General features: G+C 61.5%; 40 protein-coding genes and 2 tRNA genes (2 of these 42 running past the window's edge). 15 read left to right on the forward strand and 27 right to left on the reverse strand.

Annotated features, from left to right (window positions below; genetic code table 11):
* The 4 genes from R3F07_03620 to R3F07_03635 all read right to left on the reverse strand — a co-directional run.
* Positions 1-1,128: the 5' portion of an acetylxylan esterase gene (locus R3F07_03620; GenBank protein MEZ5275453.1), read on the reverse strand. It extends 186 nt beyond the left edge of the window; only the first 1,128 of its 1,314 coding nucleotides appear in the window; it begins with the start codon at positions 1,126-1,128; its stop codon lies off the left edge, out of view.
* 133 nt (positions 1,129-1,261) lie between these two features.
* Positions 1,262-2,128: an alpha/beta hydrolase gene (locus R3F07_03625; GenBank protein MEZ5275454.1), complete on the reverse strand. Its 867-nt coding sequence runs from the start codon at positions 2,126-2,128 to the stop codon at positions 1,262-1,264.
* Between the two features lie 74 nt (positions 2,129-2,202).
* Positions 2,203-3,411 (reverse strand): acyltransferase, encoded by a 1,209-nt coding sequence (locus R3F07_03630; GenBank protein ID MEZ5275455.1) that lies wholly within the window; start codon positions 3,409-3,411, stop codon positions 2,203-2,205.
* Positions 3,412-3,527: 116 nt separating this feature from the next.
* Positions 3,528-5,768: a serine hydrolase gene (locus tag R3F07_03635; GenBank protein ID MEZ5275456.1), complete on the reverse strand. Its 2,241-nt coding sequence runs from the start codon at positions 5,766-5,768 to the stop codon at positions 3,528-3,530.
* A gap of 357 nt (positions 5,769-6,125) precedes the next feature.
* On the opposite strand from R3F07_03635, the gene R3F07_03640 reads away from it, so the two are divergent.
* Positions 6,126-8,138: an alpha-galactosidase gene (locus R3F07_03640; GenBank protein MEZ5275457.1), complete on the forward strand. Its 2,013-nt coding sequence runs from the start codon at positions 6,126-6,128 to the stop codon at positions 8,136-8,138.
* A gap of 109 nt (positions 8,139-8,247) precedes the next feature.
* The gene (locus R3F07_03645) at positions 8,248-11,448 is read left to right on the forward strand and encodes a S8 family serine peptidase (protein ID MEZ5275458.1); all 3,201 of its coding nucleotides are present in this window, start codon (positions 8,248-8,250) and stop codon (positions 11,446-11,448) included.
* 271 nt (positions 11,449-11,719) lie between these two features.
* On the opposite strand, the gene R3F07_03650 is transcribed toward R3F07_03645, so the two are convergent.
* The gene (locus tag R3F07_03650; GenBank protein ID MEZ5275459.1) at positions 11,720-13,510 is read right to left on the reverse strand and encodes a cytochrome b/b6 domain-containing protein; all 1,791 of its coding nucleotides are present in this window, start codon (positions 13,508-13,510) and stop codon (positions 11,720-11,722) included.
* 232 nt (positions 13,511-13,742) lie between these two features.
* Between R3F07_03650 and R3F07_03655 the strand changes: the two genes are divergently transcribed.
* The 4 genes from R3F07_03655 (at position 13,743) to R3F07_03670 (ending at position 17,823) form a co-directional block, all read left to right on the forward strand.
* Positions 13,743-14,804 (forward strand): DUF6340 family protein, encoded by a 1,062-nt coding sequence (locus tag R3F07_03655; protein MEZ5275460.1) that lies wholly within the window; start codon positions 13,743-13,745, stop codon positions 14,802-14,804.
* Positions 14,805-14,975: 171 nt separating this feature from the next.
* Positions 14,976-15,992 carry a TRAP transporter substrate-binding protein gene (locus tag R3F07_03660; GenBank protein MEZ5275461.1) on the forward strand — a complete coding sequence of 339 codons (1,017 nt, stop codon included), beginning with the start codon at positions 14,976-14,978 and terminating at the stop codon, positions 15,990-15,992.
* Positions 15,993-16,006: 14 nt separating this feature from the next.
* Positions 16,007-16,525 carry a TRAP transporter small permease gene (locus R3F07_03665; protein MEZ5275462.1) on the forward strand — a complete coding sequence of 173 codons (519 nt, stop codon included), beginning with the start codon at positions 16,007-16,009 and terminating at the stop codon, positions 16,523-16,525.
* A complete protein-coding gene (locus tag R3F07_03670; GenBank protein ID MEZ5275463.1) occupies positions 16,522-17,823 on the forward strand; it encodes a TRAP transporter large permease in 1,302 nt (433 codons plus the stop codon). Before R3F07_03665 ends, R3F07_03670 begins: the two co-directional genes overlap by 4 nt.
* Before the next feature lie 13 nt (positions 17,824-17,836).
* On the opposite strand, the gene R3F07_03675 is transcribed toward R3F07_03670, so the two are convergent.
* The gene (locus tag R3F07_03675) at positions 17,837-19,987 is read right to left on the reverse strand and encodes a beta-galactosidase trimerization domain-containing protein (GenBank protein MEZ5275464.1); all 2,151 of its coding nucleotides are present in this window, start codon (positions 19,985-19,987) and stop codon (positions 17,837-17,839) included.
* 116 nt (positions 19,988-20,103) lie between these two features.
* Between R3F07_03675 and R3F07_03680 the strand changes: the two genes are divergently transcribed.
* A complete protein-coding gene (locus tag R3F07_03680; protein ID MEZ5275465.1) occupies positions 20,104-20,658 on the forward strand; it encodes a hypothetical protein in 555 nt (184 codons plus the stop codon).
* A 119-nt stretch (positions 20,659-20,777) separates the two neighbouring features.
* Here the strand turns inward: R3F07_03680 and R3F07_03685 are convergent, their stop codons facing one another.
* Complete coding sequence (locus R3F07_03685; GenBank protein MEZ5275466.1) at positions 20,778-22,094, reverse strand: LssY C-terminal domain-containing protein; 1,317 nt, start codon at positions 22,092-22,094, stop codon at positions 20,778-20,780.
* Entirely contained in the window at positions 22,091-23,416 is a 1,326-nt protein-coding gene (locus tag R3F07_03690; GenBank protein MEZ5275467.1) for an LssY C-terminal domain-containing protein, read from the reverse strand. Before R3F07_03690 ends, R3F07_03685 begins: the two co-directional genes overlap by 4 nt.
* Positions 23,417-23,838: 422 nt before the next feature.
* On the opposite strand from R3F07_03690, the gene R3F07_03695 reads away from it, so the two are divergent.
* Genes R3F07_03695 through R3F07_03705 form a run of 3 tightly spaced genes read left to right on the forward strand, consistent with a single transcriptional unit; the run spans position 23,839 to position 26,855 of the window.
* Complete coding sequence (locus R3F07_03695; protein ID MEZ5275468.1) at positions 23,839-25,080, forward strand: hypothetical protein; 1,242 nt, start codon at positions 23,839-23,841, stop codon at positions 25,078-25,080.
* Positions 25,081-25,083: 3 nt separating this feature from the next.
* Positions 25,084-25,710 carry a CPBP family intramembrane glutamic endopeptidase gene (locus tag R3F07_03700; protein ID MEZ5275469.1) on the forward strand — a complete coding sequence of 209 codons (627 nt, stop codon included), beginning with the start codon at positions 25,084-25,086 and terminating at the stop codon, positions 25,708-25,710.
* An 8-nt stretch (positions 25,711-25,718) separates the two neighbouring features.
* Positions 25,719-26,855: a radical SAM protein gene (locus tag R3F07_03705; GenBank protein MEZ5275470.1), complete on the forward strand. Its 1,137-nt coding sequence runs from the start codon at positions 25,719-25,721 to the stop codon at positions 26,853-26,855.
* 50 nt (positions 26,856-26,905) lie between these two features.
* Here the strand turns inward: R3F07_03705 and R3F07_03710 are convergent, their stop codons facing one another.
* The 8 genes from R3F07_03710 to R3F07_03745 all read right to left on the reverse strand — a co-directional run bounded on the left by R3F07_03710 (position 26,906) and on the right by R3F07_03745 (position 40,125).
* Positions 26,906-27,193, reverse strand: coding sequence for a hypothetical protein (locus R3F07_03710; GenBank protein ID MEZ5275471.1), 288 nt, complete (start codon positions 27,191-27,193; stop codon positions 26,906-26,908).
* A 124-nt stretch (positions 27,194-27,317) separates the two neighbouring features.
* On the reverse strand, positions 27,318-30,620 hold the full coding sequence (locus R3F07_03715) for a response regulator (GenBank protein MEZ5275472.1): 3,303 nt from the start codon (positions 30,618-30,620) through the stop codon (positions 27,318-27,320).
* A 339-nt stretch (positions 30,621-30,959) separates the two neighbouring features.
* Entirely contained in the window at positions 30,960-31,907 is a 948-nt protein-coding gene (locus R3F07_03720; GenBank protein ID MEZ5275473.1) for a bile acid:sodium symporter family protein, read from the reverse strand.
* Between the two features lie 437 nt (positions 31,908-32,344).
* Positions 32,345-34,912 (reverse strand): hypothetical protein, encoded by a 2,568-nt coding sequence (locus R3F07_03725; protein MEZ5275474.1) that lies wholly within the window; start codon positions 34,910-34,912, stop codon positions 32,345-32,347.
* Between the two features lie 203 nt (positions 34,913-35,115).
* Entirely contained in the window at positions 35,116-36,972 is a 1,857-nt protein-coding gene (gene ccsA / locus R3F07_03730) for a cytochrome c biogenesis protein CcsA (protein ID MEZ5275475.1), read from the reverse strand.
* On the reverse strand, positions 36,969-38,129 hold the full coding sequence (locus R3F07_03735; protein MEZ5275476.1) for a cytochrome c biogenesis protein ResB: 1,161 nt from the start codon (positions 38,127-38,129) through the stop codon (positions 36,969-36,971). Before R3F07_03735 ends, ccsA begins: the two co-directional genes overlap by 4 nt.
* Positions 38,126-39,244, reverse strand: a complete 1,119-nt coding sequence (locus R3F07_03740; GenBank protein MEZ5275477.1) for a hypothetical protein — start codon at positions 39,242-39,244, stop codon at positions 38,126-38,128. The genes R3F07_03735 and R3F07_03740 overlap by 4 nt, the downstream gene beginning before the upstream one ends.
* 86 nt (positions 39,245-39,330) lie before the next feature.
* On the reverse strand, positions 39,331-40,125 hold the full coding sequence (locus R3F07_03745; GenBank protein ID MEZ5275478.1) for an AraC family transcriptional regulator: 795 nt from the start codon (positions 40,123-40,125) through the stop codon (positions 39,331-39,333).
* A 77-nt stretch (positions 40,126-40,202) separates the two neighbouring features.
* On the opposite strand from R3F07_03745, the gene R3F07_03750 reads away from it, so the two are divergent.
* Both R3F07_03750 and asd read left to right on the forward strand, forming a co-directional pair.
* On the forward strand, positions 40,203-41,180 hold the full coding sequence (locus tag R3F07_03750) for a phytanoyl-CoA dioxygenase family protein (GenBank protein ID MEZ5275479.1): 978 nt from the start codon (positions 40,203-40,205) through the stop codon (positions 41,178-41,180).
* 353 nt (positions 41,181-41,533) lie between these two features.
* A complete protein-coding gene (asd, locus tag R3F07_03755; GenBank protein ID MEZ5275480.1) occupies positions 41,534-42,442 on the forward strand; it encodes an archaetidylserine decarboxylase in 909 nt (302 codons plus the stop codon).
* A gap of 1,338 nt (positions 42,443-43,780) precedes the next feature.
* On the opposite strand, the gene R3F07_03760 is transcribed toward asd, so the two are convergent.
* Entirely contained in the window at positions 43,781-44,821 is a 1,041-nt protein-coding gene (locus R3F07_03760) for an NAD(P)-dependent alcohol dehydrogenase (GenBank protein ID MEZ5275481.1), read from the reverse strand.
* A gap of 301 nt (positions 44,822-45,122) precedes the next feature.
* Here R3F07_03760 and R3F07_03765 point away from each other — a divergent pair.
* Positions 45,123-45,204, forward strand: a tRNA-Leu gene (locus tag R3F07_03765).
* A 24-nt stretch (positions 45,205-45,228) separates the two neighbouring features.
* Here the strand turns inward: R3F07_03765 and R3F07_03770 are convergent.
* The 10 genes from R3F07_03770 to R3F07_03815 form a co-directional block, all read right to left on the reverse strand.
* Complete coding sequence (locus tag R3F07_03770) at positions 45,229-45,930, reverse strand: SDR family oxidoreductase (protein ID MEZ5275482.1); 702 nt, start codon at positions 45,928-45,930, stop codon at positions 45,229-45,231.
* 89 nt (positions 45,931-46,019) lie between these two features.
* Positions 46,020-46,982, reverse strand: a complete 963-nt coding sequence (locus R3F07_03775) for a DNA glycosylase (GenBank protein MEZ5275483.1) — start codon at positions 46,980-46,982, stop codon at positions 46,020-46,022.
* Positions 46,924-47,907, reverse strand: coding sequence for an alpha-E domain-containing protein (locus R3F07_03780; protein MEZ5275484.1), 984 nt, complete (start codon positions 47,905-47,907; stop codon positions 46,924-46,926). The genes R3F07_03775 and R3F07_03780 overlap by 59 nt, the downstream gene beginning before the upstream one ends.
* Positions 47,908-47,968: 61 nt before the next feature.
* The gene (locus R3F07_03785; protein ID MEZ5275485.1) at positions 47,969-49,450 is read right to left on the reverse strand and encodes a circularly permuted type 2 ATP-grasp protein; all 1,482 of its coding nucleotides are present in this window, start codon (positions 49,448-49,450) and stop codon (positions 47,969-47,971) included.
* A 69-nt stretch (positions 49,451-49,519) separates the two neighbouring features.
* Positions 49,520-50,026 carry a hypothetical protein gene (locus tag R3F07_03790; GenBank protein MEZ5275486.1) on the reverse strand — a complete coding sequence of 169 codons (507 nt, stop codon included), beginning with the start codon at positions 50,024-50,026 and terminating at the stop codon, positions 49,520-49,522.
* Positions 50,027-50,190: 164 nt separating this feature from the next.
* Positions 50,191-52,191, reverse strand: coding sequence for an ATP-dependent helicase (locus tag R3F07_03795; protein MEZ5275487.1), 2,001 nt, complete (start codon positions 52,189-52,191; stop codon positions 50,191-50,193).
* A 72-nt stretch (positions 52,192-52,263) separates the two neighbouring features.
* Positions 52,264-53,370 carry a glutamate 5-kinase gene (gene proB / locus R3F07_03800; protein ID MEZ5275488.1) on the reverse strand — a complete coding sequence of 369 codons (1,107 nt, stop codon included), beginning with the start codon at positions 53,368-53,370 and terminating at the stop codon, positions 52,264-52,266.
* A gap of 214 nt (positions 53,371-53,584) precedes the next feature.
* On the reverse strand, positions 53,585-54,145 hold the full coding sequence (gene frr, locus R3F07_03805) for a ribosome recycling factor (GenBank protein MEZ5275489.1): 561 nt from the start codon (positions 54,143-54,145) through the stop codon (positions 53,585-53,587).
* A gap of 80 nt (positions 54,146-54,225) precedes the next feature.
* On the reverse strand, positions 54,226-54,963 hold the full coding sequence (gene pyrH / locus R3F07_03810; GenBank protein ID MEZ5275490.1) for a UMP kinase: 738 nt from the start codon (positions 54,961-54,963) through the stop codon (positions 54,226-54,228).
* An 83-nt stretch (positions 54,964-55,046) separates the two neighbouring features.
* Positions 55,047-55,120: transfer RNA gene (locus R3F07_03815), tRNA-Gln, on the reverse strand.
* A 234-nt stretch (positions 55,121-55,354) separates the two neighbouring features.
* Here R3F07_03815 and R3F07_03820 point away from each other — a divergent pair.
* Both R3F07_03820 and R3F07_03825 read left to right on the forward strand, forming a co-directional pair.
* On the forward strand, positions 55,355-56,032 hold the full coding sequence (locus R3F07_03820; GenBank protein MEZ5275491.1) for a response regulator transcription factor: 678 nt from the start codon (positions 55,355-55,357) through the stop codon (positions 56,030-56,032).
* A gap of 88 nt (positions 56,033-56,120) precedes the next feature.
* Positions 56,121-57,671, forward strand: the 5' portion of a protein-coding gene (locus tag R3F07_03825; GenBank protein ID MEZ5275492.1) for an ATP-binding protein. The gene runs 1,356 nt beyond the window's last position; the window shows 1,551 of its 2,907 coding nt (coding positions 1-1,551); it begins with the start codon at positions 56,121-56,123; the stop codon falls past the right edge of the window.

Below are 57,671 nucleotides of genomic sequence, written 5' to 3' on the forward strand. Positions count from 1 at the left end.
AGAGCCTACGCTCAGGAACGCGGGTCTGGGCGCGAAAAGGGCAATCAGTTCGTGGGAATCGACGGGCAGGTCTCCGGGCGTCAGCGGTCCGGCATAGCGGATGTAGTTGCCGGCCATCCAGTGGTAGGCGTAGGTTCCCGCGAGATTCTCCACCCGCTCACCGAAGTCGCGGCGATGGAGCACCAGTCCGCCCTTGCCCGATGAGCCGATGAATCCGATGGCGAAACGCGGATCGAAGGCCATGGTCACGGCCGCCGCCTTGCCGTAGCGCGAGAGTCCTTCGATGCCGGCCTGTTTGGCATCGACCGTCGGGTCCGTCTCGAAGTAGTCAAGTGCCCGGCTCGCGCCCCAGGCCCAGGCACGCAAGGCCCCCCATTGGTCGGGCGGGCGCGGTTGGCCTTGGTTGCAGAGACCAATGATGCCCCGCGTCAAACCCTCCCCATTGTCCGCCTGATAGCTGGTCGGAACGATCGTCGCCGCGGCCCAGCCGTGCGCCAGCACCTGCTCTTCCCAGGTCGGACCGGGAGGCGGCGGGAACCGGGCGAGGATTTCGGCCGGCCAGCCGAAATGCAGCATGACGGGCACCGGACCGGCCGCATCAATCGGGGTCGAGAGCGTAAGGTCGATCGTGACTTCAAGGAGTGGATACCCCGAATTGTCGACGTGGCCGGCCAGCCGCCGGGTGAGCACCGCAACGCCTCCCTTGTTCTCTTCGGTGGAGGAGAGAAGCTCCCAACTGACTTGAGGCACCTGGTCCGGGAGGCGGCCGTAGATTTCCCGCTCGAAGTGCTCCAGTATTTCCGGTCGTCGTACTGCCCACCATCGGGCAGGGGTGCGCACGGGTTCGCCTTCGTCGGTGACCAGGGGGGCGGGCAGATCGGGAAAAGGGTTGGCCCTGGCCTCGTCGGTGTTTGGCGCATTCGGTCCGTCGGGGTTGTTGGGATCGGCCCCGGGCCGCATCGAGGTCACCCCCAGGAGAACACGGAGGCGTGCATGGTCCTGGTTGCGATCGAGCTCCACCGGGGCCGGCAGTCCCTCCACGAGGGTCGGCGCTGCCGGCATTTGGGCCGCCGCCGGCGACAGCAGGGCAATCGAGGCAAGGAGAGAGACGAAAAAGCGGATCAACATGGTTCTTTGTTCTTGGGCTTAACCCTGGAGTCGGATTCGTCGAAATGCCACCGATTTTTCTGGAAGGCGATCAGCCAGATCCCTTCATTCGAAAGACCTGCATCCGGCTTGGAGATCGATCTGACCAGCCGATCTACTCCCTCGCTTCAAGAAGATCCAGGAGGGCGTCCCGAACCGCCTTCGGGTGTTCCCATGGGATGAAATGTCCCCAGTCCGGGTCGGTCACGAGGGTGATCTGCGCGTTTCGAAAGGCACGCTTCATGTAGTCCATATTCGCATACGGAACCAGTGCATCCTTCCGGCCGTGCACAAGGACGACGGGTAGGCCGACCTCTGCCAGTCTGGGCTCGAGTGTGGTCAACTCCTGTTTCAGGGCGAGGATTTCCCGGTTGGAGGTGACGAGGTCTGTCGGGATTGCCCAGTTGACCAGGCGCCACTCCGCCACGTGGTTGAACCAGAATTTCTCTTCGAGATCCGGATCGAGCGAGCCGGCGATGATGACGAGGGCGGCGACCTTGGCGGGGAAATCGACGGCGGTCTGCGCGATGACCGGACCGCCGTAGGAATGACCGACCAGAATGGCGGGTTTGTTGGGCGAGAACCGGTTGATGACGGCCGCAACCAGGGCGGCCTGCTTGGAAAGCGAAGGTTCGACACCTCCAGTCCTGGATTCGCCGAACCCGGGTCGGTCGAAGGCAATCAACTGTGCTCCGGCCAGCAGTCCGGGATCGGTCATCAAGTCGAGGAAGTTGTCCCAGGTCCCTGGAGAACCATGGACAAAGATGATGGCGGGTTTTTCCGGATCTCCCGCGCATGTGCCCCGGATCACGCGGCCGTCAATGGCCACTTCGAAAGGAACGGAAGCATAGCCGGCCTGGGCGTAGGCTGCATCGATCTCTTCGGGCGAATGGCTGAAATCAATCAGGTGCAGACCGATCAGGCCGAGGATGACCAAGCCGAGAAGGGTGGCCCCGGTGATCTTGAGAACGCGTTTGAGCATGGAGCGGGATCATCCATAGGGGTGCCGGGCGCGCGGTCAATGATCCCGGCGCTCCTCCATTTTCGGAAGGGGGTTCATGCAGGGTTGTGGTCCCCGAGCGTGTGTTGCACCCCGGGACAGGCTTGCGCGACCGCCGAAAGGACCCGGGAGGCAAAGGGCAGTTTGCGGATGAGCCAACCCATGCCGAAGGCGACAACAAGGGTTGGGAGGGAGAGCACCAGGAATTTGGCCAGGAGGGGGAAGTCCCAGTGGCGCATCAACCAGGAAACGAGCAGCACGGGTATGGCGTGGATGATGTAAACGGCATAGGTGCTGTCGGAGAGGGCGCGGAGCAGTCGTCCCTGAGCATTGAAAACGCCTTGAAACAGTCCCAGAAGGCCGAGCATCAGGGTGATGCCCACGACCTGCTCATAGACCGAATATCCGAGGCTCTGCCAGTGCCAACCTCCCATGAATGGATCGAGATTTCCGGACGGAGCCCCACCGGCGATGAAGAGAATCGGGAAGGCCACCAGAATAAAGGCGTTGGCAAAGACCAGCCAGCCGATGCCCTGCTTGAGAGTCAGCGACTGCAGCCAGCCGCGTTGCCAGACAACAACCCCCAGTATCATCATGGCGATGTACTGCGGGAAGTGCGCGAGCTGGAGCTGGACGTGGGGCGCCCACCAACCGACGGGCATCCGGATCCGGACCATCCAGGTAATCAGGCCCAGGACGAGCGTAAACATTCCGATCTTCCACGGTTCTGGCATGGGCCCGGGCACCTCATAATGATTCAGTGGCCTTGCTCGGAGCAATCGAAACACGGTGTAGCCGAGGACGAAATAGATGAGGATCTCGACAAACCACATCGGCCCGAATCCGCGGCCGGCCCCTGTCTCCAGCACGTGGAGCAGTGAGGGGGCTTGACCGTCGGTCTGCGTCAACTGCCTCGCCAGGTAGAAGGTGAATGGCCCGATCAGGAAAAAGAAGGCAAGGGTGGGGATTCCCAGGCGGATGAGCCGCTCCCAGACAAACCTGGCCGGGCCTTTGCGGTTGTAGGAATCTGATACGAAGAATGTGGATACGAAGAAGAGCAGGCCCATGAAGAAGGCCTGGTTGGTGGAGACGAAGACGATGAGTGGCAGTTGGGCGAGAATGTTGTCCGGTTTGCCCTCGACGTAATACCAGTCCCCCGGTGCTCCGTAGACGATGGAGAAATGATGCAGCACCACGAGCGCGATGCAGAACACCCGCAGATTATCGATGAAGGTCAGACGGGGTCTGGCGGCTTCAGAGGACATCGGGGTTCAGGTTGGTGAAAGCGGGATCGGACGCAAGGGTCGGGGTTTTCGGCACGATAGGGCGTTCCCCGTTGTCGGGGCGAGAAAGAAGAGACCGGGGCTGATCGATCGATCGTTTACCGATCGAGCAGTCCGCCGGCGAGGATGCGGATGAACTCGCTGTTTCGCCTGAGGGTGGCGGCGTAGTCGCCCGGATCGTCCCGACCGATCACCACGACGAGGTTGTGATCCAGATCGATCCGCAGGGTCGAGGCGGTGGCGGAACCGTGGCCGATGACGTTTCCGCCGAGGTAGGCATCCTCCGGATCCGCCTCCATCGGATCCAGCATCCATTCCATGCCGATGCCCCATTCCAACTCGGGGTCATTGAGGGTGGGGACGTAGTCGATCAGGCGCTTTGGCAGGATCGCGTCGAAGGTCTCCGGCGAGTAGAAGCGATAAGGCCCATAGCTGCCGCGATTGAGGATCATCTGACCGACCCGGACGAGAAAGTCCGCCGTGTATCCGGCGCCGTAGCCGAGGTCGGTCTGTGTGACCAGTCCTTCACCCAGGGGGTCGAGGATGTTCTCCTGGAGCAGGGTGACCATGTCCTTGCCGGCAAGCAGTGACATCGCCATCCCGGCGAGGTTGTTGCCGTCGCCGGAATAGTGCCGGCGGAGTCGGGGCGTGGTCAGGGAGAACGCCTGCACATTGAGGTTGTTGTCGAGGTAGGGGTTGAAGATCCCTCGGGCCGTGGTGTGACCGGTCATCCCGCTCAGGTGGGTCCAGCAGTCGCGGTAGGTGATCGCTCGGGGTCCGTCGGTCGGGAAATCCGGCAGGACGTCGCCCAACGGCGTGTCCGGCGTCACGATTCCCTGGTCGAAGAACCGGGCCATGACCTGACCGGCCACCAGCTTGCCGATGGATGCCGGGGCAAAGAGGGAATCGATCTCGATGTCCGGCTCACGGGCCGAAGGAAATGCCTCGCGCATGAAGATGACCCTGTTGCGAGCCACGATGATGCGGAGTCCCGACGATGGATCGTCGCGGGTCCATTGGCGCGCATAGGCTCGCAACTTCTCCACGGTTCCGATTCGGATTCCCGCTTCAGCCTCCGTTCCCGAGTGCAGCTGGGGAGCTGGTTCCCTGAGGATTTCGACCGGTCTGAGTTCAACGGGGGTTCGCTTCTCCAACCGCATCCGCAGGGCGAGGCGGTGCCGCAGATCCTCCACAAACGAGCCCTGGAGGATTTCGTGTTCGTTGGAGACTCTGTCCGGTGTCGCTTCCCGTTCCTCCATCCAGGCGAAAAGGGCGGCCCCATCCTCGGTCGTGGTCATGTAGCGGCCCATCGACGCCCAGACCTGCCGACTGATCTCAGTCCGGTGGGCCTGCAGTTCATCGGCGGATAAGGTCAACCAGGGGTTGGTCCCCATCCCGATCAGGGATGGACGATCGTAGGGAGGTACGGAATAGCGCCCCATCCATTCGGTGTCTCCGGGTCGGTAGACGCCGACCAGGGTCCTGAAGGGCAGCCCGTCGCGGCACTCGAGGGTGATGTCGGCGTAATAGCGGCCGGGTTGATCGGGCCGTTCAACCTCAACGCCCATGACGTTGTACCAGGTCGGTTTGAGCTCGGTGTCCCTGAAGATCGTTTTCGCCAGTTTCGGCCGCTCGAAGGCGAGCTCGGGAAAGGCGGGGTTCCAGAGGATGAAGTCCTCCGCATTGTCCGGGATGATGCGCAGATCGCTCGCGTTTCTCCGCCATTCCAGGACGTTCTCGCGGCGCTGCCCTTCGTCGTCGTAGAGCTGGCAGAACATCTGCCAGCCGCCCGGTCCGTTTTCCACCTTGATCAGCAGACGGTTGGTGCCCTCTGCGAGATTCACCGGAATGACTTCCTGGGAGGGTTGCGCCTCTCTGCCGGAAGTCCAGACGTCAAGGACCCGGTTGCCGTTTGCCCAGACCCGGCCTGAATCGTCAGAGCCGAAATGCAGCGTCCAGGTCGTGGGCGCTTCGAGGACGATATCGGTGTAGGCGTAGGCGACCTGGTTATCGGTCGGTGGCGGGAAAATCTCGTTGAAATCCAGTTGACCATTGTCTGCCAGTGACGCCGGGATCACGGTCCTGGACACACCGTCCCAGACCACCTTCGTGTCGTCCCTGATGACCGCCCGGGCTTCTCCGCCCAGTACCTCAAGGAAGTCCGTGGTGAAGCCTGCGCGGGAAATGCCGCCAGGTCCCGGCTCGGGCAACATCAGGTTGGGAAACGGCCCGAGGACCTTCCATGAATCCGGAGCGAGGTTTTCGGGAAGGAGGGATTCGGTCGTTTGAGCCCAGGAAAGGGTCAGGCCGACGATCGGCAGCAGAAACAGTCTCTTCATGGCGCCTCCAAGGGTTTTTTCGCCGAAGTCTGAAAGGCCCGGCTCCACCAGGCCATTCGATTGTCCACCGGGGCGGGAGTCTGAAGCGAGGCTTCTCCGGCCTGTCGTCCGAGCTAATCACAATGTGCTCCGGAGAAGAGTCAGCTTGTGCCCCTTCACCGTGTCGGGCAGTTTCGTGGCTGCGGCGGTTGCATCCTCGGCCACTCCTGCATGGGATTGCCTGCCGGGTTGAAAATCTCCATGGAAGGTCCATAAAACAGTTCTTTGCGGCACCGGCTCCGTCCCCGGGAAAAGGGTGGGTCGGTGGACAGCCACCCGGATGGTCTCCGCACGGTGAACCCGGAACTCAATACCCTCATGCCTCTGGAATCCTGCTTTGCTGCACTGGCCGACGGAAGACTGCGTATCGGCAATGCCCTGATCGAACGCGAGTGGAGAATATCCCCCGACGGACTCCTGCGTTCGCTGAGCCTGGTCGATCGGGCGTCCGGGACCTCGTGGTTGGTGGCGGACCGTGAGGGGGCGCCCATCCTGCCCGAGGTCCGCCTCTCGGACGAGAGGCGCGCCGTGAAGCTCGAGGTTGTTCGCGGTCGAAGATTTCCGACCGAGAGCGAGTCGCTTGTCGCGACCCTGACGGCGAAAGGTGACCGGGTCACCTTGACGACGGTCTTTCAGGTCTTCCCGGATCTGGCAGGCATCAGTGTGCAACTCACCTGCAACGGTGGTGAGATCGGCCGTCCGTCGGGCTCATCGGATGCGAACAGTCCGCCAAGCGGGATCGAGGCCGTACCCGAGACCGCAGCCGCTCCGAACGAAGTTGATATTCTCGACAGCCTGGCATTGGCGCCCCGGCACCTGCGGCTCACCGCCGTGACCCTTCGCGACCAGACCGACCAGCACGACGAATTGGTTCACGAAGAGGAGCTCCTGCTGCACCCGAACAAGAATCGACGCGACTTCAACGGGATCCTCTTCGCGGTAGAAGACACGTTGACCGCAAACGGGCTTGTTCTGGTCAAGGAGGCCCCGTTGCCCCATGCCTGTCCGGTGGTGGCCGGTCCTTCGCTTGAGGTGCGCGGCCACACCTGCACGATCCGGGGTCACGGCACGGGAGGAGACGGATTACCGGGCTACCGGTTGACGATTCTGGCTTATTCCGGAGGACCCAATGGTCGGACGATGGCTCTGCACCGATGGCAGCGGAATCTGCGCCAATACCGCCCGGGACGTGATGGACTGGTCCTGACCAACACCTGGGGCGATCGATCGCAGGATGGACGGGTCAACGAATCGTTCCTGATGCAGGAGATTGAAGCGTGTGCCGGGCTCGGAGCCGACGTCGTCCAGATTGATGACGGCTGGCAGAAGGGGAAGACCGCGAATTCCCTCCAGGCCGGCGGGGTCTGGCAGGGGTTCTGGGCTCGGGACGAGACCTTCTGGGATGTCCACCCGGAACGGTTCCCGAACGGACTCGCTCCGTTGATCGAACGCACACGGACGCTCGGCTTGAAGTTCGGGTTGTGGTTTGCGCCGGACTCGGCTCTGGATTTCGAAAACTGGCGCCGGGACGCGGACTGCGTCCTCAACCTCCATCGGTCATTGGGGGTGACCTATTTCAAGATCGATGGAGTCAAGGCCGTCAGCAAAGCCGGTGAACGCAACCTGCGGCGGTTTTTCGATCGGGTGCTGGAGGCGACGGACGCGGAGGTCGTGTTTGATCTCGATGTGACGGCGGAGATCCGCCCCGGCTACTTCGGGATGATCAACGTGGGCCCGCTCTTTGTGGAGAACCGCTACACCGATTGGTTCAACTACTGGCCGCACCGTACTCTCCGCAATTTCTGGCAACTCACGCGATGGATTGATCCGGTTCGTCTGCGGATGGAGTTTCTCAACAATGCGCGGAATGCCGAGCGCTACCACGGTGATCCGCTTGCGCCCGCGGCCTGGTCGCCAGCCGGTCTGCTGGCCACGGTTTTCCTGGCCAGCCCTCTCGGCTGGTTCGAGGTCAGCGGATTGGCGCCATCCTATGTCAAGGCGGTTTCCGGACTGTTGAGAATCCGCACGACCCACCGGGATGCTCTCCTGACAGGAATGGTCATCCCGATCGGTTCGGTCCCCGATGGGGTCAGCTGGACCGGCTTCCTCTCGATGGATCCCCAGCAAAGCCGGGGCTATGCGCTTGTTTTCAGGGAACTCGCCGGGTCCTCGGAGTGGACGATCCCGATCAGCGGGCTGTTCGGCCCGAATCGGCTGGAGTTGGAGATTCTGGCCGGAGAGGGGACGGCTTCGGCTGACGGGAGAGAAATCAGGTTCTCGATTCCCGGTTCCCTGGGCTTTCTCCTGGTTCAGGTGGATGCCGGTCAATGAAACAGTCTTCGGGTGCGGCTGAAAATATCCAGAAGGTGTGGATTGCCAAATCACGGATTCTCGGCTTGAGGAAGGTGTTCACAAACTTCAACCCACAGTAACTCCGCTTATGGCTTTAAAGTATGCTCGGATGATTGCCGTCTCGCTGTTGCCCTTCGCTCTATTGGCGAATCCGGCAGCGGCCGCCCGATCCGTTTCGGATCTTCGCCTCGACACACCGGTCACCACAGACCGGGCTCCCCGCTCCGTCGCCACCAGCCCGGCTTCCGGCGAAATTGAGATCGTCATCCAGCTGCAAGGCCCGTCCATTGCCGAAGCGCACGAAAAGGACGCCAAGAAGAACGGCAGGATGCTCTCGAAGAAGGCGCAGAGAGACATTGCTCGGGCTCTTGAGTCCGAGCAGTCCGGGGTGATGGCCTCGGTCGCCCAATTGGGTGGACGGGAAGTGGCCCGCCTGACCAAGGTGCTCAACGCGGTCATCGTCAGCGTCGACGCCTCCAAGGTGGCCCAACTGTCGGATCTGCCCGGGGTGATCTCCGTCCGTCCGGTCGGCGAGTACGAGATGGATCTCACGGACACGGTTCCCTATATCGGAGCGGCGATGGCCCAGGCCGAGGGAATTGATGGCACGGGAGTGACCGTGGCGGTGCTCGATTCCGGTATCGACTACACCCATAAGAATCTTGGTGGGCCAGGGACTTTCCCGGACTACCTGGCGGCTTGGGGTACTGGAATCGGAGATCCTCTTCAGACCACCACGGACGGGCTCTTCCCCACTGATAAGGTGATCGGGGGCTACGATTTTGTCGGGGAACTCTGGCCGACCTATGGTCCCCGATCCGAGGATCCGGATCCGATCGACTACGAGGGACACGGCACCCATGTGGCCGACATCATCGCCGGCCAGAGCCTGGATGGGACGCACGTCGGCGTGGCCCCCGGGGCCAGGCTCTTCGCGATCAAGGTCTGCTCGGCCGTTTCTTCCTCCTGTAACGGAGAGGCCCTCCTTCTCGGCATGGAGTATGCCCTGGACCCGAACGGCGATGGGGATATCTCCGACGCGGTTGACGTGATCAATCTCTCCCTCGGTTCTTCCTATGGACAGATCGAGGACGACCTCAGCCTGGCCGCGAGCAATGCCGTCCGCCTCGGCGTCGTCGTGGTGGCCTCGGCCGGTAACAGTGCCGACCGTCCCTATATCGTGGGCTCGCCCTCATCGACACCCGAAGTGATCAGCGTGGCTCAGACCCAGGTTCCGAGCGCTGAGGCGATCCCCCTCAAGGTGAACAGCCCGGCTCCAGCGACTTATGGGAACACCGCTACCATCGACTGGGCCCCGATCGTCGGTAGCATTTCGGCCGATCTTCTCTACCCCGACACCAATCGTCTCGCTGGTGCGGAATTCCCCGCCGGGACCTTTGATGGGAAGATCGCTGTCATCGACCGCGGTAGTGTCTCCATTTCGTTCAAGGTCTACTGGGCTCAAAAGGCCGGTGCCCTTGCGGTCATTCTGGTCAATAATGCTCCGGGCGCCGCCCCGAGTTTCAGCTTCGGAGGATTGCCTGAAGATCCCCCGGCCTTCACCGACCTGGTCCCGACCCTGGTCGTCGGTCAGGAAGTCGGCAATGTGCTCAAGTCCCAGCTTGCTGCCGGCGCTGTCAATGCCACCATTGAGGATGTCGGTGGCATCCCGCTCGCGGGCAGCATGGTGGCCTCGTCCAGTCGGGGTCCCAGTGTCAGCTTCAACGCGATCAAGCCGGACATCGGCGCTCCCGGTGCGTCCATCTCCGCTGTGGTGGGAACAGGCGACGGAGTCGAAGCCTTTGGTGGTACCTCCGGGGCTGCCCCGATGGTTTCGGGGGCGGCGGCTTTGCTGCTCGAAGCCTATCCAAAGGCTTCGGTCGGCGAGATCAAAGCCCGCCTGATGAACAATGGGAATACTGAGGTCTATACCAACCCGGCCACCCAGCCGGGTGATCTGGCCCCGATCACCCGGATCGGTGGTGGCGAAGTCCAGGTGGACCAGGCGATCGCCGCGATGACGGCGGCCTGGGCCGAGGACGATTCCCAAGGACACCGCGGCTGGGGATGGTGGAATTTCGGTTCATGGGATGACCGGAGGGAGGCCAGACACGAGGATCGGAAGGCCAAGGCCTACGCGGTCAGCCTGTCTTTCGGATTCCAGACGGTCCCGTGGAAACAGATTATCAATCAGACGGTCCGGGTAACCAATTATGCCAACCGGGATCGCACCTACACCATCAATCCGACTTTCCGCTACGCCGATGATGCCGCCAGCGGAGCGGTCAAGATACTCACTCCGAGAACGATCCGGGTGAAGAAGAACTCCAGTGCCACCTTCAAGGTGCTCCTCTATATCGATGGTTCCAAGCTGCCGTTTTACGTCCTCAACGGGGGCCCGCTGGGCGGGACCGGGGCCAGTCTTCAGGTCAATGAGTTCGACGGATACCTGGTGATCGCCGATCGCGACGACTCGGTGAACCTGCCCTGGCAGGTGCTGCCTCACAAGGCCGCGGATGTCAAACTGGAGGGACGGTCGGTCAATCTCAGGAAGGGCAAGGGCGACTTCAGGCTCCGCAACTGGAGCCCGGTTCTGGATGGCGAGGTTGAGGTTTTCGATCTGCTCGGAAGCAGTCCGAAAATCAAGAAGCAGTTTCTTCCCGGCCCGGGTGACAACCTGGCGGTGATTGACCTCAAGAGTGTCGGTGCGGCCTTTTTCGGCTTCGATGGCGGTGGCTACCCGGTCGGTGGCATCGCGATCAGCGCCTACGGACGACGGGCGCATCCCAACTACCCGGCGGGTTTCGAGATCCAGTTCTTCATCGATGATGACGACGAGCCAGACTACATCGTCTACAATGCTGAGTTGGGCGGTGCGTTTGCTGCGGATGGACGCAATGCGGTCTATCAGGGATCGATTGCGACTGGGTATACCGCCTACTTCCTGAGTGACGCCCAGCTGAATTCGGGGAACATCATCCTCCCATTTTACCTGGATGAACTCCCCAACTGGAGCTACGAAGACGGAGCGACCGTTCGGATGGCGGTTCTGGCCTATGACAATTACTTCACCGGCATTGTCAGTGATGTGATTGAGGTGGGTCAGTACACCTTCGGGCTGCCGAAGTATGACGGCGGCGGCCTTCTCACCGTTCCGGCCTGGAGCGGTTCAAAATTCCCGGTAACCGCGGTCCCGGGAGGGGCGGAGGCTTCGCCGTCTCAGACGGGCCTTCTCCTCATGTATCGGGACGGGGCGAATCGGGAATCGGAGGAAGTCCTCATCAAGTAACCCTTCCCGTTCCGTTCGATATTCTCCAGGGGCGCTCCGCGAGGGGCGCCCCTGTTTATTTTTTTGTGGTGCCCCGGGTTGTTCCTGATGGACCAACACGCATCAAACGAGGGCATGCGTGGCGGCCGGGCGGCCGCTCAGGAGACCAGCCCTCCGTCTTCAGAAGGGATTCCATGGAGCCAGGGCCGTGCTCCCCGAGCGTGCACGGCACCTCGGGACAGGCCTGCGCGACCGCCCGAAGCCCCCGTCAATCCATGCTTGTTACGGTGGACTACGGAGCAGGGGTGCCGCCGGGTGGATTGTCTGTGCGTGCGCCTTCCCCATCCGGATCCGCGGTCGGCGGCGGTGGCTGCTCCGTCTCGACGGTGGTGTCGAGCGGGTGCTCGTGAGCATACCATTCCCTGGATACCTTGCCGTCGAGGAAGGACCAATTTGCCGGGTAGACATCGGGATCGAAGATGACGTGATAAAAGTGCCAGACGATGATCGCGAGCACGGCGAGAATGGCCTCGAAGAAGTGAATCGTCACGCTGGCATCGATCACCCACCGCGGCACATACTGGGTGACGGGAAGCTTCCACCAGATGATCAATCCGGTTGTACCCATCAGGAGCATACCCCAGACCACCGCCCAGTATTCGACTTTCTCGGCATAGCTGAACCGGCCGAAGCGGGGCCGCTTTTCGGAACGCTCGAGGAACCAGCTGACGTTGTCCTTCAGGTCGCGGAAGTCCTTCGGTCGCGGCGCCAGGTCGCTCATCAGTTTGTGTCCGCGCCGGGTGAGCCAGACCCAGAGGATGTGGTAGACACCAAGCGCCATCATGACGATGCCGGACCACCGGTGGGTCAACCGGCGGAATTCCTCGGTGCCAAAGAGGATCCCGATCCACGAGTCCGGATACTTGAGCGCGAAGCCCGAGAGCGAGAGATAAATGAAGCAGATGACGAGCAGCGCGTGCTGAATCCGGAGCTGTCGGCTCATCCGGATGACCACGCGGTCCTTGCGGCGGAGTGAAGGAATGACCTTCCGTCGAAAGGCCAGTCCGTTGTGCAGGACCATGAGCCCGATCAGGAGCACGATGACCACGGTGTAGATCCGGGCGATCCAGAGGGTGAGATGGGAACTGAAATCGCCATTCCCATCCATGGCCTGATGGATCTTTCCCGAGACGAATTTCTCACTTGCGCCTGGATGGCACTCGCCGCAGGTCCGGGCCAGGTTGGCCGGGTTGATGGTGGAGCGCGGATCCGAAGACGGCCTGATGTCGTGGACGCCGTGGCAGCTGGCGCAATTGGCCGCCTCGGGTGAATTCTTGCGGTAGGCCAGGCCATGGTAGCTGTCAAAGAACGTCGTGACACGGTCCGCCGGCAGCCCGAAGCGGGTGGCGAGGATCTCCGAATCGTGGCACCGGCTGCAGACCTGCTCGGATATCCGGCGCAATGCATCGTCGCTCAGGTAACCGATGGAGTGCTCCGCGTGACAGTCCGAACAGGATGGCGCTTCGCGTTCCCCGCGCAGAATGGCCTGTCCGTGGACGCTTTCGGTTACCTCCCGGGCGACATCCTCGTGGCATCTTCCGCAGGTGAAGGTGAGTTTGGAATAATGGACCGTCGAGGCGGGATCGAGGATCGAGGGCATCTCGTGTCCGTCGCCATGGCAGTCCGTGCAGGAGGCGGTGGTTTCGACACCGCCTTCCCCGATGCGGTGGTGGAGTGAGTCGCCCTGTGAGGCGGACTGCTCCTCATGGCAGGAGACACAATCGACCGGTGGAGGGTAGTTGCCGTCAGGGTGAAGTTCCTCGTCGATCGTGACGTGACACTCCAGGCAGGAGATGCCGGTGTGGACCGACCGGCCGAGGGCCTCGACGTCGACATGAAGTCTGGCCTCGGTACCGTCCGGCCGAGTCTCGACGAACTCCGGATCGTCGTGACACATCAGGCAGTCGGCATCGTCTCCGCGCAGTGGGGAGGCCATCCCGAGCGCGAGCAACGCACCGGCCAACCCGAGGCACAGGCGAAGTGACGGGTGACCGAAATTGTAGAAAAGGCCGATCGTCGACATTGAATGGGACATTGCGTCTTTGATCGGCATTAAGACTAATGCTTTGAGATCTTACAATAAGAAACGCTAATGATAATTCGATAGAAGGCGTTCCGGTTGGGAATTGAGGTCTCATTGCCGGTGATCCGGGAACTCAAACCCGGCGGGTTTTGTCCGATGGACTCTATCGGTGGCGGGCGTCGGCCGGATCGAGATCCGTCGCCGTTGTCCGCCTTTACCGTATTCCAGCTTCATGAAAATCCTTGGTATCCTGCCGGCGGTGTCCGCATCCATCCTGGGACTCCTGGGACTTGCCGGGTGCTCGAGCACGCGCTCCGTTTCCATGAATGCGATGAATCCTGCGGAAATGACCTTTCCCAAGGAAATCCGGACGATCCTCATCGTCGACCGCAGCGAGTTCCATGATGGCACGGTCGGTCTGCTGGAATCTGTCTTGACCGGCGAGATCCCTGATCAGGACCGCAAGGGGCTCCAGACCATGATTTCGGAGTTGCGCAATCAACTCGCCTGGTCCGGGCGATTTCGCACCGTCGTGGCCAGCGAGGTTCTGCCCGGCAACAGCCTGACCGGGGTCTTCCCGGATCCGCTCGATTGGAGTCAGATCGATACCCTGACCAGGAAATACTCCGCCGACGCCGTTCTCAGTATCGAGATTTTCGACAGCGATTTCATCATCACGGACGGACGTCGGCTGGTGAAGAAGACGGTCAAGGAGGAAGGTGGCGAAACCGAGGTGCAGGTGACGGAGTATTTCGCGGAGGGTGTCGCCAATATGAACATCGGATTTCGCATCTACGATCCAAAGTCGCGGGATATCCTCGACGAAGACATCTACAGCCGGACCAATCGCTGGGAGGCCAGGGGATCATCGTTGCAGGATGCGCTTCTCGCACTTGACGACAAGATGGACGCCGCCCGACGGGTGAGTCGTCAGGTCGGCGTCGAATACGCCTACAGGATCGCTCCCATGCCGACGCAGGTCAGCCGTACCTTCTACGGAAAATCCAAGCACGTCCGGGAAATGGAGGAGGGTGGGCGACAGGCCGATGTCGGTGACTGGGCGGGAGCCGCCCGCACCTGGGAGGCGGGCCTGAACTTCGCCGACACGAAGGATGCAGGGCGCCTGTGCTACAATATCGCGATCGCCTGTGAGGTTCAGGGCGACTGGAAAAACGCGCGAAAGTGGGCTGAGCGGGCCTATGTCGAATACGCCAACAAGGAAGCCCGCGACTACCTCAATGAACTCGACCGGCGTGTCTGGCGGGAGGAACTCGCCATGGACCAGATGAAGTAGAGGCTGACGGCAGGTCGGTCGGGATCGGACGGGCTCAGATCGCGGCCTGTGTCCGTCAGGGGGCAAGGATGGCCCGGAACATGGTTCCGGCGACGCGCTGGATTTGACCCCGATATCGCTTTGGCTGGCCAACTCCCGGCCTTCAGCCATCTTCAGGGCAACCCCTCGCCCATGATTCGCAAGGAAACCTCCTTTCTCGCCGTCGGCCTTGTGCTCGGCGCCATCCTCACCGCCACCTGCTTCGTCTTCCTGCAACGCGCCCATCGACAGGGCGGTGGGGCGGCCCACCGGGTGCTCAAGCTGGGCCATGCACTCGATCAGTCCCACCCGGTCCATGCCGGGATGGAATTCATGGCGAAGCGCCTGGCCGAGATCTCGGGCGGGGCGGTTGAGCTGCAGATCTTTCCCAACGGGCAGCTAGGTTCCGAGCCAGAATGCATCGAGCAGTTGCAGCGAGGTGCCCTCGCCATGGTCAAGACCTCCGCGGCCACCATGGAGGGCTTTGTGCCGGAGATGGCGGTCTTCGGGCTGCCGTATCTGTTTCGCGATGACGACCATTGCTGGAAGGTGCTCAACGGAGAAATCGGCCGCGAGTTGCTCGCCGCCGGCGATGGAGTCGGCATTCATGGCCTCTGTTACTACGATTCCGGCAGCCGCAGCTTCTACATGATCTCGGCGCCGATCCTCGATCCGGCGGATCTGAAGGGAAGGAAGATTCGCGTGCTGCCCAGCCGCATGGCGATGGACATGATCTCCACCATGGGCGGCGCGCCCACCCCGATCCCCTGGGGTGAGCTCTATACGGCGCTGCAGCAGGGCATGGTCGATGGTGCGGAGAACAATCCACCCAGCCTGCTTTCCAGCCGTCATTACGAAGTGGCCCGGCACTATTCCCTCGATGAGCATACCCGCATCCCGGATATGGTGATCTTCAGCCAGACCATCTGGAACACCCTCAGTCCGCAGGAAAAGGCCTGGATCGAGCAGGCGGCGGCGGAATCAGTCACCTTCCAGCGGGCACTCTGGCAGGAAAAGACGGCCGAAGCGCTCGCCCAGATTGAAGCGGCCGGGGTCTCCATCCTGCGTCCGGACAAGGGTCCCTTTGTCACCGCGACACTGCCACTTTATGAGCAGATCGGCGATTCTGCGGTGGGTCGACTGGCCAAACGTATCCGGGAGGTGAAATGAGCGAGCCTTCCACTATGACGCCAACCCGGGGGAATCGGATCTGGGAGGTCTTTGTCCGGGGTCTGGAGTGGTTGACCATCGGCATGTTTGCCGCCCTCCTGCTCGATGTCCTGTGGGGTGTCGTTTCGCGCTACCTTCTTGGCTCGCAGAGTCGGTGGACGGAGGAATTGGCGGTCTACCTGCTGGTCTGGGTCTCCCTGCTGGGTGCCGCCTTGGTCTTTCGGGATCGGGGTCACCTCGGGGTCGACTATTTTGTGGGCAAACTGGACCCGGCGGCCCGTCGCCTGAGCGCGGTCATCGCCGAGATCGCCGTCATGGTCTTTGCGGGCTTTGTGCTGATTGGCGGAGGCTGGATGCTGGTCAGTGAAACGCTTCGGTCGGGTCAACTCACCCCCGCAATGGGTTGGCCGATCGGCTACCTTTACAGCGTGGTTCCGCTCAGCGGACTCTTCATCATGGCGTTCTCCGTAGAGCATCTCGTCACGGGACGGACCACGGCGTCGGCGGATGCCATCGGGAAGGATCTGACATGAGCATCGAGGTCCTGATCCTTCTGGTCGTCTTTGTCGGGCTGCTGCTGCTCAATACGCCGGTGGCAGTCTGCATCGGGCTGGCGGCCACCGCCACCATCGTGAGCCTGGGCGACGGTTCAGCGGCGTATGTGATGGCCCAACGGACGTCGGCCGGCATCGCCAGTTTCCCACTCCTGGCCATTCCCTTTTTTGTGCTGGCCGGTCTCTTGATGGGCGAGGGTGGAATGGCCCGTCGGCTGACCGATTTTGCGACCGCCTTGGTCGGGCGATTGCCGGGTGGACTGGCTTATGTGAACACCCTGACCTGCATGCTTTTCGGCTCGGTTTCGGGTTCGGCCGCCGCGGCCGTCTCTTCGATCGGGAGTTCGCTGATTCCGGAAATGGAGCGCAGCGGCTACAAGCGCGAGTTCGCGGTGGCCCTCACGGCCACCTCCGCCACGACCGGCCTGCTCATTCCCCCCAGCAATATCATGATCGTCTATGCGGTCGTGGCCGGAAATGTCTCGGTGGCCGCGCTCTTTCTGGCCGGAGTGATCCCGGGAATTGTGGTGGGGATTCTCCTGATGGCGGTCAGTCTGATCCTCAGCCTCCGTACGGGCGCCTTGAGTCACCGCGTGCAACGCCGGGTGGCGCTACCCTTCGGGCGCGCCGTCTGGGGTGCCCTGCCCAGTCTTGGTCTGGTGATACTGGTGTTGGGGGGAATCCTGGGCGGGGTGTTTTCGGCCACGGAGGCTTCGGCCATCGCGGTGGCCTACGCGTTCGTTCTCGGGGTGATCATCTACCGGGAGATCTCGCCGGCACAAATGCCCTCGATATTGTTGCGCGCGGCCCGGACGACCGCGGTTGTCATGTTGCTCGTGGGTGCCAGCCAGGCCATGAGTTGGGTGTTGGCCTATGAAAGGGTGCCGCAGCTCGTGAGCGAGGCGATGATCGGTCTGTCGGACAATCCGATGATCATCCTGCTTCTCATCAACGTCCTCCTGCTCATCGTGGGCACGTTCATGGACATGACGCCGGCCGTGCTCATCTTCACGCCGATCTTCCTGCCCGTGTTGACCGCGCTCGGTATGGATCCGGTTCAGTTCGGCATCGTGCTCATCGCCAATCTCTGCATCGGTCTTTGCACCCCGCCGGTGGGAGCCTGCCTCTTTGTCAGTTGCAGCGTCGGACGGACCAGCATCGCGCGCGTGATTGCACCGATGATCCCGTTCTTTTTCGCGATGTTGATCGGGCTTCTTCTCATCACTTATTGGCCGGCTTTGTCGGTCGCCTTGCCGCGATTGCTCAGACTGATGTGAAGCCGGTGCTGGCTCAGCTGATCGCAATGACGGCATGCAGGCCGATCTGCCTGAGTTCGATCGTCAATTCCTCGTCGGCGATTTGCCAGGTCAGGTCTTGGGCGTCGATGCTCTCGACGCTTCTTGGCGGTCGGGGCAGGGTGTGCAGGGGAATCCGGATACGAACCGGGCCGACCCGTGGAATCAAATCGTCGGGAGAGTTGAGCACGAGCGAGGCATAGAGGTTGACCAGCGAGATGGTGTGTAGAGCCGGTCCGTGTGTTCCGGCGGACCGGCGGCCGAAGACCACCGCGATACCGGCGGGCGCCTTGACTGTGATGGAGAGATCCGTTGCGTAGAGACGGATGAGCCGCGCCAGGACCGCCTTGAGATTGGGGTCGGCACGCTCGAGGATCTGGCGCCCCAGCGGAGCGGCGATATAGACGACCGCCCCGCGGCCGATGCGGTTCACCGTGATCAGCGGATTTCCTGTGGCGTGCTTGAAGTGGTTGTAAGCCGTTTCCCAGAGATAGGTCTCGGTGCTGCGCGTCGCTTCCGGATACACGATCTCGGCCAGAGGCTGCGCGGTTGTGCACGACACGATCAGGGTCTCGGTGGTCAACAGGAGAGGGTAATCCAGGAGCGGTCCCCGCAATTCTCCGTCCAGTAATCCGTAGTTCGCTTCCCTGAATGGCGAACGACCCTCGTAACGCACGCCGAGCAACTCGGCCCAGGCGAAATCCTTGCGCTCGTGGCCATGGTCATCCCGGAGGGAGGTCTCATGCGTCGCGATGAGCAGGCCTCCGTTTGCCACAAATTCGCGAAGTGTAGCTACCTGGGATTCGTCGGCGCATGCCGCATCGGCATAGAAAAGCGCGCGGTGGCCTTCCGGATCCAGGTCCGATGCATTGACCACGTCGAAATGAAACCCGCCATCGAAGAGCGCGTCGTGCAGACCTCTGGCCTCGGCCTGGATGCCGAGTTCGTCACTCTGGTTCCGCAATCTCATGATGTGCTCCGAGGCGGCGTCGTAAACGACGGCGATATTGGGGACACTCTGGAGACCGGCCAGCCAGGGTTCACGGGCCCGGACGGCCGCAAGGGCCGGTCGAATCGCATCGATCTGGCCTTTGAACAGTCGGCCGTCGGGAGTGAGATTCGTGCCGATCACGATACGGCCGGAATGGGCGCTGACCATGGCTGCCGAGACTTCCATGTAGCGCGCCGGAATCAGGTTCCAATCCACCCAGGTGCCGAGGGCGTTTCCGGGCCGCATGCTCTGGAAACTCCCGTAGGTATGCATCTGGTAGGGCTTGTCCAGTGACCACATGAGCTTCGCCTTGAAGCTTTGGAAGGCCGGGGTCTTCGCCTCCGAGGAGTAGTAGGTGGCGAACGTGTTCAGATCGGCAGGCGTGCCGACGAGACGGTCGTAGTAGCCTGAACCGTTGGATCCAATGATCAGCTTTGGGTCGATTCGCCGCAGAAGCGAGAAACAGTCATTCAGGATGGCCACGCGACCCTCCTGTCCGAAGCGAAAGACCGCCTCGCGCACTTCCGGATCCTCCGTCTGCCTTGGCAGGTCTTGCCCGTGTCGTGCGCGGAAGGCTTCCCGGCAATGTGAGCAGAAACAGGCCCGTGCGGGATCGACGCTACCCGGACCATACGCATGGGGCAGGCCGGCAATATCGAGAAACACGCCGTCGGGATGCAGGCCACGCACCATCTCCTCGAGTTCTGCCAGGATCCGGTCGCGCCAGGGTGACCGCACGCAGAGCCAGGAGAAGGTGTCATCGAAGCGCCAAGGTTTTCCATCCGCATCGAGCGAGACCCAGTCTGGGTGCTGCCGGGCCATCCAGTTGTCGAGACCGACATTGTAGTAGGCGATGAAGCGCTGACCAGTCTCAGCCGCGAGCCTGCGGGTCTCGGTGGCCCAGTCTTTCGGACAGGGCCGGTCGCCCAATGGAAACAACGGGTGACCCAGTGCAGGTTTGATGCAGAACTCCACCACTTGGGTCGGCGCTGCAGCGAGTTCACCGATCAGCGTGGCCGCATCGTAGTGCCGACCGATATCTGCGGACCACTCGGGCAGGATGATGACGGCATGGACACCGGCCAGGCGGGCATTCAGTGGAGTGGGGGCTGTTTCACCCGCGCGGGTCGGGTTGGAGGAGGCTTCGGTGGCCATGGCTTACGGCGGAGAGGAATGAATTCGTGGCGACCCGCTTCACGGTTGACCTTGATGATGAGCGATTGATTGGGCAATCCTGATTGTCAGGCAAGAGACCCCACCCAATTCATCCGATGCCCATTCCGTATCCGACAAAACCCGCACCGTTCCGTCATTCGTGGTGGGTCACCGACACGCTCCTCGCTGGACCTTATCCTGGAGACGTCGATGAATCGACGGCAGAACGTAACCTGAAGTCGATTCTCGACCGAGGTGTCACCGTGTTCGTCAACCTCCAGGAACCCACCGAAACCGGGATGGGGAATGAGCCTTTTCCAGACTACCGTCCGGTGGTGCGTCGATTGAATCACGGATCGGAATCCGAGCCCATCTTCCATCGGTTTCCGATTCGGGATATGGGCGTGCCCTCGGCCGAGACCGTTGGTGAAGCCCTCGATCGGATCGATGAGGCTCACGGAGCGGGCCGGGGCGTCTACATCCATTGCTGGGGAGGGCACGGGCGCACCGGGACGATCGTCGGTTGCTGGATGGTTCGGCACGGACTGAGTGCGGAGCAGGCACTCGCGAGGATCATTGAATTGCGCCGCCACGATGACTACCTGCGCTGGATGGAGTCACCCCAGACGCGGGCGCAGGCCAATGTCATCCGGTCCTGGCCCCCACCGTAGAGTCCCTGACCGGGAACCGTTCCCGGTCGAACCGGTTCCCCGAGAGCCTCTGCGGACTCCGGGGTTTGTAACGTATTATGTTACAAGCGGCGCAGCGGGGCTTCCCCGGGGAGCGGTGTTCAGGGAGATGAGGGGGATCCGGGTTGGGGGGCGAGCCTTTCCCAGTCGAGGAATTGGACCTGATCGAGTGTCGAGGGACCGTCATCGAAGAAGATGACCGCCCGGAGTCCGTCTGTGTGATAGACTCCGCCGCTCGGGGTCGGACGGGGATTTTCCATTGTCGCGGCATCAACTCCTTTGATGAATCCAATCCGACTCGCGAACTGCGAGTAGATCGTATCCTGGACGATGTCGTTGCGAACGGCATCCACGTTCGGGTCGATGGGTGCCTGGACACCACCGTCCCGGTTCTTTCGGAAGCGACCTCCCAGAGGCATGCTGGCCTGGGCGATCCAGACGGGAATCCCCCGATACCGGATCTCGGTCAGCCAGAGCCGGATCTGGTGGGGTTGTGACGGGTTCCAGCGTTCCTGCTTGGTCACGGCCGAGTCCTGGACGCGTCCGAGGGCATACAGGGGAGCAAGATCCGAACGTTGGTATCGCCTGCGAATCAGGCCGCTGACCGCCGGCTCGAGGTCGCCGACCAGGATCAGATTCAAGGGCTCGCCGGGATTCCCATCCTTGTCGGTTGCATGTGTCGGGAGTTGCTCGAGCAATTCGCGCAGGTCGGCGTCATTGCCGGCGTCAACCGTTCCGGCCGCCTCGGACTGTTGGATCAGTTCTTCAATGGAACGATCGGCCGGTATTGAAACGATGGGCGGAAGAACGAGGAAATAGGAACCGGCCCAGTTATCGCTGAGCAGATCAACCGTCACGAACCGGGCTCCGGATTGGAGATTGGTGAAGACAAAGCCCGATTCGCTCGAGTGCGGCATAATCGTATATTCCAGCCCCGATCGTTCGATAGCCTCGTCGATTCTGGTTTTGGATTCTCTATTGAATTCGCTGTAGAACCGGAAACTCACTTCGAGAGGCGAGAAGTACTCGGGATCCACACCGGTGGGCAGAAAAACAACCCTTCGATCTGTCCTGTTTTCAATTTCGAACCAGATGGGTTGAATCCCACTTGCGAGGACATCGACCCCGAAGATTGCCCTGGAGTCCGCGGAATCGATCAAAGCTGCGGATACGCGGATTCCTTCGTCCTCGGTGCTCCTGGCCCGATTCTTGAGGACCGTAGAATCGAAAGGCGCGGGTGTCTCGAAGGGGATTGTCGTGCAACCTGCGATGAAGGTCGCCAGGATCGCGAGGACCGCGGTGATGATGAGTTGTCTTGAGGGATTCAAGCCATCGGAACGAACCCACGGCGCTTCGCGGCAGGTTGTCCCGGCCCGGGAAAACGCGGGACCGGTCGGTGGCGTGATTGGAGTCATCATGGCGCGGAGTCGACGATGGGCGTCGCGCTGGAGGACGGGGCGCTCCAATCCTCAACAAAGGAGATGTCGTCGAGAGCATAGGGCCGGGAATCGAAGAACATGACGGAGCGTCGGCCGTCCGAGCAGAAAGGATCGCCCACCAGATTGAATCGTGGATTTGCCCGATCCACCGGACCAACGCCGGGCGCAAATCCGATCATCTTCATCGCCTGGGAGTAGGCGAGGTCTTCCACGAGGTAACGCCTGGCCTCGTCGACATCCGGATCGATGACGTGGGTGGTGATGGTCGGGGACTTGAGCGTCAGCTTCACACCAATGTCCCGACTGATCTGCCCGAGCCAGACAAGATCGCCGCGGAACCGGTAGGGGGTGAGCCAGAGCCTGAGGTGATTGCGCTCGTGAATGGTGCCACGCGCCTTCTGGAGGGCGATATCCTGTTTGCGGCCAAAGACGTAGAGCGAGCTCACTGGCGACGAGCGATACCGTGAACCCGTCAGGAACGACTTGGTGGTGCGGGAGATGGCGCTGAAGGACATGGTTTCCGTGCCGTACCAACCCCGTCGAATGAACGCTGAAAAGATGTTCAGGGAAGAGCCCACCACTACCAGGTTGAGGGGGTCGCCCTCGGCCGTGCCCTTCTTGTTCGAGGTGCAGGCGGGAAAACTTTCAATGGTCAGGCGAAGGGTTTCGAAGTCATCGATATCAACGATCTCGGCCGGATCGTAGAGAGTGTCGAACTCCACCTGCGTGAAGTCGCCCTTGAAGGTCGGATCCAGGGCGGCGAAGGTGAAGCTGCTCGATCGTGCTTCAGAGATGATGTCGACATCGACCGCCTTGAATCCTTCGTCGCGATTGACAATGATGTAGCCGGAATTCGTGCTCTTCGGAGGAATGGGGTTCCTGAATTGGAGTGCGGCGAACCGGGCCTCGATCTCGGCTCGTTCACCTGTGGAAGCGCGGGAACTGAATGGGAAAGCGGCTTCGGATGCCGAGTAGTAGTCGGGATCCAGTCCCGATGGCAGCAACCAGGCCAGGCTGTCACGGTCGTTGGTCACTTGAATCCAGACCGGCTGCATTTCTCGTTTCGCCAGGTCGACCCCGTAGATTTCCCTGGTTTCGGTCCGGGTCGGAACGGCAACGGCGACCGTCAGTTCATCTTTCGTGTCGGAAAGGATCCGTTCCAGAAACGGTAGGGGGGGCGACGACTCTGCCCAAGCCGGGAGCGGACAGATCATCAGGCTGCAAAGCAGGAAGATGCCCCATGAACGCAGCCAGACCGGCCCAAGATCGGTCATGACCGATTGATGTGACGGTTCAGGCATCTGGTTCGCGGATTGACTCCGTTGCAGTATGGAATCCAGCCAACGTCATGGCGCCCTTATCCGATACCGCGTTCTCCCGGTCTGCCGCAAACCCAATCGGTCGGCCGGGCCTGTCCCGGGGTGCAACGCCGGCTCTGGCAGCACGGCACTCCATCTCGAACCAGGCGGAGGCCGGTGCTTTGGGTTCAGCAATCGGCTCTGGGTACCCCGGGGCCTTCACATTCGGTCGACTTCGATGATCCGTCCGGATATGATCTTACGCATGATCCGGAGTAGGGTCGATTCGGGATCGTTGAAAACCAATCGTCCGGTCTATCCAGCCAGAGGTGAACACTATGAAAGCAGGCATCAAACCAATCGTGTTTCAGGCGGCTATTGGCTCTCTTCTTTTGTTTGTCTCCTGCAGACCGCCGGAAACTGACGTGCGCATCGTCGAAATCCTGTCGAACCAGGAGCTCGAAATCATCGACTACATGAATTGGGAGGTCCTGACGGTTGGAGAGGATCACCGATTGGCCGCCTGGTTGTCAGACTTCTCACTCCTGGGCGCCATGTCTGAAGACGGATCTGGGTTATTCCCGGTTCTGTATCGATCCGAGGACGGTGACAAAGTGGATCTCCGCATCGAGGGTGATCTCCTTTACGTCAATGGAAACGTCCGCTCGATCGTACTCTCCGGCGAAGAGAATCGGAACTTCGCCACCTGGTTTGCCTCGGTCGGCAGGGAGGACCTGCAATCGATCGACTTCGTTCAGGTCGATGAGGGAAATCTGGCACGCCATAGGCCCGAACTGGCTGCGATCGCGGAGGCGAGTCCCAATTGCTCCATTCTGGATCCGGATGAGGGATTCACTCAGACCTTCGGAGGCCGTTCGAAGCCTCTCCTGGTCGCTCCCGATGGGAATACGAAACTTGAAGGATTCGATCTCGGTGAAGTGAGGTTGCTGTTGATTGATGGCGGTTCGAGCTCTGCGGATCCCTCACCATTGATCGGACTGTCCCTTCCCAATCTGCACGGGGTCTATTTGAAGAATGGAAGCGGCGATTCCACGGTGAACCTGGAAGCCTTCCCGCAGATTCGGGCTCTGTCTGCATTTGGAAGCATTCCTGTTCTGACGGGACTCCCGGAGCTGAAGACACTGTTCCTCAATAGTGGCGACATGGCTGCGGTTCCGGATCTTAATGATCTGCCGCATCCCGAGCGTCTGCGCTATCTGGCGATTGCGGGAACTTGGGCCGAGGTGAAGGGGACGGATCGACTGACCGGACTCGAATACCTGAATCCAGGCACAATCTCCGAAACGGAACTGGAGGCTGTCCTGGTCGCGAACCCGAATCTGATCTTCCTCGACCTGATCTACGCTGAGCTGACCAGCCTGAAACCGTTGGCGATGGCGCCCCGGGTCGAAGGAATAGCCTTGGGAGATATCGACAGTGGTCTCGACCTGACGCCTCTTCGTGACCTGAAGCATCTCCGCTACATCGGATTGTCAGAGACAGCGCTGGATGATCCGGCGATTGTCGCGAAGGTGCGCGAGTCCTGTCCCGGCTGTGTGGTCTATGGTCAGGATACCTTCTGCCTGGGATCAGGCTGGCTCCTGCTCGCCCTTCCGGTCATGGCGTTGGCGATTCTGATCAAATGGGTGCGGGAGAAGAGGGTCTGATCGATGACGACTCTTCGGGAGCGGACGGTTTCCATTTCCTTTCTCGCCCTGTTGCCGACGGGGTTCGTCGTGCTCTTCGGATTCCTCGTTTTCCAGAACCGGACCCTCGCGTTCCTGAGCCTGGGACTCTTTCTGCTCCTTCTCTTCGGATGGATCCTGAGGAGTCCTCCCATTGAAATCGGTTCCACGCTTGGCCTGACCGGCTGCCGCTGGTATTGGATCGCTGGGGCGGCAGTCGGCGGGTTGCTCCTGGCTCTGCTTCAGAGGTGGGATCAGGGCGCCACGCTTTGCCCGAGGGGCCTCGGGTCGTTCGCTTTCGTGGCCATGCTGGTCGGGCTGACGGAGGAGCTGGTGTTTCGGGGACTTGTCTTCGGCCGTATCCAGAGTTCCGTGTCACCGGTTGTTGCCGTCGGGGTCTCCACAATCGCCCATACGCTGTACAAGGTGGCGATCTTCCTTCCTTTTGCCGCGATCGACCCGTTGTTCCTCGGGGGGTTGACCTTTGCGGTGGGGCTGATTCTGGGCGGTGCGCGAATGGCGACCCGCAGCATCTGGCCCTGCGTGGTCTTTCATGTCCTCTTTGATCTCTGGGTCTATGGAGATGGGCCTGCCCCATGGTGGGTATGGTAATCGAAAACATGAATACGTTGGTCGGGAAGCCCGTCTCTGCCCCGGAGCGCCTGGGTGTCCAGCTTCGCATTCTGGCCCGGACGTTCAAACTCGGTCTCGAAGTATCGGGAAGTCTCCTCAAAGCCTTGTCGGCGACACTTCGTCTGTGGCGGGAGCATACGCGTACATCCGGATGGGGTATCCCCTCGAATCTCTGTCGGGTGGATGGCAGGTACTTCCTGAATCTGAATACGCCCGGATTTCCGTCGATCGCATTTGATCGCATCCTCCGCCAGCGGGTTGCCGAGACGCTCGGACATTTCTCGATGTCGGGCCTCTTTGTGGCGTTTGTCGCCGTCACCAAAAAGTGCAGACTCAACTGCGAGCACTGCTTTGAATGGGAGGCGCTCGATCAGGCCGAGAGTCTGGGTGACGAAGATATCTTCTTCATCATCCAGAGAGTGATTGACCTCGGGGCCGGTCAGATCGTCCTGACCGGAGGAGAACCCCTGAACCGCTTTGCGACGCTCATCCGGATCCTGGATCTGTTTGGGGAGAGCGGGGTTGAATTCTGGATCAACACATCGGGCATGGGCCTTTCTGAGGAGCGGGCCATTGAGCTGAAGCGCCATGGGCTCACCGGCATCGTGGTGAGTCTCGATCATCACATCGAAAGCGAACATGACCGTTTTCGGGGTCGAAAGGGATGTTTCCGGGCGGCCGTCTTTGCCGCCGGGCTGGCTCAGGAAGGGGGATTGGTGACGGCTCTTTCGCTGTGTCCGACCAATGACTTCATCTCAACGGAAAACCTCGATGCGTATATGGATCTCGCCCGAGACCTGAAGGTGTCATTCGTGCGCATCGTCGAGCCCAAGCCGGTTGGCCGGTATGCGCAGTCTGAGGTCGCCCTGACCGGCGGGAAAAGACGATTGCTGGAGCTATTCAGTGAGCGCTTCGATGGGAATCGCCGGGAATTGCGAAGCTTCCCCGTCATCAACTACCCGGATTACTCGAAGAGACAAGAGGGATGTGTCGGCGGGAAGCGGTACCTTTATGTCGACACCGAAGGGAACGTGTCGCCCTGTCCGTTCTGCAAGGCCACCTCGGTTCGAATCGATCAGCTCGACCGGGCCAACCTGAGCGGGCGATTGACCTGTCCCGCCTAAAGGATCGAGGGAGCAAACAGGTAAAACGCTTCACCGGTTCGGCCTGCCACTCAATTGCTCGGGAGGCCCGACTGTATGATGGCGTTCGTCTCGCGAACCATCTCGTTGGTGGCGGTGGCGTCCTGGACGGTGACCTTGCTCCCGGTGGTTCCTTTTTCGATTTCCGACCTCCGGACACGGCGGGGGAGACGACTCCCTGTTTCCGGGGGGAGGGTGACCCATTCATCGTCGGCCGTGGCCGTTTTTTCGGAACCAGTCGTGGTACAACCGGCGAGAACCAGGCCGGTGATAAGGATCATGCGTAGAAGAACCAGACGGACGCCGGACGGTTTGAGCATGGTCGAGCTCTAGCAGTTGCCCTCCACCTGGCAATCCCGAAAGGGGAAGCAACTCCTGCCTCAAATCCTCCCGGAATGCGGAACTGTCCTTCAGGCGGATTTCCGCCGGGGTGGTCTTGACCGTTCAGGTGCCGGCGCTCCAGAGCGTCTTGGAGTTGGCGGGGAGAACGATGCGGTCCTTGTTGCGCGGGGCCTTGGTCGGGGGCTTGCCGGACTCGAGTTCCTGCTGGAATTCACGCAGGCTTTCTTCGTAGCGCCGGAGGGCGGCTTCCTGTTCCTGGAGTGACTTCACGTCCTCTTCGAAGGCGTTGCGTTCGATTTCCATCTTGTCCTGAGCCTCCCTGACCTTGCGCCAGGCGGCCCGGATCTTCGGGTGCTTTTCCGAGAGGTTCTCGACGGAAATCTCGATCGGACCGTCCTTGAGGGAGGTGCGTTCGAGTTCCTTGCGGAGCTTTTCGTTCTCCGAGCGGGTCTTCTTGAGATCCTCGACCAGTTTAAGGAATTCGGCGGGATCGCCCGCTTCGCCATTGGATCCGGTCATGCCGGATTTGGCGGCCTGGAGGGCGGCGATTTCGAGATTCAGCTCGTCCTTGCGTTCCTGAAGGCCGGCGCGTTCCTTGGCGTGGATGGCGACCATTTCCTCGCGCTGGCGCACCAGTTTCAGGCGGTCGGCCGCGAGGCGTTCGCGTTCCTCTTCAAATACGGTCTGCTCGGCCCGGAAGTTCTTGATCTGTTCCTGGACGAGATCCTGCTGCTTCTGGATTTCATCGAGACGGGCCTTCTCTTTATCGAGTTGGGCCATGCGTTCCCGCATGCTGCTGGAGGACGCCTCGAAGGCGGCACGCTCGGTCTCAAAGGCCTGGCGTGCCTTTTCAAAGGCATCCCGTTCCTTCTTTGCGCGGAGGAGGCTGTCCTCGAGTTCCCGTTTATGGGCCTTGACCTCCAGACGGGCGCGTTCGATCGATTCGCTTTCAAGATCGAGTTTTTCCGCCTGCATCTGAGCGGCGGTCATCAGGGACTCGGACTCGGATTCGACCTGAGCTTTCCGTGCGCTCAGTTCGTGGCGCTGGTCCTCGAGTTCGGCAGCGCGCTTTTCGATCTCCTGCACCCGCTGCTGATAGGTCGCTTCCTGTTCGGCGACGACCTTCTTGCGTTCTTCAAACTGTGCGACTTCCTCACGGAAGGCCTCAATCCGCTCCGCTTCTTTTGTGAGTTGTCCGGACTTCCTTTCCAGGTTGGCCGCCTGTTCATTCAAGCCGGCTTCCCGGGCCTCGAGCGAGGCGATCTGTGCGTTGAAGGATTCGCGCTCGGACTCCAGCGCGGCTCTGGCATTCTCCAGTTCGTCCTGACGGGCGGCCAGGGCCTCGACCTCGGCACCGATGCGGGCTTCCTCCCGTCGGACCTCCTCAAGACGCGGCTCGATCTCGGCCACTTCCTTTCGGGCCTGATCGACGCTGCGCTCCCGGGCTTCGAGATCCTTGTCCCATGACTTGAGTTCCGCCATGGCGGCATCGACCTCGACTTTCTCTTTCTTGAGGCCGGCGAGTTCCTGTTGTCCCCGTTGAAGCTCCTCCCTTTCGGCGGCGATGGCAGCGGCAGCCTCATCGGCCTGCCGGCGGTCGGCGGCGATGGCCGTGCGTTCGGCTTCGGCGGCGTTCCGGTCGGCCTCGTTCTGACGGGCGGATTCCTCGAGTTGGATCTCCTTTTCGTTGAGGGACGCGCGCAGGCGTTCAATGTCGGCCTGTTCTTCCTCGAGGGTGGCCTTCAGGGCCAGCACGGCGGCGGCTTCTGCTTCACGCTGGGCGAGTTCGGTCTCCTTGGCGTCGAGTTCAACCTTTCCAGCCTGAAGGGCGGCTTCGCGATGATCGAGGTCGGCCTGGATGCCGGCATAGGCCTCCTGGTCGGATTTCAGTTTCTCGGCGGCTGCTTCGATTTCGCCCTTGCGTTCATCCAGCTTGAAGGATCGTGCGGCGAGTTCCTTCTCGATCTTCTCGGTTTTGAGGGTCCGTGACCCGATATCGATGGCGCGCAGGTCGAGATCTTTCTCCCGACGGAGGGCTTCCTTGATCCGATCGTCGATTTCTTTGGCGCGGGGAAGGTTTTCTTCGACCATCTTCCGGTCGATTTCCATCTTCTTCTCCAGGTCCTTGAGTTCCCGCTTCTCCTGGTCGATCCGGGCGCGCTGTTCCGGGATGTCCTTGCTCTTCCGGGCGAGATCCTCCTCGCGTTTTTCAAGGGAGACGGAAAGCTTCTTCAGTTCCTCCTCGCGACGGATCGAGTCCTTGGAGGATTGTTCGAGGTGGGATTTCCACTCGGCGAGGCGCTTCTCTTCGAGTTCAACCTGGACGGTGCGCTGGCCGAGATTCTGCTCCTGCTCCTGGATCTGACGGAGGCGGGCGTCGATCTCTGTCAGGCTGCCATGGATACGCTCGAGCTCGGCCCGGTCGCGGGAGAGTTCTTCACGCATTCCGGAGACTTCCGTTCGCTCGGTCTGCAGGCCCGCCTTTTCCTCATCGATGGCGACACGCTCGCTCCGGGCGGCTTCCTCGGCGGATGCGACCTCGGCGGCCCGCTCATCGAGTTCGCTCATCCGTGAGGCGGCTTCGGCTTGGGATTCTTCGGATTCGATCCGGGCGACCTCGATTTCCTGGCGGATCGCGGCAAGCTTGGATTCCTCATCGGCGATCTCCGCTGTCCGTCGGTCGAGTTCGGCGCGAAGGGCATCGAGTTCCTGAAGCGCCTGAGCGGCCTCGGAGATTTCCTGCTCGCGGCTGTCGAGGTCGCGGGTGCGTGCCTGAAGTTGAGCCTGAGCGGTATCGATCTCGAGGATGGCGGCCTGATTGCGTTCCTCGATTTTGGCCCTTTGGGCCTGGAGGTCGCGAATGGCAGTTTCGAGACTTTCCCGCTCGGTCAATTGTTGATCGAGGACTTCCTTCTGCTGCTCCAGCTGTTTGAGTTGCTCTTTCAGGTTATGGGCCTGAGCGGCGAGTTCGTCGATCTTGCCACGCCAGCGATCTTCGGCGGAAACGATCGGATCGGCGCCGGCTGCCTGGGCGGCTTCGGGCTTCCGGTTGACGAGTTCACGGATCCTCCCAACGATGGTTCCGGCATCGACCGTGCGATCGATGACGTCGTTTATCCCGATCCGACGGACCTTGACCTTGGTCAGGAAGTCGAGTTCACCGGCGAGGAGAAGGAGGTGGACCTGGGGTTGGAGTTTCTTCAGTTCCGCGGCGAACTCGATCCCGGCCGGGGCGGGCATGGAGTTGTCGATGACGGCCAGGTCATAGACGTCGCTCTGGGCGGATTCGATGGCGGGTCCGGCGTCTTCAAAGAGGCTGCACCCATCGGCTTCCCCATTGAGGAGTCCGACGAGTGAATCCCGGAAATCGCGACTGGAGTGGAGAATTAGGATGCGACTGCTCAAAGTAGGAAGAGGAAGAAGTCTGGCGAACACGTCCGGGTGGGTACCCGGGTACTCTATTCTTCCTCGTCTGGCGGTCGGTCGGGGTTAACGGCAGAATCGGGTTTCACAGAACCTTTACCCGGATTTTCGGGAAAGGTGGCCGGGAGGGTCGGGAAGAGGCCCGAGATTCGAGGTCCGAGGCCGGTCCGGGCTGCCTTCGAAGGAGAGGCGCGGCTGCCGGAGGGGGGGCCACGAAGGGCAGGAAGGCTAAACGAAGGCTCTGGCGGTAGGAAGGTGGTGGAGAGGTCCGGGGAGCGGAAGTCGGCGGTCGAAAGGCCGGCCCAATCGCCGGACACCACGCTAGGGGGAGGATGACGTAACGGGTTCGTCTTTCTGTTCGGACCGGAGGCGCCAGATGCCGGCCAGGATGCTGCCGATGACCGAGTGCATGACGGCAGAGATGGCACAAGGGACCGGGGCGAGGGTGGCGGGAAAATGCCGCTGGGCGAGGACCACACCCAGCCCCGAATTCTGCATTCCAACCTCGATGGAAACCGTGCGGCGGATCCTTCGTTCGTAGCCGAAAACGCGGGCGAAGAGGTAGCCGATCCCGAACCCACCGGCGTGCAGAAGGAAGACCGCGAGGATGAGGCTGGCGCCGTGGACGCGAAGGGCCTCTGCATTCTGGCCGATGATGCTCCCGCAGATCAGGGCGATCATGAGGACGGCGATGAGTGGAGAAACGGGCAGGATCCGGTCGATCCGATGACCGAGGATTCTTCGAAGAATCAAGCCGGCGCAGACGGGGAGGAGAACGACCTGGACGGTGCTGCGGAAGAGGGCCCAGGCATCGACGGTGATGAGGGTGCCGACCAGCCACTTGGTCAGAAGAGGGGTCATGGCGATGGCGGCGAAGGTGGAGACCATGGTCATGAGGACGGACAGGGCGACGTTGGCCCGGGCGAGGTAGGTCACGACGTTGGAGGCGGTGCCCCCCGGGCAGCAGGAAACCAGGATGAGCCCGATCGCGAAGTCGGCGGGCAGATCAAGGAGAAGAGCCAGCGACCAGCCGAGGGCCGGCATGATCAGGTATTGGCCGGTGACCCCCATGGCGACGGGCAGGGGCATGCGGATCACTCGTGCAAAGTCATCGACGGTCAGGGTCAGTCCCATGCCAAGCATGATAACGGCAAGGCCCCAGACGATGGCCGGGCCTCGAAACCAGGTGAAGGCGGACGGTTCGAACAAAGCGATCAGACCGGCGAGGAGCACCCAGATGGGGAAGAGATTGGTCGCGATACGGAGCATTGGGGGAAAGCGAGCAAGGCTCGCGGAGATGGGAGATGGTAGATGGATTTCACACCCGCTTCGCTCAAGGAACCAAGGTAACGAAGGGCGTGGCTTTCGGGGTGATGTGGTGACGAGAGGGTGAGGAAAGGAGAGGTCAGGGGTAGACCAAGGAGGGCAGAGGAGGCTGGGGAAGCGGTCAGAGGTCGGAGGTCAGAATGCCGGATAGAGTACGGATTTCACACCCGCTCCGCTCGAGGAACGAAGGTAACGAAGGGCTCGGCTTTCGGGGTGATGTGGTGACGAAGGGGTGAGGAAAGGGGAGGTCAGGGAGAGACGACGGAGGAAGAGGGCGGAGGGCTTGGAAGAGAGCAGATGAGTGGGGCGGGGGTTTCAAGAAAAAGCCCCGGGCCATTGGGATGGCGCCGGGGCTTGGAGAGAACGATCTGGAGCGGGCGTTACTGGACCTCGTAGACTTCGACGAGGGCAAGGCCGGTTCCTCCGTCGCTACCCGAGATCTTGATCGTGTAGATCCCGGGGTCGAGGATGACAAGAACCGCCGCATCCTTGCTGCCTGCGTTCAATGGGAATGCGCCGACAGCGGTCGATGCGGACTGGAGGGCGGCCTGTTCTGGATAATCGCCCCAATCTTCATTGGCGATCACCTCGACATTGTCCTTGTCAACCAGCCGGAGTTTCGGGTCCTGGAGGACGATGTCCGTATCGTTGATGATCGAGCCCAGGGTGGGTCCGACGGCGCGGACGAGGACCGCTTTCGGACGCTCGCCTTCGATCACAAATCCGGGTATGGCCAATTCCTGTCCGGTGCCGACGAAGAGGCGGGTGGATATATTGACCATGCGGGGCTCGTCGAGTCCCTGGCTGACATCGTAGACCTCGACGATAGCAACCCCGGTGGTCCCGCCGACTCCGGATGCGATGGCGGTGTATTTGCCGCTGGGCAGGCTGGCCAGGTAGGCGGCGTCCGAGCTGCCGGGGGCGAAGGCGAAGGCTCCAACCGCTGTGCTGGCATCGGCGAGGGCGGTTTGATCCGCAAAATCGCCCCAGTTGTCATTGGTTCCGATGGTGGAGCCTGAGGCGTTCTTGAGTTCGAGGGATGGATCGGCGAGGAAGCCCGAAGGGATGCCCAGATCTGCCAGAGCGGGTCCGGCAGCGCGGATGAGGACCGTCTTGGTCGGACTCGTCCCCTCAGTGAGGACAAAGCCGGCGATCATCCGGTTGGTCGCGGTTGCGGTATAGCCGCGGGTGGAAAGGTTGACCAGGGGTTTGCCGGGGTCCACCTGAACGGCGAGGATGGCGCCCTGGCGTCCGGCCACGAGGTAGAGGCCGTTGGAATAGAGGCTGGCGTTGAGGGCATTGCTGGTCCGGCTGTAGCGGCGGGTCCAGACGAGGCCGTCGTCGGAAGTCAGGACAACGCCGCCGATACCGGAGGCGACATAGCCCTCGGGTCCGTAGCTGACGCCGTTCAGATCGGTCAGGACACCGGTATTGACGACGGTCCAGCTCAGGCCGTTCTGCGACCTCAGGGCGATGCCCTGTTGTCCGACGGCGACAAAGCCGGCCAGGCCATGGGTCACGTCGAGAATGGTCCGTGTGGTTCCCGAAGTCACCGGGCTCCAGGTCGTTCCATTGGTGGAATAACGCATGTTGCCGGAGGCGCCGGCCACGACATAGGCACTGTTGCCGTAGGTGATGGCGCGGGGCTGAATGAAGCCGACATTTCCGCTCGCCGTCCAGGACAGGCCGTCCGGCGAGGTCATGACGGCGCCGGTCGAGTCGACGGCCACATATTGGTTGCTGGCGTAGGTGAGAGCGTCGATCGCGTTGGGAATGGGGGCAGGATTGGTTGCCGCGGCCCAAGTCATCGCGTCGGTCGACTGGATGATCACGCCTGAGGCGCCGGTGGCGACATAGGTCCCGTTTCCGGAGGCGGCTTCGTAGAGATCCTCCGTGGTGGTGCTGTCGTGTTCAGCCCAGAGCAGACCGCTGACCGAGCTCAGGAGGGTGCCGTCCTCCCCGACCGCCACATACATCTCATTACCGGCGGTCAGGCTGTTCAGGACGGCGGTGGTCCCATCGGAGAGTTCGGTCCAGCTGATCCCGTCGGTTGAGCTGAGGACGATGGAGAAACCGATGGCGAGGTAGCGCCCATTCCCGTATTCGACACTGAGAAGGATGCCGTCGCCGGTCCGGGGAGTCCAGAGGATCCCGTCGGGCGAGGTGAGAATCGTGCCCCCGAAGCCGACTACGACGAACTGGCTGTTGGCAAAGGTCACAGACTCGAGCGCCTCGAAGGTCAGACTGGCGCGCGCGGTCCAGGTGACGGCGTCGGACGAGCTGATGATGGTCCCTGCTTCACCGACGGCGACATAGTTGGTCCCGTCGTGGGCGGCGCCGGTCAGGAATTGGGAGACGGGGGTGGTTCGGGTGGTCCAGGTGGTTCCGTCGGGCGAGGTCAGGACGGTTGCGGACGAATTGGGAACGCCACCGACGGCGACGAACTGGTTTCCGGCGAAGAGGACCCCGCCAAGGCGACTGGTTGAACCGCTGGTCTCGGCCTGCCAGGTGGTGCCGTTGGCGGATGAGAGGATGGTTCCGTTGAAACCGACGACAATGAAGCGGTCGTTTCCGTAGGTGACGCCAAAGAGCCGCTCGGTCGTCCCGCTGGTGCGGACGGTCCAGTCGATGCCGTTGGCTGAAGTGACGATGGTTCCAGCCTCACCAACGGCGACGTAGACTCCGTTGCCGTAGGTCACGCTGTTGAGGGTCTCGTTGGTGCCGCTGATCAGGTAGGTCCAGGATTGGCCATCCGGTGTGGCCATGATCTCGCCGGCGCTGCCAACCGTCATGAATAGGTCATTGGCGTAGACGGACTTCCAGAGAATCCCACCGGTTGGGAGAGGATTGCGCCAGACCCAGCTGTCGAGGGGATCTTCGGATCCCTGGGCAAAGGAGAGGGTCGAGACCCAGAGGGTGAGAAGGGCGAAAACAATGGTTTGACCCATCGTCCGATTGCCACGGTGAAGGCTTCGTGTCATGTCTGTCATAGGCTTAATCCGGACTAAATCGGAGCGGGACCTCGGTTATGAAGCGCGCTCCTGCGGTTTCTCGGACCGATCCCGATCGATCGCTGGAAAACCCGCAAAGGATCATCTACCGGCAGAGTGAACCGTCGGGCAAGCAAACTTTCCGGGAGGGCCGGGTCCGATCAAGTCCCGGACGCGGGGGCCAACCCCTGGCTTCTCCAGAGTCGAGGAGGCAATCCGCCAATAATCATGATCGCAACCTGTGAGGCGACAAAGACCACGAGCCAGATGAAGGCCTTGTCCATGAAACCGTAGGAATGCAGGCCGATCCCGAGCATATTCGTGCCGAACCAGGACCAGCTGGTCACGATATTTCCGAACACGGCGAGGACCATGAGGCCGCGCTGCCGGATATAGCCTCCCCAGCGGGCATGGAGGATGATGGCATTCCAGAGGACGATGAGCATGGCTCCGTTTTCCTTGGGATCCCAGCCCCAGAATCGACCCCATGACTGGTCCGCCCAGATGCCGCCGAGAACCGTCCCCACAAAACTGAAGAGGGTGGCAAAGCAGACAATCCCGTAAACCATCCGGTTGAGGGAGCGGGCCGTATCCTTATCGAGTGTCGAAGTCAGGGCGCCCCGCAAGATATAGACGATGGCGAGAAATCCGGCGAGGAAAGTGGCGGAGTAACCGATGGTGATGACGACCACATGGGTCGCCAGCCAGAAATTGCTGTCGAGGACGGCCCGCATCATCTCCATGGTGTCGCCATCGCCGGAAAGGTGATGGGCCACCAGGAGGGAGCAGAACCCGAGGGTGGCGGCCGTCACGCTGCCGATGCCGTTGCGGAAAAGGCGCTCCAGAATGAGCCCGAGCAGGGCGGCACCCCAGCCGACAAAGATGGCCGAGGAGTAAAGGTTGGTCACCGGCGGGCGGCCCTCCAGATACATCCGGACAACCAGACCCAGGGTATGCAGGACGATGGCAAGCGTGCCCAAGTAGAGCGCGGTGCGTCCAAGGAGAGCCGGGGCGACGAGCCACGAGGTGCAGGCGATGAGCAGAACGAGCACGTAGAGGACCATGCTCTTGTAGAAAGGCGCCAGGTGATTGTAGAAGGACTCCAGGGAGGCCTTCTTGACCTGCCCGGGCTGGGCGTTTTCGAGCTGTCCCATCAGGTCTCCCAGCACTTGATTGAAGCCGCCTGCATCATTTGTCCGGAAGGCGTCGGAGAGCTGGGCGTAGGCGTTCAGGACGGGCGCTATCTCACCGGAGCCGATCGTCTGAAGGACGAGATCTCCGGATTTGGTCCAGGCGGTGGGGTCCTCGGCTCCGATGGGGGGAGGGGCGATGAAGAAGTAGCCGTCACCGGCAAGCTGCCGGTAGCGGTTGCCGAAGGTGATCATCCGGTTGAAGGCGTTTTCGTCGAAGTCCAGTTGCTTCTCGCGCAGGTTGATGGCTTCGAGACCCGGTCCGACCGCCTCCTGGAACGCCTGGAGCTCCCTGCCGAAACCGGGGGTGTCCTCCGGCTGGATTGTGTTCTTAAGCCTCTGGAAGAGAACCAGCTGACGATGGAGTTGCAGGATGTGTTTCTGGAAACGGGATCGCTGCTTGCCTTCGACTTCACCGGCCATCCCGGCCTGACGGTCAATCTCGGCAAAGTGCGGAAAGAGATCCTGGAAGGAGAAATACTTCCCCTGGTCCTGCTGCCAGTTGAAAAGGCTCAGGACTTCCGGGTCGTGGATCACGAAAACCGGGCGCCGGTCCGCCGACGGACCGTCGAAGAGCACCTCGGTGAGCCAGGCGATGGCCGGAATCTTTTTCCCTTCGGGGGTGCGGGCGGTCTGCTTGTCGCGCAGGATCATCAGGGAACTCCGGGCTACTGTATCCAAGGGTTTGATACGACCATTGAGGAGAACCGGGATGTCTCCGAAGGTTTCGTAGTCAAGTGACCCGGACGGGACGGGGCTGCGGAGGGCGGCGGAAATGACCCAGGCCGTGGCGAGCAGGAGGGCGATCCAGGGAAGGTGCTTCTTCATGACCGGGCTCCTCGTCTGCGGATGAATTGAATCAGGTGCATGCCGAATTGGAAAAGAAGACCAAGGCTGACCATGACGCAGGAGATGTAGGGAAGGAGGCGTCCCGGATTGCGAACGACCTGCAGGATGCTGGTGCGGTCGTCGTTCATGAACCCTGCCTGGTAAAAGGTGAGTCCGGCGTAGCGCAGCGGATGGTTCATGTAGATCAGGACATCACGATCCTCGCCTGCCTCCGGATCGAGAAGCCGGACATGGCTTGAGAAATTCTTCGGAATATCGGTGCCGGGGTAGCGATCATGGGTGAAATCAAGCAGGGAAAGGGTGAACGGTTTGTAATAGCGCCGCGGGCGCATTTCGATCGCGAAGGTCTTGCCTTCGAAGGTGAAAAGCTGGGCCTGGTCGAATCCGGTGGTCGCCATCCAGGTGCCGATCGATCCGCCCGGACCGCGAATGTCTACGATGGCGGTGGTCAGATCGCGTTCGTCGGTCTTGCCGGTCCGGGGGGCGTTGACTGCGTTGAGATCGGCTCCCAGTCCGATGGTGGCGGACGGGCCGGCCATCGGGGTGTTCGGCCCCCGCCGGAAGATCCGGGCGTTGGGGTAGTAGGCCTGGATTTCCACCAGGAAAGGCAGGGCGGGGTGTTGGATGATGCCGCCGTCCTCGAGTCGGCCCTCGGGAATGCTGACCACCCGGTCGACCTCGGGGTTGGAGGTGTCGATCACGACCAGTTCGGCTTCACGAAAGCCTTCCGAGTATCCCTTGGTTTCCCCTTCATCCAGGCGCATCTGGGAATCGACCTGAAATAGGCCGCTGACGAGTTCCCCGATGAGCAGGACGACGATACCGAGGTGGATCAGGCTGATGCCGGCTTTGCGCCAGGTCGGCTTGAACCGGGCGAAGTGCGCGGTGAACAGATTGATGAGGAGCACGCCGCCGATCAGATAGCCACCGGGCATGATCGGAATCTGGAAACTGCTTCCGGGAGGCGACCAATAGACGATCAGGCTCTGGAAATACTTCGCCTGGGCTGCGTAGATGCCGATGTGGACCTGATCTATCGTCCCGATGAAGATGAGCACCATGCCGACGCCCAGGCAGGCGATTGTCAGCTGCAGGGAACTGAAGAAGGCGAATAGTTGTCTGCCGATTTCTTTCACTTTTCCTCCTCCAGCTGGAAGCTTTTCAGGAATTCGATGAACGAGGCCTTTTCACCGGCCACCAGCTGATCCTCTCCCGTCATCTTGAAGAACCAGGAAGTGTCTCCCTGTTTGAAGATCGCGGCGAGAATCCGGGCCTTGTGACCACCCTCGAGAATCCCGGAGTCACTGACCATGTCGTAGAGGTCGAAATGGTAGGAACCCGAATCGATGTGTTGGGCCGCCTGTCTGAGTTGCGCTTCGCTGATGGCGGGCAGGCTGATCTGCCCGCGCCAGCGGTTGACATTGGCAAGGTCGCCTCCCGCCATTCCAGGGAGGGCGATGACGGAGAAGTCGGCATCGGGGACGGAATCGCCGGAGATCAGAAAGCTGGCCACCCGGAGTGGTGCCGGAGGTTGGCGCACCCAATTGGGCGGAGCCTGGAAGCGGAAGGGATCCGGGGCGGGCGGAGCCGGGATGGCATCGGCCTGAGTGGCCATCGCGCCCCCGATGCCGGCCGAGGGCATGGAAGGGATCATTGACGACGGGTTGGCGGGTTTCACCGATTGGAGGAGGGTGTCGAAGGACGGGATCTCCCGCTCAACCGCGGCACTCGGTCCGCTCATCTTGAAGAACCAGGCCGAGCCGCCCATGGTGACAACCGCACCGACGATGCGGTTCGAGGCCGTGGGATCCCCGTCGGCCGGAAGGGGCTCGACGATATCGATGCGTATGCCCGGAATGCCGGCGATCTCGACCGGTGTGGTCTCATCCGACAGTTCCATCTCGCCGATCGGGTCGAGATCGACCTGACCCCGCCAGCGGTTGATATTGGCCAGGAGTCCACCAGCCGCATCGGGGAAGGTGCTGATCGAGATGTCGACCTCGCCGGAAGCGTTGTCTCCGGCCGCGTAGCTGCCCTTGCGAAAGGCCGAGGCGGGCTTCTCCAGCCAGCTTTCGGGCTTTTCCCAAGTCAGTTCCGAGGGTCCGGACATCGCCGGCGCCATCGGTGCGGTCGTTCGTGCCGGGGCGTGGTTTTCCTTCGGTACTTCGTAGAAAACAACCTGTTTGTCCTGACATCCGGAAAGGAAGGGGACGAGAATGAGCAGCCAGCGATTGGGAAAGGATATTTTCACGACAGTGGGTGGGCAACGGTTTATGGGGTTTCCTCAAAAGGCAAGTCATGTCGGATCGGTATCGACGGAGTCTTCCGATCCGGAGTTCACCCTGCAGGTGCACGGAGACTCCAGGCTTCTCTCCGGAAGGCTCGCGGAGATTTTCCGGTTTCGCGCCGCACCATCCGGGAGAAATGAAATGGGTTGGCGAAACCCGTCCGATCCGCGATCTCGGAAATGCTCAGCCCAGTCCGGGTCAGCAGTTCGATGCCCTGTCGGGTTCGCACGTTCCAGAGGTAGCGGGTCGGAGTGAGGCCGGTATGCCTCTTGAAGAGGCGGATCAGGTGGTTGCCGGTCGTGCCGGCGGCTTGACCGAGATCGGCCAGCTTGAGCGATTCCGGGAATCGGCGGTCTATCAGCTCGCGCGCCCTGCGGACCGGATCCGGCTCCACTTCCTCCGGGGCGGATCCCTCCCAGTCGATGCAGTGGGCCAGCAGGGCCAGGCCGAGATGGTCAATCATGCTGCCCGAAGCGGCCGGGGTCGCCCGGACGGGAGCCTTCAGGCCGCAATCGATCAATCGCTGGATCGAGGTCGAGATGCGGCGCGATATCCCGCTCGGGGCGAGAGCCTCCCTCAGATCCGGATCGACCCGTTCCGGGTGGACCGCGCACCAGGTGTGCCGGGTGGGTTGCACCGGATCAAAGGTGATCTTTTCGCGCCGATGCGGCCGGAGCAGGAGACCGTGGCCCTCCGGAACGGGAATCACCTTGTCATCCACTTCGACGAGAGCGGATCCGGTCACGATGACCACAAGCTGGTAGTCGGATTGAACACGCGGACCACAGATTCCTCCGGGTCCATACGTGACATCGCCGAAGCAAACGTGCGGGGATCGCCGCATCTGATCAATTCTGGATAGGTTTTGGATGATTTCAGGCATTCCATCTGGGGCTGATATGGTGTATTAGATAGGTTATCATGAATCTCGCAACTCCCGCGAACCCGCTTCCCGTCCATGAACGCTTCCAGAAGCCGTTTTCCAGCTGGCCCGCCGGCGTATCTCCCGTCGGCTGGGTCGGAATGCCCTTCACCGACGGCGACGTGGCGTTTTACCGGGAGAACGGCTTTCTCGTGATCGAGGATTTCTTCCGGCCCGACGAGATCGATGCGTTCAACGCCGAAGCGGTCAGGATCTGTCGCGGAGACGCCGGTCCGGTCAAGGGCCTGATGCAACACGGGGCTGATGAAACCGACGAGGAGATCCTGCGGAGGTACCTCTGCATCCACTTCCCGCACAAGTTGTCGGAAAAGATGAAGTCGACCATCACGGATCAGCGGACGGCCGATGCCTTGACCCGGTTGATCGGCCCCAATGTCAAGTGCATGCAATCGATGCTCTTCATCAAGGCCTCGGGCAAACCGGGACAGGCCTGGCACCAGGACGAGTATTATATCCCGACCCGCGACCGGTCGCTGACGGGAGGGTGGATCGCCTTTGACGATGCCACCGTGGAGAACGGCTGTCTCTGGGTCATCCCGGGTTCGCATCGGCCGGGGATCCTCTGGCCCCAACACCAGCAGAATGACCGGCGTTTTGACTGTGCGGGGGAGTCCGGCGGCTTTCCCTATACCGACGATGATGCGGTCCCCGTGGAGATGAAGAAGGGCAGTATTGTTTTCTTCAACGGCTACCTGTTGCACCGGTCCCTGCCCAATCGGGCTGCGGGTGGCTACCGCCGGTCGCTGGTCAATCACTTCATGAGCGCGGAATCACTTCTGCCCTGGCACAGCGACGAAGCCGGCTGGCAGGGCCAGTGCGACAGCCGCGACATCATCATGGTCGCGGGTTTCGATCCCTATGCCTACAAGGGGGTGGAGGACCGCCATGGCGCCCATGTGCGCCCCAGCGGTGAGGGTGGTTGTGGTGACTCCAAGAACAATCAGAAGAAGGCGTAGGTCGCTGGGAGGGGGAGGATCAACTGCCGGGAACGGAAGTATCAAAGGTTCGGGCCATAAAGCAGAGCAATTCCCGGGGAGATTTGAACTACCAAGGCGACCAAGGCTTCAGGATTACACTCGAAGGCAAAACGTTACCCATCGGGAACATTGATTCTTCGGTTTCTGCCAGACATTTCCCGCGAAGCTCAAGACCAATCCAAAGAAGGCAATTCGCTGCCTTGGCCGCCCTGTTCGCCTTTGTCGTTGATTTGATCCAACTCCCAAACCGTCCGTGGCAGTTTCTTCGCTGATCGCTCCAAGAGTGCTCGTCTGATCGGGCTGAATCTGGTGGAGTGGGCTTCCTTCGAGCCATGGCCCACGACGAGAAATCCCAACCGATCCGCTTTTTCGACCGCCGCACCGGGACGGTCGAGACCGAGGCGGTCTATGGCGATCGCTGGCTGCGCTGGACCTACGAAACGCTTCCCGGGCGGCTGACACTCTGGGCGGCGGTTCGACGGGCCTGGTTTTCGCGTTGGTACGGCCGGCGGATGTCGCGGCCGGCCAGTCGGGGCAAGGTGGCTTCGTTTATTTCCGAATACGGTCTTGATGTCTCGGAATTTGCGGATGCCCCGGACAGTTTCCGGACGTTCAATGAATTCTTTTTCCGCCGCTTGAAGCCGGAGGTGCGGCCGATCGATCCGGATCCGTCGGCGGTGGTCTTCCCGGCTGACGGGCGTCACCTGGTCTTTCCGGATCTCGACGCGGCGAGCGGATTCTACGCCAAGGACCAGAGCCTGGACCTGGAGCGGTTGGTCCCCGAGGCGACCGTGGCGGAAGCCTTCCGCGGCGGGTCCATTTCGATTTCGCGGCTCTGTCCGGTCGATTATCATCGGTTCCATTTCCCCGTATCCGGCCGGATCCGACAAACCGGAATGGTCGACGGGTCGCTCTACTCGGTGAATCCGGTCGCGTTGCGTCGATCGCTTGACTACCTGGTGCGCAACAAGCGGGAGTGGACCCTGATCGAATCCCCGCACCACGGGAAGGTGCTCATGATCGAGATCGGGGCGACCTGCGTGGGGAGTATCGTTCAGACCTTCGACCCGTCGGTCCCGGTGCCCAAGGGGGGAGAAAAGGGATATTTCGCGTTCGGCGGGTCCTGTGTGGTCACCCTCTTTGAACGGGGCCGGATCCGGTTCGACCGGGACCTGGTGGAACAGAGTGCGGACAGGGTCGAGGTCTACGCGAAGATGGGTGAGCGGATGGCGGGAATCTGAGGGTGGAAGGCTGCGGACGGAGGGCGGGGCGGCAAAACAAAACGTAGGATGCTACGTTTCGTTTTGGAACCCAAAACCCTACGGTCCATGCTACGGTTTGTTTCCGGCTGGTAAACCCTACGGTCTATGCTAGAATGGCGCCTAGTTAGCGAAAGAGTCGGATCAGCCAACGAGGTGTTGACTGCTCTTCGACGGCGGGTCCGGAGGCCCTCGCCCTACCAACCGAAATCAGAGCATCCGTGGTAGGGCTGGACGTCCCCGGCCAGCCGCAAAGGTTGTCCGAGACAGAACAGCGACAAGCATCCTTAACTAAGCGCCATTCCAGCAGACTACATATTCTTCTGGGTTTGAAAACCATACGTAGGAGCCTGGAATGGCGTTTAGTTAGCGAAAGAGTCGGATCAGCCAACGAGGTGTTGACTGCTCTTCGACGGCGGGTCCGGAGGCCCTCGCCCGACCAACCGAAATCAGAGCATCCGTGGTAGGGCTGGACGTCCCCGGCCAGCCGCAACGGTTGTCCGAGACAGAACAGCGACAAGCATCCTTAGCTAAGCGCCATTCCAGCAGACTACATATTCTTCTGGGTTTGAAAACCATACGTAGGAGCCTGGAATGGCGTTTAGTTAGCGAAAGAGTCGGATCAGCCAACGAGGTGTTGACTGCTCTTCGACGGCGGGTCCGGAGGCCCTCGCCCGACCAACCGAAATCAGAGCATCCGTGGTAGGGCTGGACGTCCCCGGCCAGCCGCAACGGTTGTCCGAGACAGAACAGCGACAAGCATCCTTAACTAAGCGCCATTCCAGCAGACTACATATTCTTTTGGGTTTGAAAACCATACGTAGGAGCCTGGAATGGCGTTTAGTTAGCGAAAGAGTCGGATCAGCCAACGAGGTGTTGACTGCTCTTCGACGGCGGGTCCGGAGGCCCTCGCCCGACCAACCGAAATCAGAGCATCCGTGGTAGGGCTGGACGTCCCCGGCCAGCCGCAACGGTTGTCCGAGACAGAACAGCGACAAGCATCCTTAACTAAGCGCCATTCCAGCAGACTACATATTCTTTTGGGTTTGAAAACCATACGTAGGAGCCTGGAATGGCGTTTAGTTAGCGAAAGAGTCGGATCAGCCAACGAGGTGTTGACTGCTCTTCGACGGCGGGTCCGGGAGGCCCTCGCCCGACCAACCGAAATCAGAGCATCCGTGGTAGGGCTGGACGTCCCCGGCCAGCCGCAAAGGTTGTCCGAGACAAAACAGCGACAAGCATCCTTGACTAAGCGCCGTTCGTCTATGCTACGTTTTGTTTTGGAACCCAAAACCCTACGGTCCATGCTACGGTTTGTTTTCAGGCGCCGGGCAGTTCGATCTGGGCCTTGACCGAACTGGGGGGCATGGCGGCGGCGAATTCGAAGGCCCGGATGCTGTCTTCGAAGGGGAAGCGGTCGGTGATGAGCGGCTTCACGTCGAGTCCGCCTCCGGCCATGAGGGCGAGGGCCCGAGGGAAGACGTGGGCGTAGCGGAAGACGTGCTCGACCCGGGCCTCCTTCACCTGGGCGGCCACCACGTCGTAGGCGATCGGTTCGAGGGGCATGCCGACAAAGACCACGGTGCCGCCCGGGCAGAGGGCGTTGAAGACGGAGGAAGCGGCGCGGCCGTTGCCGCTGGCCTCGAAGACGACGTCGGCGCCCCATCCGTCGGTGGCGGCGAGGATGGCGGCGGTCACGTCATCCTTGGCGGCATGGAGGGCGGTGATGGGGCCGAGTGTCCCGGCCAACGCGAGTTTCTCGGGGACCACATCGGTGACAAAGACGCGGCTGCAGCCGGAAGCCAGGGCGGCGAGGGCGGTGAGCATTCCGATGGGGCCGGCACCGGTGACGAGGGCGACATCACCGGGTTTGATGCCTGCCTTGGTGGCGGCGTGCAGGCCGACGGCGAGGGGTTCGACCATGGCCGCCTCCGCCTGGGTCACGTTGTCGGGGACGGCGAAAGTGAAGTCGGCCGGGTGGATGACTTCCGGTCGGAGGCAGCCGTGGATGGGCGGCGTCGCCCAGAAGCGGACCTTGGGGTCGAGATTGTAGTGTCCGAGCCGGGAGGGGCGGCTGGTCGGGTCGGGGATGCCGGGTTCCATGCAGACGCGCTGGCCCACCTTGAGGTGTTTGACCTCGGCTCCGGTTTCGAGAATGACCCCGGCGCATTCGTGTCCAAGGATCATGGGCTCCTTGACCTCGAAGGGCCCGATCCGGCCGTGGGTGTAGTAATGGACATCACTGCCGCAGATCCCGACGGTCTGGATCCGGACACGGACATCCCGGGGACCAAGGGTTTCGCGGATATCGAAATCGCGTAGGGAGAGTTCGAGGCGGCGTTCGAGGACGAGGGCTTTCATGGGCGGAAGGATGGGACGGTGGCCGGTGGAGTCGTGGAGGAGGGAAGGGGTCTGAGGACTTGAACTCGAAGGTAACCAAGGAACGAAGGGCGCGACTTCCTGGGTGTTGTCTAGGGGGAAGTGACGAAAGGCAGGATGCCACAATAAGGCACGAAAAACCACGAAAAGATGGGGAAGAATGAGCGAGTTGTTGGATGGGGCGGGAGGGAAGAAGGGGTCGGAGGGTCGGAGATCAGAAGGCGGAGGCACTAAAGAATTGCCATCGAGCGGTCGTTTGGCGAAAGGTCGCGGATCGATCACCGCCCGGGTGGTGGAATTGGCAGACACGCCAGACTTAGGATCTGGTGCCGAAAGGCGTGCAGGTTCGACCCCTGTCCCGGGCACTCTTAATGTTGGTGGTCGACTGCTCAGAGAGTCCTGAGGGCGGAAAGACCGCCGTCGAGTTTGAGGACCTGGCCGGTCATGAAGCCGGAGTCGTCGCTGAGGAGATAGGCAACGGCTTTGGCGGTATCCTGCGCGCTGCCGACACGGTTGAGCGGGTGTCGTTTTTCGGAGGCGGTTCGTTTGATTTCCGAGTTGAGGAAGGGCTGTGCCAGGGGCGTGTCGGTCAGCGAAGGGGCGATGGCGTTGACCCGGATGCGCGGCGCCCATTCCGCGGCCAGTGACCGGGTCAGGCCCTCGATTGCGCCTTTGGCGGAGGCGATGCTGGCGTGAAAGGACAGACCGGTCTGGACGGCGACCGAGGAAAAGAGGACGACCGAGCTCCGATCGGCTTTCTTCAAGCCGGGCAGGGCCAGCCGGAGCAGGCGGACGGCGCCGAGCAGGTTGATCTGAAGATCATTCAGGTAGTCCTCGTCGGTCAGACGATGGAATGGCTTCAGGTTGATTGTTCCGGGATAATAGACGCAGCCGTCCAGACTGTCCGGGAGCTCTAGGGTGGGATGTGGATCGGTCGCGTCGAAGGGTAGGGTCTCGAGATCGGGTTCATCCGTGGGTGCGTCGGGATGGCGGCAGGCGCAGATCACCCGGTGTCCGGATTCCTTGAGCAGGTGCGCGGAGGCGAGGCCGATGCCGGAGGTGCCTCCGGCGATGAGGATGGTCTTGGGCACATTCAATCCTACGTGCCATGGGGGTCTCCGGATGGGCACGGCGCGGAGTTCGCGGGAAGAGGATCCCGGAAGAAGCCGGGCGCCGACGGTCAGGGCTTTCCGAAGCGTCGTTCCCAGGAGAAGAGAAACTGCTGGGCGAGGCCGGCGGCGGGGCCAAAATGGGCGCGGCCGAATTCGGCGAGCTGGGAGTTGGTCCAGCCGGTCAGGTGGTAGCGGCGGGCAAGGGTCTGACTGATCCAGGTATCGACGGGGAAGGCTTCGAGTTTGCCGGCGCCAAAGAGCAGGACGCAGTCGGCCACTTTTTCACCGACGCCGGGGAGTTGCCTGAGACGGACTTTCGCTTCGGGGTAGGGGAGGTGTTCGGTCTCTTCCAGCCAGCCGGGGTGTTCGGCGAGGAACCGGGCGGTCGCCAGAATGTACTTCGCCCGGAAGCCGAGAAGACAGCCATTGAGTCTCTCGGGGCCGCCACCGGCGATTTCCCGGAAGGTGGGCAGGCGGTGGACGTCGGGTGCGATTTCGACTCCGGCGTCGCGGGCGAGGAGGGCGCACATCTGCCGAATCTGGATGATTCGTTTGGTGGCACTGCAGAGGAAGCCGAGGAGGGTCTCTTCCATCGGCTGGCGCAGGATGCGCAGTCCGGGAAAGGCGGCGATGGCCTGGTGAAGATGAGGATCGGATCGCCATGGAAGCGCATCGACAAGGCCCTTCCAGTCGGTGTCCCTGCCCAGGTACCGGGCAACGCGGGCGACATTTTCGACGCAAAGGAGCGGCTCGGGCAGACTGATCCGGACGCTCCCGGATGCGGGATCGAGATGCAGGCGGGCAACCAGATCGGCAAAGACACCTTCCCAGTTGCCCTCAGCCAGGCAGGTCCATCGGAAGGCCTGACCTCCGTCGAGCGTTTCGGCCAGGGAGGCGGAGTCGAATGGATGGGGGCAGGGAAGAGTCTGCCACTCCGACCAGCCTTCCGGCGTCGGAATGGGCAGGATGGGCTCAGGCGAGGACGGGGGCGGATTCGAGTTCGTAATTGAAGAACGTCGTTTCAATCTCATTTCCGATCGCGGCGAGTTTCAATTGGAGCGCGTCGATGTATTCGTGGGGACCGTAATCGATGATCTCGCGAACGGTGGCGTAGTCGAGGTTGGCGCGCAGGCGCCCGAGGGATCGCGTCGGGTTGTTGGTGAACTGATGATCGGCATTCCTTGAGATCCAGCGCACCACATTGTCCGCCTCGCTGATACAGAAGCGGATGCTGCGGGGAAACGACGGTTCCAGGAAGAGGTAATCGATCACCCGGGACGGCGTGATCTGGCCTCGGCGGCTCTTGCGGAAGGCCTCGAAGGCGGAGCAGGACCGCAGGACGGAGGCCCATTGAATGGTATCGATGGCGGTGCCGACCAATGAAACGGAGGGCAGAAGGGCGAAGTACTTGACGTCGATCAGGCGCGAAGTGTTGTCGGCCCGTTCCAGGAACATGCCGGCCTGGTAGAAGTGCCAGGCCTCATTGCGCGGAAACATGGAGTCGACGATCCCGTTGAAGAGAATGAGGGAGCCCTTGATCCGGTTGAGGTATTCGTAGGCGCCCAGACGGGAATAGTTGGCGAAGCTTTCATTCTGCAGACGCAGGTAGATGCGGTTGAGTTGTTCCCAGGCTTCGCTGGAGATCTGGTCGCGGATACACCGGGCGTTCTCGCGGGCGTAGTTGATGCAGGAAAGGATGGAGGTGGGGTTCCGGGCTTCGAAGATGACGAAATTGACCACACTCTCCTCGTTGCATTCCGGATACAGACTGGAAAAGAGCTTCTCGTCGCCGAGGGCATGGATCATGGGGATCCAGTCATTGGCTCGATCGAGGTTTCGGTTCCCGTTCAGGTCGATGACCAGTTGGGCGTTGACGTCGATGAGGCGGGCGGCGTTCTGCGCGCGCTCGACATAGCGGGCGGTCCAGTAAACGAGATTGGCGACTCGGGAAAGCATGATGGGTCAGTAACGGGTGGGTTGAGACAGGTGGCTCGGCTGGGCGGTCGCCGGGGTGTGATCAGACGGTCAGTTGCCTGGATTCCTGGGTCATCGATTCCTGGGAATCGGAGAGCACCCAGGTGTCCTTGCTGCCGCCTCCCTGGCTCGAGTTCACGACGAGGGAACCCTTGGGAAGGGCGACACGGGTCAGCCCGCCGGGCACGATCCGGATGGTGTCGCCGTTGAGAATATAGGGTCGGAGATCGATATGGCGCCCCTCGATCTGGTCGGCGCAGGCCGTCGGGCTGGTCGAAAGACCGATGGTGGGCTGGGCGACAAAGTTGCGGGGGTTCTCCTGGATTTTCTGCCGGAATTCCTCGATCGATTCCCTGGTGGCGTGAGGTCCGATCAGCATGCCGTAGCCGCCGGCTTCGTTGACACTCTTGACGACGAGTTCGGGCAGGCGCTCGAGGATGTACTTGAGCTCGTCGGGCCGGGCCGAAAGGAAGGTCTCCACGTTCTGGAGGATCGGCTCCTGGTCGAGGTAGTAGCGGATCATGTCCGGGACAAAGTAATAGGTGGCCTTGTCGTCGGCCACCCCGGTGCCGATGGGGTTGCTCAGGGCCACGTTCCCCCTCCGGTAGGCTTCAAATATCCCGGGCACGCCCAGCATGGAATCCTCGCGGAAGACCGTGGGATCGAGGAAATCATCATCAATCCGCCGGTAGATGACATGGACGGGCGAGAGGCCGCGGGTGGTTCGCAGGTAGACTCGATGATCGCGGACGATGAGGTCGGATCCTTCCACGATCTCTATGCCCATCTGGCGGGCGAGGAAGGAGTGTTCGAAGTAGGCCGAATTGTAGACGCCGGGTGTGAGGAGCACGACGGTCGGATCGCCGATGTGCTCGGGTGCGAGGTGGGCGAGGGTGTGCAGGAGATCCTGGCAGTACTGATCGACAGGCCGGACCGGGTAGTTGTCGAAGAGATTGGGGAATACCCGTTTGATGACCTGGCGGTTCTCCAGCACGTAGGAGACACCGGAAGGGCTGCGCAGGTTGTCTTCGAGGACGAGGTACTGACCCGAGGTGTCGCGGATCAGGTCGGTGCCGTTGATGTGGACGTAGAGGTCGCGGGGAAGATCGACCCCCATCATCTCCTTGCGGAAATGCTTGGAGGACTCGATCAGGTCGCGTGGGATGATGCCGTCGGCGAGGATCTTCTGCTCATGATAGATATCCTTGAGGAAGAGATTGAGCGCGGTCATCCGCTGGGTCAGTCCCGCTTCGAGCGTCCGCCATTCGTCGGCCGGGATGATCCGGGGAATGAGGTCGAAGGGAAAGATTCTTTCGGTTCCCTGGTTGTCGCTGTAGACCGTGAAGGTGACGCCTCGTCTCAGGAACGATTGGTTGGCGACTTCCTGCTTCAGTCTCAGTTCGGACGCATCCATCGCGCTGAGGCGATCGAAGAGCGGGGCATAGTGAGGCCTGGGCACTCCGGGGGCGGAGAACATCTCATCGTAGAATCCGCCGAGTTGGTAGGTTTGAAAAAGGTCTGACATCTTGGGGAATGGTCCTGGAGCTTCAGGCGTGCCAGATAGGCCGGTCGATTTGAGAATTCCTGACGTTGGTCATTCAGACGGTCCGGAATCTTCGTCGGGCAGTTCCCAGAGAAACGAGAGTTCCGAACCGAGGGACTGTCCGTTTGCATCGAGGTATTCGAGCTTCCAGGCGGCGGGAAGGACATCGGGGTCGGACCAGTCGGCACCGGTAAGCCCGACGAGGACCTCCATGGATTTCCTGCTTTGGGTCTCCAACGGGAATCGGCGCTCAACCGGCTCGAAACCTCCCGGGGGAAAGTAGAAGACGACAAGGGTGCCGGCGGGGAGGGGCTGCCCGACCGTGGTCCGGATACGGAAGGCGAAGTAGAGTCCGTCTCGATCGTCTGCACGGGTGCGCAGGACGAGGCGGTTCCCGGAGTTCTCGACCCCGGTGAAGTACTCGGAGATCCGTTTGAAGGAGTCCTCGGTCCGGAACTCCTGGCGAATCCGGGTGAATTCGACAGTGGGTGAAGCGGCCCGTATCGTGGTGCTCGAGGCAATCAAGCCGAACAGAAGGAACGCGATACGGGGAAGCATATGAGTGATTCGTCGGAAGAGAGCTGCGGAAGGACGAAGATGCGGGTACGGGTGCGGTTGAGGTTGCGACCTGACAAGCGGGGGTGGACATTCGCATGGATCGTCGAGGGTGTCAAAAGATTCCCGGGAGACGCCGTCTCTGTCGACCGGGGAGTCCCCGGTGTTCACCACCCAGGATTGCGGCGGAGCCTGAGGTTCTCGTAGGTTTCCTCAGGGAGTTCGTCGAGGAATCGGCTCGGGGGAAGGCTCATGACCGGTCCGCCCTTGGCGGAGACACGGGGATGGCAAAGGTAGAGTTCGTCCTTGGCCCGGGTTACGGCCACATAGAAAAGGCGGCGCTCCTCGTCGAGGTCTCCCTCCTCGATCGCCCGGCGGAGGGGAAACATCCCGTCGGCCAGGCCGATGACGAAGACGACTTCGAATTCCAGGCCCTTGGCCTGGTGGATGGTGGTGAGGCGGATGGCTTCTTCGTTGTCGTCAACCGATCGATCGGAAACCTCGGAATTGAGCAGGGCGACCTGGGCAAGGAGTTCCTGAAGGTCCTCGTAACGCTCGGCGAAGCCGATCAGGCTGCGCAGGTCGTCGAAGCGGGAGTGGTAGTTGGCGTAGGCGCCCTGCATGTACTGCTGGTACCAGCCTTCGGTCCCGATCTGGACGATCTCGGCCGGTGTCCCTTCGCGGGCGGCTTCGCGCATGTCGATGAGGGTGTCGATGAGCGGAGTCCAGTCGGCCCTGGCGTCCTTGGGGATCTTGTCGAGGGTGGCCGGGCTGCGCAGGACATCAAGGAGGTTGAGGCGGTCCTTGCGGGCGGTTTCGACGGCGCGGTCGTAAATCCGGCGGGCCCCCTTGTCGCCGATCCGCGGCAGCAGAACGACCAGCCGGGTGAAGGCGACGACGTCCTGCGGATTGTAGACGAAGCGCAGGTGGGCGATGAGGTCGCGAACGTGCGCCTGCTCGAAGAAGCGCACCCCGCTGGTGATCTGGAACGGAATGCTCTGGCGGGACAGTTCGACCTGAAGATCGATGGCGTGGAAGTGGGCCCGGTAGAGCACGGCGATCTCGGTCGGACTGCGGCCCTCGTCGACGAGGCCGCGCAGGCGCGAGACGACGAACGCAGCCTGCTCGCGCGTATCCATGGTCTGGACGACGAAGGGCCGGATATTGCCGGGGCGCGCCGGGCGCAGCTCCTTCTCGAAGCCCTCGGAGGCCTGGTGGCGGAGCACGGAGTTGGCGAGGGTGAGGATTTCCGGGGTGCTCCGGTAGTTGGTCTCGATCCGGAAGATCCGGGTGCCGGCGTGGCGTTGCGGGAAGGTGATGATGTTTTCGAAGTTGGCCCCGCGCCAGGAGTAGATGCATTGGGCATCGTCCCCGACGGCCATGATCTGGTGGGCGGGGGCCATCAGGTCGATGATCCGGGCCTGAAGGATGTTGGTGTCCTGGTACTCGTCGACCAGGGTGTGCCGGAAGCGCTCCCGGTAGATCCGGGCGATTTCCGGGGCGGTCTCCATCAGAATCAGCCAGTTTTCAAGCAGGTCGTCATAATCGGTGACCTGGTGCTTGCGCTTGTCCTTCGCATAGGCCCGGGCGATGGCGGGGAGTCGGTCGAGAATGCCCTCATGCTGCGGAAAGTAGCGGTGAATCGTATCCACAAAATCAAGACATGTGTTCCGCGACATGCTGATGATGTTGGAGAGAGGGCCGGGGCGGGGGTGTTGCTTGTCCTTGAAGAAGCCACGGTCGACGGTTTCGACCGCGTCCCGGAGGAAGGATTCGGCCTCCCCGGAGTCCAGGATGGTGAAGCGCTGATCGAGCCCGATTGCTTCGCCGTGCATGCGCAGCAGGCGGTGGCCGATATGGTGAAAGGTGCCGCCCCAGAATCGGTAACTATCGACTCCGGACAGGTCCTCGACCCGGTGAAGCATCTCCTTGGCGGCCTTGTTGGTGAAGGTGAGCAGGAGGATTTCTGCCGGGTGAACGCCCTGGCTGAGGAGCCAGGCGACCCGGTAGGTCAGGGTCCGGGTCTTGCCGGAACCGGCTCCGGCCAGGACGAGCATCGGGCCGGGATCGGCGGTGACGGCCGCGTACTGCTCGTCGTTCAATTCCGCGCGGAAATCGATGGGGGGAAAATCGGAGGGCGGTCGGCCCGGATCCAGGGTATAGTCCATGGGTGAAACCGGGCAGTGTTGGCCAAGGGACAGGGGGCGACGAGGAAAAACCGAGCCCGCGCCATCGACCCTTCAGAGGACGACGAGAGAGTTGCGATGGATGACTTCGAGGCGGGTCCGGCCGGGGAATTGGCCACGCAGATCCTGGGTAGTCTTGCCCATGATCGTCTGGATCTCGCGACTGGAAAAACAGGCCTGACCCCGACCGAAGATGACGTTGTCCGGGCCGGTCAGGTTGACGATGTCACGGGCGGCGAAGTCGCCGGTGCTTCCGCGGACGCCCGAGGCGAGGAGGCTTCGACCCTGGGTTACGAGGGCGGTCCGGGCCCCGTCGTCGACGTGGATGGTGCCCTGGGGCCGTTGGAAGAACGCGAGCCAGCGCTTCTTGGATTCCATCGGGAGGCTCGAGGCGACAAAGACGGTGCCGATCTGTCCTTCGAGAACCGCCCGCAGGAGGACGTCCTTTTCGTGGCCGTGGGCGATGACCAGGTTGCAGCCGGCCTTGCCCGCGAGGCGGGCGGCCTCGATCTTGGTGACCATGCCGCCCACGGCGGTGGCGCTGGTGGTGCCACCGGCCATCGCCTCGATTTCCGGGGTGATGTTCTCGATGACCGGTATGATCCTGCCGCTGCCTTTCCGATCGATCAGGCCGGGGGCGGTCGAGAGGATGATCAGGAGCGACGACCCGGTGATGCTGGCGACCATGGCGGAGAGCTGATCGTTGTCGCCGACCCGGATCTCTTCGCTGCTGACCGCGTCATTCTCGTTGATGACGGGGACGACGCCGCTCGTAATCAGGTGCTCGAGAGTGCCTTGGACGGCGAGGTATCGCTTGCGCAGGCGGAGATCATCGTGGGTCAGGAGAACCTGGGCGGCGATGATCCCGTGGGGCTCGAATCCGTCCTGCCAGGTCTGCATGAGCTTGCTCTGGCCGACGGCTGCACAGGCCTGAAGTTTGGAGACGGTCCGGGGGCGCTGCCTGCGTCCGAGGATGCCCATCCCCAGGCCAACGGCGCCGGAGGTGACGACGAGGATCTCGATGCCGCGGCTGCGCAGATCGGCAACCTGTCGGCAGACATCGGCGATACAGTCCCGGTCAATCTGTCCGGGACCGGAGGTGAGGATGCCCGTTCCAAGTTTGACGACCAGGCGTTTGGGCGGAGAACTTCCGGGGATCATGAGAAGCAGTGATTCACCTGGTCCGCCGGGTTCCGGCGTCCATCAGAATCCTGGTGCATTGAGTCGTTGAGTTTTGATGCGATATTGCGGAGGCCCGGATACGCCCTGCGGCCGCCCACGAGGGCCGCCCTACAACCGTCTCCAGAGGGAGGGTCGTGCTCCGGCGCGACCGCCACCGTCCGGGAAAACCGTTCGCTTTCATCCGGCTCACTGCCTAGACAGTGAGCAGTTCCTTTTCCTTGTGGTTGAGGTGTTCGCCGATCTCCTTGATGAAGAGGTCGGTCTGATGCTGGACCTCCTTTTCGTACCGCTTGAAATCGTCTTCGGAGATTTCGCCGCTCTTCTGGCTTTTTTTGAGGGCTTCCATCCCTTCACGACGGGCGTGGCGCACGCTGACCCGACCCTCCTCGGCCAGACGGTGAGCGACCTTGGCCAGTTCCTGACGGCGTTCGCCGCTCAGGTCGGGAAGGGGCAGGCGGATGATGGTGCCGTCGACCGCGGGGTTGATGCCGATATTGGCCAGCTGAATGGCTTTCTCGATGGCCCGGACGAGGGATTTGTCCCACGGTTGGACCTGAATCAGGCGGGCGTCGGGGGTGGTGATGGCGGCGACCTCCTTCAGGCGCATCGGGCTTCCGTAGGCGTCGACCATGATGGTCTCCACCATGGAAGGGGACGCCTTTCCGGTGTGAATGCCGGTGAATTCCTGAAGGGTATGGTCCATCGCCTTCTTCATTTTCTCCACGGTATCCGTAATCAGAGGATGCTCATTCATGATGCGACCGGATTATGCAGCGTATGGGCGGCATGACAATCCTCTGTGCAGGGATTGTGGGAGGCCGTCCAGAGAGTCTCTCAGGAAACCAGGGTTCCGATGTCTTCTCCGGTGACGGCCCGGCGGATGGAGTGCTCGCCCTTCAAATCAAAGACGAGGATGGGAATGGCATTGTCGAGACAGAGTGAAAAGGCGGTTGAGTCGAGAATGTTGAGGCGCTGCTTGAGCGCATCGATGAAGGAGAGTTTGTCGTAGCGGACGGCGTCCGGGAACTTGACTGGATCACGGTCGTAAACCCCATCGACTTTGGTCGCCTTCATCAGGATCTGCGCGCCGATTTCGCTGGCCCGCAGTGCGGCCGCGGTGTCGGTGGAGAAGTAGGGGTTCCCGGTGCCGGCGACAAAAATGACGACGCGGCCCTTCTCCAGATGTCGGACCGCGCGGCGCAGGATGAAGGGTTCCGCCACCTGGTCCATGGGGATGGAGCTTTGGACACGGGTCAGGACGCCCATTTTCTCAAGGCATTCCATGAAGGCGAGTCCGTTGATGACGGTGGCCAGCATGCCCATGTAATCGCCGGTCGTCCGGTCGACGCCTCGTTTTTCCCCGCTGATTCCGCGGAAGATATTGCCGCCCCCGATGACGATGCCCACCTGAACCCCGAGCTCGTGGATCTCCTTGATCTGATGGCAGATCTGTTCGAGGGTGGTCCAGTCGATCGGATCGCCGTTCTCGCTGTTGCGGAGGACCTCGCCGCTGAGCTTGAGGATGATGCGTTTGTAGCTGATCTGGGCGGGCGCTTCCGGTGTCGACTCCATCAGGGCTTCTTAAGCCAGCTGCGCGGCGGATCGTCAACGATTCGTTTGTCCCCGGGGGCAAAGGCCGGTCGGACCTGGAGGAGTGGTTGCCCGACTAGGGTTCGAACCTAGACTAAAAGAATCAAAATCTCTTGTGCTTCCATTACACTATCGGGCAGCTCAAATCCAACGTGCGAGCTCGCATCCTTTCGTCAAGGTCTGAAATACGACGGGATGAAGCCGAGCCGGTGCCCCGATCATACGGAATGATTGGAGAGGGGCGGGGCGCTCCCTTGGGCCTCCCTGTTTATTTTCACCCGGTTTTCATCCGATCGGGGATTGCTGTTTTGGCATGATGTGACGAGGCTGGCGGAGTGGCTGAGAACGATAGTCGGGCGGGGAGGGTGTCGAGATGAGCGGTGCCGAGGCAGCGGCGGCGCGCAACGCGTTCAGCTCGGTTCTCATTGTTGAGGACTATCCGCTGGTTCGCGAAGGGATCGTGGCGCTCCTCAACCAGGGGCGCGGGTATGTGGTTTGCGGCGAGGCCGACGATGCCGAGTCCGCCCTCCGGATGGTGGAGGAACATCGTCCGGATATTGTCTGCCTCGATCTCCGCCTGGGTGATGTCGACGGATTCGACCTGATTCGGCAGATGCGGGCGATTCACCCCTCCAGCCGCATTCTGGTCATTTCTATGTATGGCGAGGACATGTATGCAGAGCGTTCCTTGGCGGCGGGTGCGGTCGGCTACATCATGAAGTCGGAGCCGCCCGAGCGGATTCTCGAGGCCCTGGACGAAATCAGGAAGGGTCGTGTTTTTGTCAGTCGGCGGATTTCGTCGCAGGTCCTGAACCGGATCAAGAATCCGGGTCGCGATCCGGTTCGAGGAATCAAGGTCCTGACCGACCGGGAACTGCAGATTTTTCAGCTGATCGGATTGGGCTACCAGACGCGCCAGATCGCCCAGCGTCTGGGCATCGGGGTGAAGACGGTCGAAACCCACCGGGAAAACATCAAGACGAAGCTGGGTCTGGATCACGCGGTGGCCCTGGTTCGGGAAGCGACTGTCTGGGTGCGCCAGCGGCAATAATCGCTGCCCGGCCCGGAGGCTCTTTTGCCATTGCTGGCCGGATCCATTCCGGTTGGAATGCGGGACTTCCATTGGAAGAGATGCCCCCATGCTGACCACGCCGCTTGAGATCGAGACAGGCATCCTGGCGGGTATCCGTCAGGATTACCTGCTGTTTCTTGCAGTGATCGGGTCGGTGCATTTCGTGCTGATGGCGATCGGCACGACCTTCAGCAGTTGGGGGGAGAACACGGGGCGGCGCCTCTTCCTTGGTCTGGCGGTGGCCGGTTCCTGTCTCGCCCTGATGGTGTTTGTCCAGCTGACCGCCTTTGTCTGGATTCTCGATTCACCCGCACTTACCCTGGCCTGTGACCTGCTGCGCTTTCTTGCGGCAGCGGGTTTGCTCTGGTCGGGGTGCGCCCTTTCGCCCCGCTTCACCTGGGGCTGCGCGGCGGGGGCCCTTGCTGCGATCGGATTGCTGGCGGCGGGCCTGGCGGCGGTTTTCGGTCTGTATGGAGTGGCCCTGGCCACGGGTATCGGGATTTTTGGCGCATCTGTAGGGCTGGTCGTTCATATCCTCCGTTTTCAGACAGGGGGGAGACTCCCCGCCGGGACTGTCCTGCCCCTGTGCATCGCGACCGGTATGTTTGCTCTGGTCGGGTTTGATGTCCTCTTTCGAGAACAGACTTCATGGGCGGTCGTCAACCCCTGGCTGATCGTTCCGGCCATAGCCCCTTGGGCGGCCGGAATGGCTCTCTGGATATTCAATGACGGGGTTCGGCCGATTGCCCGCCTGCGTGAGATCCCGATTCCGCGCCGACTCTTTTCCCTCTGGTTTTTCTCGGCGGTCCAGGCGCTCATCCTGCTGTTTGGATGGGGGGCCACCGAGATCCTGAGCCGGCCGGCGCTCCGTCATTCGCTCCAGCATCTGGATCTTCATGTCCGGGCGTCGGCCTCCGCGATCAATCCGAACGTTCTCGGAGCCTTTCTTGAGCGCGGAGTGGGGCATGATCCGAGGACGGCTGAATCGCTTCAACGATCCCTGGATTCCATCCGTGATCAGAACGCTGGAGTGGAGGCGGCCTATCTCTGGCGGATGGAATCGAATGGCCGGGCGGTGGCCCGGAAATCGCAGGGGGAGGACCATGAATCTCTTGACCTCCCGAAAAGCCCGACGGCAACCGAACTGAAGGGGATACTCGATCAGGTCCCGTTTGTGGTCATGACCCGGATCGCGGGAGGCGGTGAGCGCTTTATCGCGAGCGCGCCGATCTTCTCGCAATTTCCGGACCGGGTGGTCGGATGGATCAGTCTGTTGGTGAATCCCGACGATTTCGTGAAGATGATTGCGGCCTCCCGGGCCGGATTGACGGCGGTCGTCGGATTGATCTCGCTGTTGGGTACGGGCGTCTTCGCGCTTTTCGTGCGCGGCCAGATCGAGAATGATCTGAGGATTGGAATCGAGAAGGCGGAAGTGGCCGACCGGGCCAAGTCCGAGTTTCTCGCCATCATGAGTCATGAGATCCGGACGCCGCTGCAGAGCGTCCTCGGCTATACCGACCTGGTCATCGATACGCCCCTCGATGATTCCCAAAGACACCAGATTCAGCTGATTCGAAGCCAGGGCCGCACCCTGATGCGAATCGTCCAGGATATCCTG

The organism is Opitutaceae bacterium (assembly GCA_041395105.1).
Taxonomy (GTDB): Bacteria; Verrucomicrobiota; Verrucomicrobiia; order Opitutales; family Opitutaceae; genus B12-G4.

Bases quoted from the DNA above. Each gene is read 5' to 3' on its own strand.
- R3F07_03625 (MEZ5275454.1), bottom strand. From the start codon at position 2,128: ATGCTCAAACGCGTTCTCAAGATCACCGGGGCCACCCTTCTCGGCTTG.
- R3F07_03630 (MEZ5275455.1), bottom strand. From the start codon at position 3,411: ATGTCCTCTGAAGCCGCCAGACCCCGTCTGACCTTCATCGATAATCTG.
- R3F07_03635 (MEZ5275456.1), bottom strand. From the start codon at position 5,768: ATGAAGAGACTGTTTCTGCTGCCGATCGTCGGCCTGACCCTTTCCTGG.
- R3F07_03640 (MEZ5275457.1), top strand. From the start codon at position 6,126: ATGCCTCTGGAATCCTGCTTTGCTGCACTGGCCGACGGAAGACTGCGT.
- R3F07_03645 (MEZ5275458.1), top strand. From the start codon at position 8,248: ATGGCTTTAAAGTATGCTCGGATGATTGCCGTCTCGCTGTTGCCCTTC.
- R3F07_03650 (MEZ5275459.1), bottom strand. From the start codon at position 13,510: ATGTCGACGATCGGCCTTTTCTACAATTTCGGTCACCCGTCACTTCGC.
- R3F07_03655 (MEZ5275460.1), top strand. From the start codon at position 13,743: ATGAAAATCCTTGGTATCCTGCCGGCGGTGTCCGCATCCATCCTGGGA.
- R3F07_03660 (MEZ5275461.1), top strand. From the start codon at position 14,976: ATGATTCGCAAGGAAACCTCCTTTCTCGCCGTCGGCCTTGTGCTCGGC.
- R3F07_03665 (MEZ5275462.1), top strand. From the start codon at position 16,007: ATGACGCCAACCCGGGGGAATCGGATCTGGGAGGTCTTTGTCCGGGGT.
- R3F07_03670 (MEZ5275463.1), top strand. From the start codon at position 16,522: ATGAGCATCGAGGTCCTGATCCTTCTGGTCGTCTTTGTCGGGCTGCTG.
- R3F07_03675 (MEZ5275464.1), bottom strand. From the start codon at position 19,987: ATGGCCACCGAAGCCTCCTCCAACCCGACCCGCGCGGGTGAAACAGCC.
- R3F07_03680 (MEZ5275465.1), top strand. From the start codon at position 20,104: ATGCCCATTCCGTATCCGACAAAACCCGCACCGTTCCGTCATTCGTGG.
- R3F07_03685 (MEZ5275466.1), bottom strand. From the start codon at position 22,094: ATGATGACTCCAATCACGCCACCGACCGGTCCCGCGTTTTCCCGGGCC.
- R3F07_03690 (MEZ5275467.1), bottom strand. From the start codon at position 23,416: ATGCCTGAACCGTCACATCAATCGGTCATGACCGATCTTGGGCCGGTC.
- R3F07_03700 (MEZ5275469.1), top strand. From the start codon at position 25,084: ATGACGACTCTTCGGGAGCGGACGGTTTCCATTTCCTTTCTCGCCCTG.
- R3F07_03705 (MEZ5275470.1), top strand. From the start codon at position 25,719: ATGAATACGTTGGTCGGGAAGCCCGTCTCTGCCCCGGAGCGCCTGGGT.
- R3F07_03710 (MEZ5275471.1), bottom strand. From the start codon at position 27,193: ATGCTCAAACCGTCCGGCGTCCGTCTGGTTCTTCTACGCATGATCCTT.
- R3F07_03720 (MEZ5275473.1), bottom strand. From the start codon at position 31,907: ATGCTCCGTATCGCGACCAATCTCTTCCCCATCTGGGTGCTCCTCGCC.
- R3F07_03725 (MEZ5275474.1), bottom strand. From the start codon at position 34,912: ATGGGTCAAACCATTGTTTTCGCCCTTCTCACCCTCTGGGTCTCGACC.
- ccsA (MEZ5275475.1), bottom strand. From the start codon at position 36,972: ATGAAGAAGCACCTTCCCTGGATCGCCCTCCTGCTCGCCACGGCCTGG.
- R3F07_03745 (MEZ5275478.1), bottom strand. From the start codon at position 40,125: ATGCGGCGATCCCCGCACGTTTGCTTCGGCGATGTCACGTATGGACCC.
- R3F07_03750 (MEZ5275479.1), top strand. From the start codon at position 40,203: ATGAATCTCGCAACTCCCGCGAACCCGCTTCCCGTCCATGAACGCTTC.
- asd (MEZ5275480.1), top strand. From the start codon at position 41,534: ATGGCCCACGACGAGAAATCCCAACCGATCCGCTTTTTCGACCGCCGC.
- R3F07_03760 (MEZ5275481.1), bottom strand. From the start codon at position 44,821: ATGAAAGCCCTCGTCCTCGAACGCCGCCTCGAACTCTCCCTACGCGAT.
- R3F07_03775 (MEZ5275483.1), bottom strand. From the start codon at position 46,982: ATGAGATTGAAACGACGTTCTTCAATTACGAACTCGAATCCGCCCCCG.
- R3F07_03780 (MEZ5275484.1), bottom strand. From the start codon at position 47,907: ATGCTTTCCCGAGTCGCCAATCTCGTTTACTGGACCGCCCGCTATGTC.
- R3F07_03785 (MEZ5275485.1), bottom strand. From the start codon at position 49,450: ATGTCAGACCTTTTTCAAACCTACCAACTCGGCGGATTCTACGATGAG.
- R3F07_03790 (MEZ5275486.1), bottom strand. From the start codon at position 50,026: ATGCTTCCCCGTATCGCGTTCCTTCTGTTCGGCTTGATTGCCTCGAGC.
- R3F07_03795 (MEZ5275487.1), bottom strand. From the start codon at position 52,191: ATGGACTATACCCTGGATCCGGGCCGACCGCCCTCCGATTTTCCCCCC.
- proB (MEZ5275488.1), bottom strand. From the start codon at position 53,370: ATGATCCCCGGAAGTTCTCCGCCCAAACGCCTGGTCGTCAAACTTGGA.
- frr (MEZ5275489.1), bottom strand. From the start codon at position 54,145: ATGAATGAGCATCCTCTGATTACGGATACCGTGGAGAAAATGAAGAAG.
- pyrH (MEZ5275490.1), bottom strand. From the start codon at position 54,963: ATGGAGTCGACACCGGAAGCGCCCGCCCAGATCAGCTACAAACGCATC.
- R3F07_03820 (MEZ5275491.1), top strand. From the start codon at position 55,355: ATGAGCGGTGCCGAGGCAGCGGCGGCGCGCAACGCGTTCAGCTCGGTT.